Source organism: Brevundimonas sp. NIBR10, assembly GCF_027912515.1.
GTDB lineage: Bacteria > Pseudomonadota > Alphaproteobacteria > Caulobacterales > Caulobacteraceae > Brevundimonas.
The window spans coordinates 2981762-3038236 of record NZ_CP115464.1 but is presented as its reverse complement, the minus strand read 5'-3'; the positions used below and the strand labels follow the sequence as shown (position 1 = coordinate 3038236).

Annotated in this window: 53 protein-coding genes (2 of these 53 only partly in view); 38 read left to right on the top strand and 15 right to left on the bottom strand. The window is 67.2% G+C overall.

Annotated elements, in window-relative coordinates; genetic code table 11:
* From rpsB to O5K39_RS14810, 17 genes are all read left to right on the top strand, one after another.
* A protein-coding gene (rpsB, locus tag O5K39_RS14890; protein WP_271144395.1) for a 30S ribosomal protein S2 crosses the window boundary here: on the top strand, positions 1–232 show its end. It extends 650 nt beyond the left edge of the window; 232 of the gene's 882 nt are visible here — the last part of the coding sequence; the start codon falls outside the window, past its left edge; it ends in the stop codon at positions 230–232.
* Between the two features lie 127 nt (positions 233–359).
* Positions 360–1304, top strand: coding sequence for a translation elongation factor Ts (gene tsf, locus O5K39_RS14885; protein WP_271144394.1), 945 nt, complete (start codon positions 360–362; stop codon positions 1302–1304).
* A 95-nt stretch (positions 1305–1399) separates the two neighbouring features.
* Positions 1400–2125 carry a UMP kinase gene (pyrH, locus tag O5K39_RS14880; RefSeq protein WP_271144393.1) on the top strand — a complete coding sequence of 242 codons (726 nt, stop codon included), beginning with the start codon at positions 1400–1402 and terminating at the stop codon, positions 2123–2125.
* A gap of 28 nt (positions 2126–2153) precedes the next feature.
* Positions 2154–2711, top strand: coding sequence for a ribosome recycling factor (frr, locus tag O5K39_RS14875; RefSeq protein ID WP_271144392.1), 558 nt, complete (start codon positions 2154–2156; stop codon positions 2709–2711).
* A gap of 29 nt (positions 2712–2740) precedes the next feature.
* Positions 2741–3499 (top strand): polyprenyl diphosphate synthase, encoded by a 759-nt coding sequence (uppS, locus tag O5K39_RS14870; RefSeq protein ID WP_271144391.1) that lies wholly within the window; start codon positions 2741–2743, stop codon positions 3497–3499.
* A complete protein-coding gene (locus O5K39_RS14865) occupies positions 3499–3690 on the top strand; it encodes a hypothetical protein (protein ID WP_271144390.1) in 192 nt (63 codons plus the stop codon). The genes uppS and O5K39_RS14865 overlap by 1 nt, the downstream gene beginning before the upstream one ends.
* Positions 3639–4319 (top strand): phosphatidate cytidylyltransferase, encoded by a 681-nt coding sequence (locus O5K39_RS14860; RefSeq protein ID WP_271144389.1) that lies wholly within the window; start codon positions 3639–3641, stop codon positions 4317–4319. The genes O5K39_RS14865 and O5K39_RS14860 overlap by 52 nt, the downstream gene beginning before the upstream one ends.
* The gene (dxr, locus tag O5K39_RS14855; RefSeq protein WP_271144388.1) at positions 4316–5512 is read left to right on the top strand and encodes a 1-deoxy-D-xylulose-5-phosphate reductoisomerase; all 1197 of its coding nucleotides are present in this window, start codon (positions 4316–4318) and stop codon (positions 5510–5512) included. The genes O5K39_RS14860 and dxr overlap by 4 nt, the downstream gene beginning before the upstream one ends.
* 24 nt (positions 5513–5536) lie before the next feature.
* Entirely contained in the window at positions 5537–6754 is a 1218-nt protein-coding gene (locus tag O5K39_RS14850) for a M50 family metallopeptidase (RefSeq protein ID WP_271144387.1), read from the top strand.
* Positions 6755–6789: 35 nt separating this feature from the next.
* The gene (gene bamA / locus O5K39_RS14845) at positions 6790–9228 is read left to right on the top strand and encodes an outer membrane protein assembly factor BamA (RefSeq protein WP_271144386.1); all 2439 of its coding nucleotides are present in this window, start codon (positions 6790–6792) and stop codon (positions 9226–9228) included.
* A gap of 34 nt (positions 9229–9262) precedes the next feature.
* Positions 9263–9847: an OmpH family outer membrane protein gene (locus tag O5K39_RS14840; protein WP_271144385.1), complete on the top strand. Its 585-nt coding sequence runs from the start codon at positions 9263–9265 to the stop codon at positions 9845–9847.
* 12 nt (positions 9848–9859) lie between these two features.
* Complete coding sequence (gene lpxD / locus O5K39_RS14835) at positions 9860–10879, top strand: UDP-3-O-(3-hydroxymyristoyl)glucosamine N-acyltransferase (RefSeq protein ID WP_271144384.1); 1020 nt, start codon at positions 9860–9862, stop codon at positions 10877–10879.
* A complete protein-coding gene (gene fabZ / locus O5K39_RS14830; RefSeq protein ID WP_271144383.1) occupies positions 10876–11352 on the top strand; it encodes a 3-hydroxyacyl-ACP dehydratase FabZ in 477 nt (158 codons plus the stop codon). Before lpxD ends, fabZ begins: the two co-directional genes overlap by 4 nt.
* The gene (gene lpxA, locus O5K39_RS14825) at positions 11349–12137 is read left to right on the top strand and encodes an acyl-ACP--UDP-N-acetylglucosamine O-acyltransferase (RefSeq protein ID WP_271144382.1); all 789 of its coding nucleotides are present in this window, start codon (positions 11349–11351) and stop codon (positions 12135–12137) included. The genes fabZ and lpxA overlap by 4 nt, the downstream gene beginning before the upstream one ends.
* A gap of 4 nt (positions 12138–12141) precedes the next feature.
* Complete coding sequence (gene lpxI / locus O5K39_RS14820; RefSeq protein WP_271144381.1) at positions 12142–13002, top strand: UDP-2,3-diacylglucosamine diphosphatase LpxI; 861 nt, start codon at positions 12142–12144, stop codon at positions 13000–13002.
* Positions 12999–14159 carry a lipid-A-disaccharide synthase gene (lpxB, locus tag O5K39_RS14815; RefSeq protein WP_271144380.1) on the top strand — a complete coding sequence of 387 codons (1161 nt, stop codon included), beginning with the start codon at positions 12999–13001 and terminating at the stop codon, positions 14157–14159. Before lpxI ends, lpxB begins: the two co-directional genes overlap by 4 nt.
* 156 nt (positions 14160–14315) lie before the next feature.
* Positions 14316–15701 (top strand): SPFH domain-containing protein, encoded by a 1386-nt coding sequence (locus tag O5K39_RS14810; RefSeq protein WP_271144379.1) that lies wholly within the window; start codon positions 14316–14318, stop codon positions 15699–15701.
* A gap of 136 nt (positions 15702–15837) precedes the next feature.
* Here O5K39_RS14810 and O5K39_RS14805 read toward each other — a convergent pair whose 3' ends face one another.
* Positions 15838–16026, bottom strand: coding sequence for a hypothetical protein (locus O5K39_RS14805; RefSeq protein ID WP_271144378.1), 189 nt, complete (start codon positions 16024–16026; stop codon positions 15838–15840).
* 155 nt (positions 16027–16181) lie between these two features.
* On the opposite strand from O5K39_RS14805, the gene O5K39_RS14800 reads away from it, so the two are divergent.
* Complete coding sequence (locus O5K39_RS14800) at positions 16182–16775, top strand: hypothetical protein (RefSeq protein ID WP_271144377.1); 594 nt, start codon at positions 16182–16184, stop codon at positions 16773–16775.
* Positions 16776–16838: 63 nt separating this feature from the next.
* Here O5K39_RS14800 and gltA read toward each other — a convergent pair whose 3' ends face one another.
* Both gltA and gltX read right to left on the bottom strand, forming a co-directional pair.
* Positions 16839–18131 carry a citrate synthase gene (gene gltA, locus O5K39_RS14795; RefSeq protein ID WP_271144376.1) on the bottom strand — a complete coding sequence of 431 codons (1293 nt, stop codon included), beginning with the start codon at positions 18129–18131 and terminating at the stop codon, positions 16839–16841.
* A 63-nt stretch (positions 18132–18194) separates the two neighbouring features.
* The gene (gene gltX / locus O5K39_RS14790; RefSeq protein ID WP_271144375.1) at positions 18195–19610 is read right to left on the bottom strand and encodes a glutamate--tRNA ligase; all 1416 of its coding nucleotides are present in this window, start codon (positions 19608–19610) and stop codon (positions 18195–18197) included.
* Positions 19611–19680: 70 nt separating this feature from the next.
* Here gltX and O5K39_RS14785 point away from each other — a divergent pair, with 70 nt between their 5' ends.
* Positions 19681–21774: a ComEC/Rec2 family competence protein gene (locus O5K39_RS14785; protein ID WP_271144374.1), complete on the top strand. Its 2094-nt coding sequence runs from the start codon at positions 19681–19683 to the stop codon at positions 21772–21774.
* A 267-nt stretch (positions 21775–22041) separates the two neighbouring features.
* On the opposite strand, the gene lexA is transcribed toward O5K39_RS14785, so the two are convergent.
* The 4 genes from lexA to O5K39_RS14765 all read right to left on the bottom strand — a co-directional run bounded on the left by lexA (position 22042) and on the right by O5K39_RS14765 (position 25252).
* On the bottom strand, positions 22042–22737 hold the full coding sequence (gene lexA, locus O5K39_RS14780) for a transcriptional repressor LexA (RefSeq protein WP_271144373.1): 696 nt from the start codon (positions 22735–22737) through the stop codon (positions 22042–22044).
* A gap of 88 nt (positions 22738–22825) precedes the next feature.
* Positions 22826–23626 carry an indole-3-glycerol phosphate synthase TrpC gene (gene trpC / locus O5K39_RS14775; RefSeq protein ID WP_271144372.1) on the bottom strand — a complete coding sequence of 267 codons (801 nt, stop codon included), beginning with the start codon at positions 23624–23626 and terminating at the stop codon, positions 22826–22828.
* On the bottom strand, positions 23623–24657 hold the full coding sequence (trpD, locus tag O5K39_RS14770; RefSeq protein WP_271144371.1) for an anthranilate phosphoribosyltransferase: 1035 nt from the start codon (positions 24655–24657) through the stop codon (positions 23623–23625). Before trpD ends, trpC begins: the two co-directional genes overlap by 4 nt.
* Before the next feature lie 4 nt (positions 24658–24661).
* Entirely contained in the window at positions 24662–25252 is a 591-nt protein-coding gene (locus tag O5K39_RS14765) for an aminodeoxychorismate/anthranilate synthase component II (protein WP_271144370.1), read from the bottom strand.
* 105 nt (positions 25253–25357) lie between these two features.
* On the opposite strand from O5K39_RS14765, the gene O5K39_RS14760 reads away from it, so the two are divergent.
* Positions 25358–25576, top strand: coding sequence for a peptidoglycan-binding protein (locus O5K39_RS14760; protein WP_271144369.1), 219 nt, complete (start codon positions 25358–25360; stop codon positions 25574–25576).
* A gap of 720 nt (positions 25577–26296) precedes the next feature.
* On the opposite strand, the gene trpE is transcribed toward O5K39_RS14760, so the two are convergent.
* Together trpE and O5K39_RS14750 are read right to left on the bottom strand one after the other, a co-directional pair.
* Positions 26297–27847, bottom strand: a complete 1551-nt coding sequence (trpE, locus tag O5K39_RS14755) for an anthranilate synthase component I (protein WP_271144368.1) — start codon at positions 27845–27847, stop codon at positions 26297–26299.
* Entirely contained in the window at positions 27844–29778 is a 1935-nt protein-coding gene (locus O5K39_RS14750; RefSeq protein ID WP_271144367.1) for a peptidylprolyl isomerase, read from the bottom strand. Before O5K39_RS14750 ends, trpE begins: the two co-directional genes overlap by 4 nt.
* Positions 29779–29976: 198 nt before the next feature.
* Between O5K39_RS14750 and tpiA the strand changes: the two genes are divergently transcribed.
* The 5 genes from tpiA (at position 29977) to O5K39_RS14725 (ending at position 34297) form a co-directional block, all read left to right on the top strand.
* A complete protein-coding gene (gene tpiA, locus O5K39_RS14745) occupies positions 29977–30726 on the top strand; it encodes a triose-phosphate isomerase (RefSeq protein WP_271144366.1) in 750 nt (249 codons plus the stop codon).
* The gene (locus O5K39_RS14740; protein WP_271144365.1) at positions 30726–30941 is read left to right on the top strand and encodes a hypothetical protein; all 216 of its coding nucleotides are present in this window, start codon (positions 30726–30728) and stop codon (positions 30939–30941) included. The genes tpiA and O5K39_RS14740 overlap by 1 nt, the downstream gene beginning before the upstream one ends.
* A gap of 89 nt (positions 30942–31030) precedes the next feature.
* Complete coding sequence (secG, locus tag O5K39_RS14735) at positions 31031–31447, top strand: preprotein translocase subunit SecG (protein ID WP_271144364.1); 417 nt, start codon at positions 31031–31033, stop codon at positions 31445–31447.
* Positions 31448–31598: 151 nt separating this feature from the next.
* Complete coding sequence (locus O5K39_RS14730) at positions 31599–33248, top strand: CTP synthase (RefSeq protein WP_271144363.1); 1650 nt, start codon at positions 31599–31601, stop codon at positions 33246–33248.
* A 71-nt stretch (positions 33249–33319) separates the two neighbouring features.
* Entirely contained in the window at positions 33320–34297 is a 978-nt protein-coding gene (locus O5K39_RS14725; RefSeq protein ID WP_271144362.1) for a hypothetical protein, read from the top strand.
* On the opposite strand, the gene O5K39_RS14720 is transcribed toward O5K39_RS14725, so the two are convergent.
* The 3 genes from O5K39_RS14720 to O5K39_RS14710 form a co-directional block, all read right to left on the bottom strand.
* Positions 34287–34889, bottom strand: coding sequence for a hypothetical protein (locus O5K39_RS14720; RefSeq protein ID WP_271144361.1), 603 nt, complete (start codon positions 34887–34889; stop codon positions 34287–34289). The genes O5K39_RS14725 and O5K39_RS14720 overlap by 11 nt on opposite strands.
* A 73-nt stretch (positions 34890–34962) precedes the next feature.
* The gene (gene ppa / locus O5K39_RS14715) at positions 34963–35499 is read right to left on the bottom strand and encodes an inorganic diphosphatase (RefSeq protein WP_271144360.1); all 537 of its coding nucleotides are present in this window, start codon (positions 35497–35499) and stop codon (positions 34963–34965) included.
* A gap of 136 nt (positions 35500–35635) precedes the next feature.
* Complete coding sequence (locus tag O5K39_RS14710) at positions 35636–37066, bottom strand: NAD-dependent succinate-semialdehyde dehydrogenase (protein WP_271144359.1); 1431 nt, start codon at positions 37064–37066, stop codon at positions 35636–35638.
* A 317-nt stretch (positions 37067–37383) separates the two neighbouring features.
* Between O5K39_RS14710 and O5K39_RS14705 the strand changes: the two genes are divergently transcribed.
* The 7 genes from O5K39_RS14705 (at position 37384) to O5K39_RS14675 (ending at position 45689) form a co-directional block, all read left to right on the top strand.
* Positions 37384–38802, top strand: coding sequence for a CmpA/NrtA family ABC transporter substrate-binding protein (locus O5K39_RS14705; protein ID WP_271144358.1), 1419 nt, complete (start codon positions 37384–37386; stop codon positions 38800–38802).
* Between the two features lie 28 nt (positions 38803–38830).
* Complete coding sequence (locus tag O5K39_RS14700; protein WP_271144357.1) at positions 38831–39934, top strand: ABC transporter permease; 1104 nt, start codon at positions 38831–38833, stop codon at positions 39932–39934.
* Entirely contained in the window at positions 39931–41631 is a 1701-nt protein-coding gene (locus tag O5K39_RS14695; protein ID WP_271144356.1) for an ABC transporter ATP-binding protein, read from the top strand. The genes O5K39_RS14700 and O5K39_RS14695 overlap by 4 nt, the downstream gene beginning before the upstream one ends.
* A 62-nt stretch (positions 41632–41693) precedes the next feature.
* Entirely contained in the window at positions 41694–42911 is a 1218-nt protein-coding gene (locus O5K39_RS14690) for an alginate export family protein (protein WP_271144355.1), read from the top strand.
* A 19-nt stretch (positions 42912–42930) separates the two neighbouring features.
* Positions 42931–43941: a siroheme synthase gene (locus O5K39_RS14685; RefSeq protein WP_271144354.1), complete on the top strand. Its 1011-nt coding sequence runs from the start codon at positions 42931–42933 to the stop codon at positions 43939–43941.
* A gap of 21 nt (positions 43942–43962) precedes the next feature.
* A complete protein-coding gene (locus tag O5K39_RS14680; RefSeq protein WP_271144353.1) occupies positions 43963–44556 on the top strand; it encodes an ANTAR domain-containing protein in 594 nt (197 codons plus the stop codon).
* Complete coding sequence (locus O5K39_RS14675) at positions 44553–45689, top strand: CmpA/NrtA family ABC transporter substrate-binding protein (protein WP_271144352.1); 1137 nt, start codon at positions 44553–44555, stop codon at positions 45687–45689. Before O5K39_RS14680 ends, O5K39_RS14675 begins: the two co-directional genes overlap by 4 nt.
* Here O5K39_RS14675 and O5K39_RS14670 read toward each other — a convergent pair.
* On the bottom strand, positions 45680–45859 hold the full coding sequence (locus O5K39_RS14670; protein WP_271144351.1) for a hypothetical protein: 180 nt from the start codon (positions 45857–45859) through the stop codon (positions 45680–45682). The two genes, O5K39_RS14675 and O5K39_RS14670, sit on opposite strands and share 10 nt — an antisense overlap.
* A gap of 113 nt (positions 45860–45972) precedes the next feature.
* On the opposite strand from O5K39_RS14670, the gene nirB reads away from it, so the two are divergent.
* The 5 genes from nirB to O5K39_RS14645 are packed head-to-tail and all read left to right on the top strand — an operon-like array spanning position 45973 to position 52657.
* On the top strand, positions 45973–48378 hold the full coding sequence (nirB, locus tag O5K39_RS14665) for a nitrite reductase large subunit NirB (protein ID WP_271147168.1): 2406 nt from the start codon (positions 45973–45975) through the stop codon (positions 48376–48378).
* Complete coding sequence (gene nirD / locus O5K39_RS14660) at positions 48378–48713, top strand: nitrite reductase small subunit NirD (protein WP_271144350.1); 336 nt, start codon at positions 48378–48380, stop codon at positions 48711–48713. The genes nirB and nirD overlap by 1 nt, the downstream gene beginning before the upstream one ends.
* A gap of 1 nt (position 48714) precedes the next feature.
* On the top strand, positions 48715–51285 hold the full coding sequence (locus tag O5K39_RS14655; RefSeq protein WP_271144349.1) for a nitrate reductase: 2571 nt from the start codon (positions 48715–48717) through the stop codon (positions 51283–51285).
* Positions 51286–51296: 11 nt separating this feature from the next.
* Positions 51297–52121 (top strand): uroporphyrinogen-III C-methyltransferase, encoded by an 825-nt coding sequence (cobA, locus tag O5K39_RS14650; RefSeq protein ID WP_271144348.1) that lies wholly within the window; start codon positions 51297–51299, stop codon positions 52119–52121.
* Positions 52118–52657, top strand: a complete 540-nt coding sequence (locus O5K39_RS14645) for a molybdenum cofactor guanylyltransferase (RefSeq protein ID WP_271144347.1) — start codon at positions 52118–52120, stop codon at positions 52655–52657. The genes cobA and O5K39_RS14645 overlap by 4 nt, the downstream gene beginning before the upstream one ends.
* 194 nt (positions 52658–52851) lie before the next feature.
* Here the strand turns inward: O5K39_RS14645 and acs are convergent, their stop codons facing one another.
* Entirely contained in the window at positions 52852–54801 is a 1950-nt protein-coding gene (gene acs / locus O5K39_RS14640; protein WP_271144346.1) for an acetate--CoA ligase, read from the bottom strand.
* Between the two features lie 16 nt (positions 54802–54817).
* Positions 54818–56161, bottom strand: a complete 1344-nt coding sequence (locus tag O5K39_RS14635; RefSeq protein ID WP_271144345.1) for a DcaP family trimeric outer membrane transporter — start codon at positions 56159–56161, stop codon at positions 54818–54820.
* Between the two features lie 165 nt (positions 56162–56326).
* Here O5K39_RS14635 and O5K39_RS14630 point away from each other — a divergent pair, with 165 nt between their 5' ends.
* Positions 56327–56475, top strand: partial view of a response regulator transcription factor gene (locus O5K39_RS14630; protein ID WP_271144344.1) — the 5' portion only. Its footprint extends 469 nt past the window's final position; 149 of the gene's 618 nt are visible here — the first part of the coding sequence; it begins with the start codon at positions 56327–56329; its stop codon lies off the right edge, out of view.

Sequence of the window (56475 nt, the reverse complement as noted above, 5' to 3'; positions counted from 1 at the left end):
GATCGCCGACGCCGTCCTGGACGGCCTGGCCGCCGGTGCCTCCAACTCGGGCATCGACATGGGCGCTTCGGAGAACCCGGTCGAGCCGATGCTGGCCGAGGCTGCCGCCCCGGTCGCCGCTGACGTTGCCCCCGCCGGCACCGAAGCCGTGGCCGAGGAAATGCTGGCCGCTTCGGGCGAAGAGACGCCTGCTGAAGAGCCTGTCGTCGAGACTGAAGAGACCACGGCCTAAGCCTGATGCTTTCCCACCCATCCCGGCCGATGCCGGGGTGGGTGGGTCACAGGCTCACCGTCAAACTGACATAAGGCCGGGATAGTACCCCGGCCATTCCCGCATTGAAGACCTCAGGAGACCAGAAATGGCCGAGATCACCGCCGCCCTCGTCATGGAACTGCGCGCCAAGTCCGGCGTCGGCATGATGGACTGCAAGAAGGCGCTTCAGGAAACCGACGGCGACATCAACGCCGCGATCGACTGGCTGCGCGCCAAGGGCCTGTCCAAGGCCGCCAAGAAGGCTGACCGGGTCGCCGCCGAAGGCCTCGTGGCCGTCGCCAGCCGTGAAGACGGCAAGGGCGAAATCGGTGCCGCCATCGAGTTCAACTCGGAAACCGACTTCGTCGCCCGCAACGACCTGTTCCAGAATGCCGCCAAGTCCTTCGCCGAGAAGGGCCTTGAGCACCACAGCGTCGAAGCCCTGCACGGCGCAGAGCTGGAAAACGGCAAGACCGTCCAGGACGAAGTGACCCAGATGATCGCCACCATCGGCGAGAACATGCAACTGCGCCGCGCCGCCCGCCTGTCGGTCTCGGAAGGCGTCGTCGCCTCCTACGTCCACAACGCCGTGTCGCCGGGACTCGGCCGTATCGGAGTGTTGGTCGCCCTGGAAGGCGAGGGCGACAAGACCGCCCTGCGTGAACTGGGCCGCAAGATCGCCATGCACGTCGCGGCGACCGCGCCCCTGTCGCTGAACACCGACGACCTGGACCCCGCCGCCGTCGAGAAGGAACGGCAGGTCCTGACCGAAAAGGCCAAGGAAGAAGGCAAGCCGGAAAACATGATCGCCAAGATCGTGGAAGGCCAGATCAACAAGTTCCAGAAGGACGTCGTGCTGACCAAGCAGCCCTTCGTCATGAACCCCGACGTGACCATCGAACAACTGGTCAAGGATTCGGCCAAGGAACTGGGCTCCTCCAACCTGCACCTGGCCGGCTTCGTGCGCCTGGCCCTGGGTGAAGGCGTCGAGAAGGTCGAAGGCCCCGACTTCGCTGCCGAGGTCGCCTCGATGATGGCCCCGCAAGCGTAACCACACTTAGTTCGTGACTATCGGGGCGCGTTCGGCTTTGAAGCCGGACGCGCCCTTTCTATGATCCGCCTCTGATTCCGCGTAACGAGAACTCCATGACCGACGCCCCGAAATACAAACGCGTCCTGCTCAAGGTCTCGGGCGAGGTCCTGATGGGCGAGCAGGGCTATGGCATCGACATGAAAACCGTCGACGGCGTCGCCGCCGCCGTGAAGCGGGTCGTCGAATCGGGTACCGAGGTCTGTCTGGTCATCGGCGGGGGCAACATCTTCCGTGGCCTGTCCAAGGCCGCCGCCGACATGGAACGGGCCAGCGCCGACTATATGGGCATGCTGGCCACCGTCATGAACGCCCTGGCCATGCAGAATGCGCTGGAGAAGATCGGCGTCTACACCCGGGTCCAGAGCGCCATCCCCATGGCCGCAATCGCCGAACCCTACATCCGCCGACGCGCCGTCCGCCACCTGGAGAAGGGCCGCGTGGTCATCTTCGCCGCGGGCACCGGCAACCCCTATTTCACGACTGACACCGCCGCCGCCCTGCGCGCCGCCGAAATGAACTGCGACGCTCTGTTGAAGGGCACGTCGGTCGACGGCGTCTATTCGGCCGATCCCAAGAAGGACAAGTCGGCGACCCGCTACGACCACCTGACCTATCAGGATGTCCTGACCCAGAACCTGAAAGTCATGGACGCCGCCGCCATCGCCCTGATGCGCGAATCGAAGATCCCGATCGTGGTCTTCTCGATCCGCGAGGAGGATTCCCTGCGCAAGGTCCTGAACGGGCAGGGCACCTTCACCGTCATCAGCGACGACGCGTAAAAACGACCAGAGACGACAGGAGACACGCATGGCCAAGCCCGATCTGAAGACCTACCGCGAGAAGATGGACAAGGCGGTCGCCTCCCTGAAGGAGGAATATTCCGGCCTGCGCACCGGTCGGGCCAACGCCGGTCTGCTGGATCCGGTCCAGGTCCAGGCCTATGGCTCCAACTCGCCGCTGAACGCCGTCGCCGCCATCAGCGTGCCCGAGCCGCGCATGATCTCGGTCAGCGTCTGGGACAAGACCATGGTGGGCCCGGTCGAGAAGGCGATTCGCGCCGCCGGTCTGGGCCTCAACCCGATCGTGGACGGCCAGACCCTGCGTATTCCGGTGCCGCCCCTGACCGAAGAACGCCGCAAGGACCTCGCCAAACTGGCCGGCAAATATGCCGAGCAGCAGAAGATTTCCGTCCGCAACGTCCGTCGCGATGCCAACGATGACCTGAAGAAGGCTGAAAAGGCAGGCGAAATCAGCCAGGACGAGCAGAAGAAGATGGAGACCGAGGTCCAGAAGGACACCGACGCGGCCATCAAGCGCATAGACGAGACCTTGAGAACCAAGGAAGTTGAGATCATGCAGGTCTGAGTTGCGGACCTCGGCGGGACAGGATTGAAATGACGGCTCAAATCGCCGATCTGCCCGGATCGCCAGACGGTCCCCGGCACGTGGCGCTGATCATGGACGGCAACGGTCGCTGGGCGCAGGCTCGCGGCCTGCCGCGTGCCGTGGGCCATCGCGAGGGCGTCCAGGCGCTGAAGCGCACGGTCCAGGCCGCGCCTTCGCTCGGCATCCAGTGCCTGACCGTCTTCGGCTTCTCGACCGAGAACTGGCGTCGTCCGGCCGAGGAGGTCTCGGACCTGATGGGTCTGGTCCGCTCCTATGTGGCCAGCGACCTGAATCGGCTGGACCGCGAGGGCGTCCGCGTCCGGGTGCTGGGCCGACGCACCGGCCTGCCGACCGACATCGCCAAGATCATCGAGCGGGCCGAGGCCCAGACGGCCCACAACACCCAGTTCATGCTTCAGGTCGCCTTCAACTACGGCGGCCGCGCCGACATCGTCGATGCCGCCCAGCGCCACGTCGATCGCGTTCTGAAGGGCGAGGCCACTGGCCCGCTGGACGAGGACACGCTCGGCCTGGGCCTGTCCACGGCGGGTGGCCCGCCTGTCGATCTGATCGTCCGGACGTCGGGCGAGCAGCGGCTGTCGAACTTCCTGCTCTGGGAAGCCGCCTATGCCGAGATGGTCTTTCAGGACGTGCTCTGGCCCGACTACGGCCTGGCCGGCCTGACCGACGCCGTCGAACAGTACCGCAATCGCGACCGTCGCTTCGGCGGCCTTGCGACGGTCCAGCCTGCGCTCGCGACCGGCTGATGGCGCTCAAGGTCGGCGACATCGGCCTCAGAGCCGCGTCGGCTTTCGTGCTGGCTCCCGCTGCGGTCCTGGCGACCTGGGCCGGCGGCCTCTGGTTTCTTGCGCTGATCCTGCTGGCCTGTGGCCTTCTGGCGATCGAGTGGGGCCGGATGAGCACCCCGGGGCCTGGCGGGGTTCGGCGATCGCCGTAGGTCTGGCCCTGTTCGTCGCCGTCGGGGCGACCCATGTCGGCCAGTTGTCGTTCGCACTGGTCATGCTGGTCTTCGGGGCGGCGGCTGCCGGTCTGTTCATGCGAACTCGCGGCCAACTCGCGCTCAACGCCGCCTATGGTGTGCTCTATCTCGGGTGGCCGGTCATTCTGTTGATCTGGCTGCGGGACGGGCACGACAAGGTCGGGCTGCACTGGACCGTGCTGGTGTTCGCCGTGACCTGGTCGGCCGACATCGTCGCCTATCTGGCCGGCAGCCTTTTCGGCGGACCCAAGCTGTGGCCACGCCTGTCGCCCAAGAAGACCTGGTCGGGCTTCATCGGTGGCCTTGCGGCCGGGATGCTGGCCGGTGGCGGCATCGCGCTCTGGCTCGAGATGGGGCGGCTCAACGTTTTCTGGGGCATGGTCCTGGGCCTTGCCGCCGCCCTGGCCACCATGGCCGGAGACCTGTGGGAGTCGGCGCTGAAGCGTCGCTTCGGGGTCAAGGACGCGGGCACCATCATTCCCGGCCACGGCGGACTGCTGGACCGGGTAGACGGCCTGATGTTCGCGGTCGTCGTCGTCGCCGCAGGGCGCTGGCTGGTCATCCTGGTCGAGCGAGGTCTGCTTTGATCCGGCGTCGCGTCAGTGTCCTGGGTTCGACGGGCTCGGTCGGCTGTTCGACGCTTGATCTGATGGATCAGGCCGAGGCTGCCGGCACGGGTGCCTTCCAGGTTGAGGTCCTGACCGGCGGGGCCAATGTCGCCCGGCTCGCCGAACAGGCGCGTCGGTGGAAGCCCCGCCTCGTGGTCATCGCCGATCCCGCCCGCCTGCCGGACCTGCGCGACGCACTCGTCGGAACCGATATCGAGACCGCCTCCGGTGACGCCGCCGTTGTCGAGGCCGCGACCCGTCCGGTCGACTGGGTCATGGCCGCCATCGTCGGCGCGGCGGGTCTGCGTTCCACCTGGGCGGCGGCGGCGACCGGTGCGACCCTGGCCCTGGCCAACAAGGAAAGTCTGGTCTGCTGCGGCCCCCGCCTGATCGAGCGGGTCCGGTCCAGCGGCGGCCGGCTGATCCCCGTCGATTCCGAACACTCCGCCATCTTCCAGGTCTTCCCGGCCGAGGCCCCCGAACGTGTGGCCAGGCTGATCCTGACCGCTTCGGGCGGCCCGTTCCGCCAGACGTCTCTCGTAGACATGGCCCGGATGACGCCGGAGCAGGCTGTCGCCCATCCCAACTGGTCGATGGGAGCCAAGATTTCGATCGACAGCGCCACCATGGCCAACAAGGGGCTGGAGACCATCGAGGCCGCCTATCTGTTCGACATGACCGCTGACCGGATCGACGTCGTGGTGCATCCGGAATCGATCATCCACTCCATGGTCGAGTATGTCGACGGCTCGACCCTGGCCCAGATGGGCCCGCCAGACATGAAGACGCCGATTGCCTGTGCCCTGGCCTGGCCCAACCGCCTGGCCTGGCCGGCGCCAAGGCTGGATCTCGCCGCGCTCGGTCGATTGACCTTCGAGGCCCCCGACGAGACCCGCTTCCCGGCCCTGAAGCTGGCGCGCGAGGCTCTGTCGGCCGGGGGTACCGCACCGACAGTGTTCAACGCCGCCAACGAGGTCGGCGCCTATGCCTTCCTCGACAGGAAGCTTGGCTTTCTCAATATTGCCGTAGTCGTCGCCGAAACCCTTGAGCGCACGACGTGCGAGGGGATGACATCGGCTACCGACGACGCCTGCGACGCGGCCCTGGCCGTCGACGCCGAGGCCCGCCGGATCGCCCGCGCCATCATCGAGCGCCGCGCGATGGCCGCGTGAGGCCGGACGGAGACCTGAAACGCAATGCTGAACCTTCTGGGTCAGATCCTGATCTACATCGTGCCGTTCCTGCTCGTGCTGACGTTCATCGTCACAATCCACGAACTGGGCCACTACGGCGTCGCCCGCCTGTTCAAGGTCAAGATGGATCGGTTCGCCATCGGCTTCGGCCGGGCCCTGTTCAGCCGCACGGACAAGCGCGGTGTCGAATGGCGCATCGGCTGGATCCCCGCCGGCGGCTATGTGAAATTCTCGGGCGACCTGGACGCCTCCAGCGTGCCGGATGCCGCAGGTCTCGCCGAGCTTCGCCAGCGTGTGATCGCAGAAGAGGGGCCCGCCGCTGTCTGCGACTATTTCCATTTCAAGCCGGTCTGGCAGCGCGCCCTGATCACCGCTGGCGGCCCGGCCGCCAACTTCATCCTGGCCATCGTCATCTTCACCGTTCTGTTCGCGACCTTCGGCGACCAGATCAGTCCGCCGCGCGTCGTCAACGTCGTGCCTGGCTCGGCTGCCGCCAGCGCGGGCTTTCGGCCCGGCGACCTGATCCTGGAGGCCAATGGGGATCCGGTGCGGAGGGGCGAGGACGTGATCCGCGTCGTGACCCTGAACTCCGCCACGCCCGTCCGCTTTGTCGTCGAGCGGGGAGGCCAGCGCGTGCCGCTGATCGCCACCCCGGTCCGCACCCTGACCGAGGACGCCGTGGCGGGCCAGATCAAGGTGGGCCGTATCGGTCTTGAGATGGGCTATCGCCGCGACGAAATCCGCGCCATCCGCTACAATCCGATCGAGGCCGTGTGTGCCGCCGTGCGCCAGACGGGCGACGTACTGGGCACCACCTTCACCTATATCGGCCGCATCTTCAGCGGGCGAGAGTCGGGTGACCTGCTCAATGGCCCTCTCGGCATCGCCAAGGCCGCAGGCGGCATCAGCCAGCAGGCCACGGCCGGAGAGGCCCCTGCGGGCCTGAAGGCCGCCAACCTCGCCCTGACGCTTATCCAGTTCGCCGCCATACTTTCGATCGGAATCGGCTTCATCAACCTGATGCCCATCCCCGTCCTGGACGGAGGTCACCTGGTTTTCTACGCCTACGAAGCTGTGGCGAAGAAACCCGTGGCGGCCAAGGTTCAGGAGGCGGGGTACCGGGTCGGTCTTGCTTTGCTGGCGGGTTTGATGTTGTTCGCCACCTGGAACGACTTGCAGAAGCTGAACCTGTTCAAATTCCTCGGCGGGCTCGTCAGTTGAGCCTACGCCAGCCCCCGATGGTTTCCCGAATGACGATGACCGATACGCGCGCTTTCGCAACCCTGGCCGCCCGTTCGCGGGCCCCGCTTTGCAGCGTGACCGCGCTCGTCGTCGCGGCGGGCCTGGCCACGACCGCCCAGGCCCAGACCGCGCCTCCGGCCCCGGCCATCTCGCCCCAGCCGCTGGCCGCCGCCCCCCAGGCCGCGCCCGCGCCGCGCCCGGCCGAGACCGGTGTGGTGAACCGCATTCTGGTCAATGGCAATCAACGGATCGACCAGACCACGGTCCTGTCCTACCTGCCGATCCAGCCGGGCGACACGGTCGATCCCGTCGTCCTGGACGTCGCTTTGCGCACCCTTCAGCGCACCCAGCTGTTCGCCGACATCCAGCTGGGCCTCCAGCCGAACGGCGATCTGGTCGTCTCGATCGTCGAGAACCCGATCATCAACCAGATCGTGTTCGAGGGTAACAGCGCCCTCAGCGAGAAGAAGCTGACCGAAGAGGTCACCCTGTCGCCGCGCGGCATCTACACCCGCGCCAAGGTTCAGGAGGACGTCGGCAAGATCATCGAGCTTTATCGCCTGTCGGGCCGGATCTCGGCGACCGTCTCGCCCAAGCTGGTTCAGCTGGAGCAGAACCGCGTCGACGTCATCTTCGAGATCGACGAGGGTCCCGAGACGGGCCTGCAAGCGATCACCTTCATGGGCAACACCGCCTATTCGGATTCCGAACTGCGCGAGGTCATGGTGTCCAAGGAGTCGGCTTGGTACCGGCTATTCAGCTCCAACGACAACTACGACCCCAACCGGCTGGACTACGACCGCGAGCAGCTGCGGAAATTCTACACCAACCGGGGCTACTACGACTTCCGCGTTGTGTCGGGTGTGGCCGAGCTGGTCCCCGACGACTCGGCTTTCGGCATCACCCTGACGGTGGATGAGGGCGACAAGTACAATTTCGGCGAGATCAGCGTCGTCACCGAGAACGACCGCCTGAACGCGGACTTCCTCAAGCTGCTGATCCCGATCAAGACCGGCGACCTGTACGAAAGCGACAAGATCGAAAGTTCGGTCGACGCCCTGACCTTCGCGGCGGGTTCGGCGGGCTATGCCTTCGTGGACATCCGGCCGACCTACCGGGCCAATCCCGAAACCAACCTTGTCGACGTCACCTTCAACATCTCCGAGGGCCAGCGCGTCTACATCGACCGCATCAACGTCGTCGGCAACAACCGCACCCTGGACTATGTCGTCCGGCGCGAACTGATGCTGACCGAGGGCGACGCCTTCAACCGCACCCTGGTCGAGCGGTCGCGCAACAACCTGCGGGCCCTGGGCTTCTTCAAGGACGTCGAGATCAAGGAAGAGCGCGGGTCGGCCCCCGATCGCTCGGTCGTCAACGTCACCGTGACCGAACAGCCGACCGGCGAACTGTCCGTCGGTGCCGGCTTCTCTTCTGCCGAGAGCTATACGATCAACCTGGGCATCACCGAGCGCAACTTCCGTGGCCGGGGCCAGAACGTCGTGGCCCGCGCCGAATGGGGCTCGCTGCGCCAGCAGATCGACTTCCGCTTCACCGAACCCAAATTCCTGGGCCGCGACGTGGGGGCGGGCTTCGACCTGTTCCACTCCCGCTATGACTTCCAGGAAGAGTCTTCGTTCGACTATCGCTCGACCGGTGCCGGCCTGCGTCTGTCCTTCCCGATCAACGGCTATACCCGGCTGTCGACCCGCTACTTCATCAAGGACGATGAGATCATCGTCCCGACCGGTTATTGCAACACCGGCGGCTCCGGCTCGCGCGCCCTGTGCGAACAGGTCGGCGCCTCGCTGAACTCCTCGGTCGGCTATACGATCGGCATCGATCGCCGTAACGACCCGATCCGCCCGACGCGCGGCTGGAGCGGCACCCTGCGTCAGGATCTGGCCGGCGTCGGCGGCGACGTGAACTACGTCAAGACCGAGGTCGAGGGCACCTACTACTACGGGATCACCCCCAGCTGGATCGTCTCGGTGGCGGGTTCGGCTGGCTATGTCGGCGGCTGGGCCGGCGACGCTGTGCGGATCAACGATCGCTTCTTCCGGGGCGGCAACACCTTCCGTGGCTTCGAGACGGCCGGCATGGGTCCGCGCGATCTGACGACCCAGGATGCGCTGGGTGGCAATTTCTACGCCGTGGGCACGGTCGAGCTGACAGTGCCGAACTTCCTGCCCGACACCTACGGCATCCGGACCTCGCTGTTCGCCGACGTCGGGACCCTGGGCGTGCTCGACGACCGCTACACCATCACCTCGACCGGCGTGCTGGACCCCAACATCGTCGATGACCTGTCGCTGCGTGCCGCCGCAGGCGTCAGCATCCACTGGAAGTCGCCGATGGGCCCCATCCGCTTCGACCTGTCCAAGATTCTCAAGGGCGAGGACTACGACCGCACCGAAACCTTCCGCTTCTCGACCTCCACCCAGTTCAACTAAACCGTCGGTCAAAACGACCGCACAAAGGCCTGTCATGAAACTTCTCGCCATCGGCGCCGTCGCGCTGGCTTCGCTCGTTGCCACCGCCGCTTCGGCCCAGACCGCCGGTCCGGCCAACGTCGGCCCCGCCATCCCGGGCGTCTGCGTCTACTTCAACCAGCAGCTTCTGGCCCAGTCGACCGTCGGTCAGTCGGTCCAGGCTCGCATGCAGCAGCTGGCCACTGAAGTCGAAGGCGAGCTGACGCCCTATGCCACCACCATCCAGACCGAAGCCCAGGCGCTCCAGTCCGGTGCGGCCGCCATCCCCGCCGACCAGCTCCAGACCCGCCGTCAGCAGCTGCAACAACGCATCCAGGAAGCCCAGCAGCTGGAGGAAACCCGCCGCAACGAGCTCCAGTACACCCTCAGCGAACAGCGCCGCCTGATCTCGGCCGGCGTCGAGCCGATCCTGGTCGCCGTCTACCAGGAAAAGGGCTGCGGCATCCTGATCGACCGCGAGAGCGTCTTCATCATGAACCCGGCCATGGACGTGACGGGCGACGTGATCGCCCGCCTGAACACCGCCCTGCCGTCGCTGAGCTTCAACCGCCTGCCGGTCCCGGTCCAGCAAGCCCAGTAAGCGGGCGACGCCATGCCCGATCCGCGCTTCTTCGAGACCGGCCCGTCCCTGACGGTCGCCGAACTCGCCGGCCGGATCGGCGCAGAGGTCATACGGGGCGGCGAGGTCGTGATCTCGGCCGTCGCCCCACTGGCCTCCGCAGACGCCGGGGCCCTGGCCTTCATGGCCGACCGCCGCTTCGCCGAAGCGCTCGCCGGCACCCGGGCCGGGTGCGTCGTGGTGCCTCAGGCCATGGTCGAGGCGGCACCGACCGCCACCGCCGTCCTGTCATCGCGTGAAGCCCAGGCCTCCTGGGCCCGCGCCTCAGGCCTGTTTCACCAGCCACGCCTGATCGACGGCGTTTCCACCCCCGACGAAGCCTGCGAAGACGCCTCCGTGGTGCTCGAACCCGGCGTCGTCCTCGGCACCGGCGTGCGTATCGGCAGCGGCACCCGTATCGGCGCCAACACGGTCATCGGCACGGGGGTCCAGATCGGCCGCGACTGCGTCATCGGGGCCAACGCGTCGATCGCCTTCGCCCTGATCGGTGACCGGGTGAAGCTCTATGCCGGCGCCCGCATCGGCGAGGCGGGCTTCGGCGCGGCCGGATCCAGCACCGGTCCCGTCGACATCCCCCAGCTTGGCCGCGTCATCCTCCAGGACGGCGTGACCATCGGGGCCAATACCTGCATCGACCGTGGTGCCTATGACGACACGGTGGTCGGCGAGAATTCCAAGATCGATAACCTGTGCATGGTCGGTCACAACTGCGTGCTGGGCCGCAATGTCCTGATCGCGGCGCAGACGGGCCTGTCGGGCTCGGTGACCGTCGGCGACAACGTCCTGTTCGGCGGCCAGGCCGGCGTCGGCGACCACATCAGTATCGGCGACGGTGCCCGCGTCGCGGCCGGTGGCGGGGTGCTGGCCAACGTTCCTGCCGGCGAAACCTGGTCCGGATATCCGGCCCGGCCCCTGCGTCAGTTCTTGCGCGAGACGATCTGGCTGTCCAAACAGGCCGGGAGCAAGAAGCGACCAAGGGAATCAGAGGGATGAGCGACGTCACCGCCATCAACGACCGCATCGACTACGCCGAGGTCATGCGCCGCCTGCCGCACCGCTATCCCTTCCTGCTGATCGACAAGGCCGAGGATTTCGTGCCCGCCACCTCGATCACCGGCATCAAGAACGTCACCCACAACGAGCCCTTCTTCCAGGGGCATTTCCCGATCGACCCGGTCATGCCCGGCGTCCTGATCGTCGAGGCCATGGCCCAGACCGGGGCCCTGCTGATGTCCAAGACCATGGACGTCGCCGTGGCGGACAAGGTCATCATGTTCATGTCCATCGACGGCGTGCGGTTCCGCAAACCCGTCCGGCCCGGCGATCAGCTGCGCATGAAGGTGATCGTCACCCGTGCCCGGGGCGACGCCTACAAGTTCCGGGGCGAGACCTTCATCGACGACAAGCTGGCCGCCGAGGCGGAATTCATGGCGATGGTGGTCAAGGTCGACCAGCCCGCGACATGAGTACGATCCACCCCACGGCCCTGGTCCACCCGTCCGCCGAACTGGCCGACGGCGTCCAGATCGGGCCCTGGTGTACGGTCGGCCCCGGCGTTGCCCTTGCCGAGAACGTGACGCTGATCAGCCATGTCGTGCTGCAACAGGACACAACGGTCGGTGCCAGCACCACCATCCATCCCTTCGCCGTCATCGGCGGCGACCCCCAGCACAACGGCTACAAGGGCGAGCCGGTGCGTCTGGAGATCGGCGCGGACAACAGCATCCGCGAGCACTGCACCTTCAATCGGGGCACGCCGCAAGGCTCGGGCGTCACCCGCGTCGGCTCCAACGGCCTGTTCATGACCGGTGCCCACGTCGGGCACGATGCCGTCGTCGGCGACAATGTCGTCATGGCCAACAACGCCACCCTCGGCGGCCATGCCCAGGTCGGGAACAAGGTCTTCCTCGGCGGCCTGTGTGCCGTGCATCAGAACGGCCGGGTGGGGCAGGGGGCGATCGTTGGCGGTCTGGCGGCCGTGACGCGCGACGTCATCCCCTACGGCTCGGCCTGGGGCAACCACGCCCGCCTGCACGGCCTCAACCTGATCGGCCTCAAGCGCAAGGGTTACGGCAAGGACGCGGTACGCCGCCTGCTGGCCGCTTTCCGCGACCTGTTCGAGGGTGAGGGCGTCTTCGCCGACCGCCTGGACGGTGTCGAACAGACCTACGCCGACCTGCCCGAGATCATGGAGATCGTCGCCTTCATCCGTGACGGCGGCAAACGCCCGCTCTGCCTGCCGGGCGACTGAGGCCGTGACCGCATCCCGGCTCGGCCTGATCGCCGGTGGCGGCGCGCTCCCCCTGGCCATCGCCGCCCGATGCGAGGCGGAAGGGCGTTCGCTGTTCGTCATCCGCCTGACCGGTTTCGCCGATCCGCATCTGGTCCGCTATCCGGGCGCAGACATCGGCATGGCCGAGCTGGGCAAGGCATTGGCGGCGTTGAAGGCCGCCGGCTGTGGCGCGGTCTGTTTCGCGGGCACGGTCAACCGCCCCGACTTCAAGGCGCTGAAGCCCGACCTCAAGGGCGCGACCCTGCTGCCCGGCATCATCGCCGCCGCGACCAAGGGCGACGACGCCCTTTTGCGCAAGATCCTGTCCGTGTTCGAGAACGAGGGTTACGCCGTCGAGGGCGCCGACGACATCCTGGGCGGCGAGACCTTGCCACAGGGCGCGCTCGGTGTTGTCATTCCCACGAATGAGCAGCTTTCCGACCTCAGGAAAGCCCTGTATGTGGCCGAAAAAGCAGGGGAACTCGATATCGGCCAAGGCACCGTCGTCTGCGACGGACTGGTCCTCGCCGTCGAGGCCCAGGAGGGCACCGACGCCATGCTGACCCGCGTCGCGGATTTGCCCGCAGATCTGCGCGGTGCGCCCGGTGCCCCCAAGGGTGCGCTCGGCAAGGCCCCCAAGCCGATCCAGGACCTGCGTGTCGACATGCCCGTCATCGGCACCCGAACCCTGGAACTCGCCTCGGCCGCCGGGCTGGCGGGCGTCGGCGGTGTGGCGGGTCGGCTGATCCTGATCGATCGCCCGGCCCTGATCGAGACCGCCGACCGTCTGGGGCTGTTCGTCTGGGGTGAGCCCGGGCCTGCGATCGCAGGATCGCCCTCATGAAAATCATGCTCGTCGCCGCCGAGGCTTCAGGAGACGCCCTCGGAGCCGGTCTCGCCAAGGCCTTGAAATCGCGAAACCCCGACACCGCCTTCGTCGGCATCGGCGGGCCCAAGATGGCGGCCGAGGGCATCGACAGCCCCTTCGACATCGCCCAGCTATCGATCCTCGGCTGGATCGAGGGCCTGCGCGCGCTCGACCGGGTCAAGGCCCGCGTCGCTGACACCGTGGCCTTGACGGTGCGTGAACGGCCTGACGCCGTCGTCCTGATCGACAGCTGGGGCTTCACCATCCGGGTCGCCAAGGCCCTGCGTCAGGCCCTGCCGGGCGTTCCCCTGATCAAATACGTCGGCCCCCAGGTCTGGGCCTCGCGCCCCGGCCGGGCCAAGACCCTGGCCGCTACTGTCGATCACCTGCTGGCCCTCTACAGCTTCGACGCCCCCTGGTTCGAAGCCGAGGGTCTGCCCACCACGGTCGTCGGCTCGCCCGCCCTGCATATCGACATGAGCCAGGCGGACGGGGTCCGCTTCCGCACCGCGCGCCACATCGCCCCCGAGGCGCCCCTGCTGCTGGTCCTGCCCGGCAGCCGCCCATCCGAGATCGGCCACATGACGCCGGTCTATGAGGCCGCCGTCGCCCTGCTCAAGGCCGACGATCCCGCGCTCCAGGTCGCCGCCGTCGTCGCCGGCACCGTCGCCGAGGACGTCACCGCCCGGGTCGCCACCTGGCCGTTCCGCGTCCATCTGGTGCAGGAGGCGGACAAGTACGACGCCATGCGCGCCGCGACCGTCGCCCTGGCCACCAGCGGCACGGTCTCCACCGAACTGGCCCTGGCCGGCGTCCCCATGGTCATCGCCTACCGCTTCGGCGCGCTCAGCTATGCGATCATGAAGCCCTTCTTCACCGGCAAGTTCGCGACCCTGTTCAATACCGCCGCCGACACGATGATCGCCCCCGAGCTGATCCAGAAGGACGCCACGCCCGAAAAACTGGCCGCCGCCGTCGCCCGTCTCCTGTCCGACCCCGCCGCCCGCGCCGACCAGTCCGCCCGCCAAACGGCCGCGCTCGACCTCATGGGCCGGGAAGGGCGCGACCCTTCAGAGATCGCGGCGGAGGCGGTGTTGAAGGTGATTGCCAGGAAGTCTGAACTGTGGGTCTGAAAGGACTTCCGCTCTCGACCCGTTGCGCACGTTCGGGATGTTCGCCTTGGGGCCGCCCGCCACCGCCAGCCGGCGAGCTGGTGGTGGCGCAGCCTCCCGTAATAGTTGCTCCGCCCAGGGTTTGAAGACATAGTCCGGCCGAGATCGGGGGTTCACATGATCATGTATTTCGTCGCCGGCGGCACAGCGCTCGGCGTCTTCGCCATCGGATTCCTGATCGCGCTTGTTCTGCGCCGGGTAGTCCCGGCCAACGAAGTTCATATCGTCCAGCGCGGGCGGTCTCGCGTCAGCTACGGTGCCAGTCAGGAAGCCGGAAACGTCTACTACGAATGGCCGGCCTTCTTGCCCAGGATTGGCGTCCTGGTGACCAAATTCCCGGTCTCCATTTTTGACGTGAACTTGAAAGACTACGAAGCCTACGACACCGGGCGCCTCCCATTCCGCGTGGACGTGCAGGCGTTTATGCGGATCGCAAAGTCGGACACGGCGGCGGAGAAGGTCGCCAATTTCGACGAACTGCAACATCAGCTGTCCGGCATCCTTCAAGGTGCCGTCCGGAACGTGCTGGCCACCCACAAGCTCGAAGACATCCTCGAAGCCCGATCAACCCTCGCCGAGGCCTTTACCGCCCAGGTGGACAATCAGCTTCAGGCGTGGGGCGTCGAGACGGTCAAGAACATCGAGTTCATGGACATCCGCGACAGCGCCAATTCCCAGGTCATCGCCAACATCATGGCGAAGGAAAAATCCCGCATCGACCGCGAGAGCCGGGAAGCCGTGGCGATGAACAGCCAGATGGCCCGAACCAAGGAAATCGAGGCCGAACGCATCGTCGAGGTGAACAAGCAAGACGCTCTGCAGCAGGTCGGGATGCGGACGGCCGAGCAGGAAAAGCAGGTCGGCATCGCCAAGCAGGTCGCCGAGCAGCAAGTCCTGGTCGCCCAGAAGGACACGACCGAGCGCGAAATGGATGTGAAGCTGGTCGCCGATACGCGCGCAGCCGACATCGCCAAGGGGGTCGCGGAGGTTCAGGCCGCCCAGGAGCGCGAGGTCACGATCATCCGGGCGGAGGGGCAGCGTCAGCAGGAGGTCATCGGCGCAGAGGCCGAACGGCAACGGCTGGAGCTGGTCGCGCAGGGAACGCTGGCGCAGCAGAAGCTCGACGCCGAAGGCTTGCTGGCGCAGGGTCAGAGCCGCGCCGAAGCCGAGCGACTGCTGCTTCTGGCGCCGGTCTCGACGCAGATCGAACTCGCCAGGGAGATCGGCGGCAACGACGGCTACCAGACCTACCTGGTGCGCGTGGAGCAGATCAAGGCCGGGCAGGCCGTGGGTATCGCCCAGGCCGAGGCCCTGAAGGCCGCCGACATCAAGGTGATCGTGACGGGCGGCGACGTGCCCGGGGGTATGAGCAGCATCACCGATGTATTCAGCGCGAAAGGCGGCCAAGCCCTCGGAGCGATGCTGGAGGGGCTGGCACAGACAGACGCAGGCAAGGCCGTGGTGGAGCGGGCGACGAAAGGCGCTGCAAAGCCCAAGGAGTAGCGTTGTTCAGGTCCGTTCGGCCGCCGACGGAAATATCAGTGAGCCGCACCGCTCTCAACGTGCGCTCCCCCCCATCGCAGACGTCGAGTGGGTCCGCTTTCTACCTCCGGCGGGCTCTCCCGCCGTCCAAAGTCCGCTACTTTTTCATCCACGGCTTCGACTGCCCGCTCGCGACCCGCGCGGCCTGCTCCCGCTGGAACCGCCCGCCGCGCGGCGGCTTGGGTCGTGCCTCGATCCGCGCGTTCTTGAGGCGCAGGGCGCGTTGGACGGGGCTCTCTTCGGCCGTGGCCGTCGCGGGCGTGGGGTCGTCTTCGGGATCGCTCATGGACCCATCCTAGCACACCCCGCGCGTCTGATCCCGGCTGTCTGAACGGCACCAGGTTGCGAACTTCGCGCGACCAATCCCTTGCTGCGCAAGGCATTGGTCCGCTCAAGGGGGCGTTCGACCAGCCCTGGTCCGGCGCTGATCTATAATGGGGGATGACCCATCCAGATCCCCATCCCATCTCCGACCCGAAACCGGCCGACGATACGGCCCTCGATCCCTGGCCCCTGGCGCGACGGGACTATCTGTCCGGCATGTCCGCCGCCATCGTTGCCGAGCGTTACGGCCTGTCGGTCCGAACGCTGCAACGGCGCGCGGCGGCCGAGGGGTGGCGACACGCCGATGTCCGGCCGGCGACGCGGATACGCACGGACTGGAACGGGCCGATCGGCAGCTTCATGCGCGAAATGAACGCTCGCGACGAGACCCTGGCCAACCGGCCCGAGTTCGCCCAGGTCTCGGCCGTGGCCGAGGAACAGCGCTATGATCTGCTGTTTGCGCCGACCGCCCGAAACCTGCGCATCCATGCCTTTCATCAGGCGGCGGAGGCGGCCGCGATGGGCGGGTTCGCCGAGGCGACAGCCTGGATGCGGCTTCTGGCCCTGGTCGATCGCCATGCCGGGGTCGTGGATCATGACATCCGTCTGTACACCCCGGCTGATCACATGCGCGCCGACTATCTCGGTCAGTACGGGGCCCTGCGCGCCGAACACGAAGACACCCCGCCGGAATGGCCCGGCGGGACGTGATCGTGCGCCTCAGGATGGCGCTTTGGCGGTTTGGCGGCCTGTTTTCAGACCGCCACCGCCATCTCAACCGCGCTGGGCGATCGGCACGTAATCGCGCTGGGTCGGGCCGGTGTAGAGCTGGCGCGGGCGGCCGATCTTCTGCGCCGGATCGGCCAGCATTTCTTCCCACTGGGCGATCCAGCCCACGGTACGGGCGAGGGCGAACAGCACGGTGAACATCGAGGTCGGGAAGCCCATCGCCGACAGGGTGATGCCCGAATAGAAGTCGACGTTCGGGAACAGCTTGCGCTCGATGAAATACTCGTCCGACAGGGCGATGCGTTCCAGTTCCTTGGCCACCTGGAACAGGGGATCGTTCTTGTCGCCGACCAGCTCCAGGATCTCGTCCGCCGATTCCTTCATCACGGTCGCACGGGGGTCGTAGTTCTTGTAGACCCGGTGGCCGAAGCCCATCAGCTTGTAGCGTTTTTCCTTAACACCTTGAATGAACTCTGGAATCTTGTCTACCGTTCCGATTTCCTTGAGCATCATCAGCGCCTCTTCGTTGGCCCCGCCGTGCGACGGGCCCCACAGGCAGGCGATGCCGGCGGCGATACAGGCGAACGGATTGGCTCCCGACGACCCGGCCAGACGGACGGTCGAGGTCGAGGCATTCTGCTCGTGGTCGGCGTGCAGGGTGAAGATCCGGTCCATGGCCTTGGCCATCTTGGGATCGACCACATAGTCCTCGGCCGGCACGGCGAAGCACATCCGCAGGAAGTTCTCGGCATAGGACAGGTCGTTGCGCGGCGAAACGAACGGCTGGCCGATGTGATACTTATACGCCCGCGCGGCCAGGGTCGGCATCTTGGCGATCAGGCGGATGGCCGAAATGTTGCGCTGCACCGGATCATGGATGTCCAGGCTGTCGTGATAGAAGGCCGACAGGGCGCCGACCGTCCCCACCATGATCGCCATCGGGTGGGCGTCGCGACGGAAGCCCTCGAAGAAGCGGTCGAACTGCGAGTGCAGCATGGTGTGACGGGTGACCGTCTGCTCGAAGGCCTCGTACTGGGCCGCCGTCGGCAGCTCGCCGTGCAGCAGCAGGTGGCAGACCTCGATGAAGTTGGACTGCGAGGCCAGCTGGCCGATCGGATAACCCCGGTGCAGCAGGATTCCCTCGTCACCGTCGATATAGGTGATCGCGCTTTCGCAGGCCGCCGTGGAGGTGAAGCCGGGGTCGAAGGTGAAGTCGCCGGTCGCGCCGTACAGCTTTCGGATATCGATGACGTCCGGCCCGATCGAGCCCGTCAGGACCGGAAGTTCAACGCTCTTGTCGCCGACGGTCAGGGTCGCGGTCTTGGCCGGTTCAGTCATCAGATGCCCTCTCGATCCAGGGGCCGGTCGTGCTGTGCCGCCGGTCCAGTTGTTTGTGGAAAATCACTTAGTCTGTTGCAGCGCATCATCCAAGCGCCCGATCGATTCATCGCGACCGAGGGCGGCCAGGGTCCTGGCGATATCGGGCGACACCCCGTCTCCGCTCAGGGCCGCACGTACCGCAGGGCCGATCTTGCCGAAGCCGACCGCCTCTTCCTCGGCGAAGACCTTGAGTTCGGCCTCCAGAGCGAAGACATCCCAGCTGGCGAACAGCTTCAGCCGGTCCCGCAGCCGGCCGATCCGCTCGCCGGCCTCGCCGTTGAGCAGGGGCAGGGCCTTCTCATAGATCGCCAGAGGGCGCCGGCGCAGGACGAATCCCGTCTGGTCGGCCAGTTCCAGAACCGTCTTGGCCCGGTCCTTGACGAAGGGCATGGCCTGCAATAGCCGCGCCTCGTCCTCTTCATGCAGGACATGACCGCGCGCCAGATGGACGTCGAGGACCTGTTTGGCCAGCCGGTCGTCGTTGGCCAGCCGCATCCAGTGGGCGTTGACGTGGGCCAGTTTGTCGAAGTCCAGCCGGGCCGGGGCCTTGCCCACCCCGTCGAGGTCGAACCATCCCTGCGCCTGTTCGTCGCTGAACAGCTCGTCGTCCCCGTGCGCCCAGCCCAGCCGGGCCAGATAGTTGCGCATCGCCTCAGGCAGATAGCCCATCTCGGCATACTCATGCACCGCCTGGGCCCCGTGCCGTTTCGACAGCTTGGCCCCGTCCGGCCCGTGGATCAGGGGGATGTGCGCGAACGACGGCCTGGCCCAGCCCAGGGCATCGTAGATCAAGCTCTGCCGGGCCGCATTGTTCAGGTGGTCGTCGCCCCGGATCACATGGGTCACGCCCATGTCGTGATCGTCCACGACGACGGCCAGATTGTAGGTCGGGGCCCCGTCCGTCCTAAGCAATACCAGGTCGTCCAGGTCGCTGTTGGCCCAGGTCACTTCGCCCTGAACCTCGTCCGACACGACGACCGTGCCGGGCAGGGGACGGCGGAAACGGACCACATGCGGCTGGGCGGGATCACCCTCGCCCGGATCGCGGTCGCGCCAGGGCGATTCGAACGCCCGCCGCGCCGCCTTCGCCTCATCCCGCAGCCGGCCGGTTTCCTCGGCCGAGGTATAGTCGCGATAGGCGTGGCCGGTCTCGACCAGGGTCTGAACCACCTCACGGTGCCGGTCGGCCCTGGCGAACTGGAACACCGGCTCCTCGTCGGCGAACAGCTCCAGCCAGCTCAGGCCGTCGAAGATGGCCTTGACCGCCTCATCGGTCGATCGCTCGCGATCCGTGTCCTCGACCCGCAACAGGAACTTGCCGTTGCGGCCCTTCGCGTAGAGATAGTTGAACAACGCCGTTCTCGCCCCGCCGATGTGCAGCGAGCCGGTCGGGGAGGGGGCGAAGCGGGTGACGACGGTCGAGGAAGAGGATGTCATATCGGGGGGGTCCGTTCGGGCCGCCCTTATAGCGTCCGATGCGCCAAAGCCCAGACTCGGCCGCCGCCTTATGGCCGCCGCTTGGGACGAGTTTCTGGACCAGGGCCTGCGCTGGCGGTTCTGGGCCCCGGTCGCCTTCGGCGGCGGCTGCGCGATTTATTTCGGCCTCCGGGTCGAGCCTCCCCTGTGGCCCCTTGCCGTAGCCGCCCTGATTGCGTGCGGCATCTGGCTCTTGGCTCGACACTGGGGCACCCGACGCGCGGTGACCCTGCCCCTCATGCTGCTCGCTTGTCTGGCACTCGGCGTTGCAGCGGCCAAATGGCGAACCGAGCGGGTCGCGGCCCCCATCGCCCCCGCACTGGCCGAGCCGACCGTGGTCGAGGGGTGGGTCGTGGATATCGACAGTCCCGGCCAGAACGGCGCGCGCCTGGTCCTCGCCACCACACGCATTCGTGGCCTGGCCCCCGAACTGACGCCCATCCGGCTGAGGGCGACGGTCAAGGGTACTCCGCCGCCGCCGGGATCGCCGATCCGCCTGTTCGCCCTGGTCAATCCGCCGCCGGCCCCGGCCTCGCCCGGTGCCTATGATTTCGGCCGCAACGCCTTCTTTCAGGGCCTGGGGGGTGTCGCCTTCTCGCTGTCGGAGACGCGCGAGGCCCGGCTGCCCCGCCCGCCCTGGGGTCTGCGTCTGGCAATGGCCGTCAACGGCGCACGTTTCGCCCTGGCCCAGCGGATCGTGGACCGGCTGGGCGAGCGGACGGGTGGGATCGCGGGGGCCATGGTCACCGGTCACGAGACCTGGATCGGGCGCGAGGACCTCGACGCCATGCGTGATTCGGGTCTGGCCCACATCCTGTCGATCTCAGGCCTGCACATGGCCGTGGTCGGGGGCTTCGTCTTCTTCACCCTGCGGCTGAGCATCGCCGCCTGGCCGTGGCTGGCGCTGCGGGCCTCGGGCAAGAAGATCGCGGCGGTCGGAGGCCTGATCGCGGTCTGGACCTATCTGGTGGTGTCGGGCTCGCCGCCTCCGGCCGAGCGGGCCGCCATCACCGCCTCCATCGCTTTCGTCGCCATCCTGCTGGACCGGCAGGCGATCACCATGCACGCCCTGGCCGTCGCGGCCCTCGTGGTCCTTGCGCTTCAGCCCGAGGCCATCGTCACGCCGGGGTTCCAGATGTCGTTCGCAGCCACCGCCGCCCTCGTCGCCCTGGTCGAAAGCTGGCCGCCGCGCGTACGCGAGATCTCGGCTCCCTTGCCGATCCTGGCGGTGCAGAGGCTGGGCGGTTGGCTCGGCGCCGCCTGTGCGGCCAGTCTGGTGGCGGGGCTGGCGACCGGACCATTCGCCATGCAGCATTTCAACCGGACGGCCGTCTATGGCCTGTTCGCCAACCTCGCCACCTCGCCGGTCGCCGACTTCGTCATGATGCCGGCACTCGCTCTGGGAGCGCTGCTGGAGCCGATCGGTCTTGGCGCGCCCTTCCTGTGGCTGGCAGGTAAGGGCATCGACCTGATGCTGTGGATCGGTCACTGGACGGCGGGTCTGCCGGGGGCGGTCAGGACGGTGGCCAGCGCACCGGACTACGTTTTGCCCATCGCCTTCCTGGGCGTCCTGTTCGTCTGTCTGTGGCGGGGCCGTCTGCGGTGGCTGGGCCTGCCGCTCGCCGCCGCCGTTCTGGTCTGGCCCAGGGCCCCGACGCCCGATCTATGGATCGGAGACGGTGGCACCAACGCGGCCTTTCATCGCGAGGGCGACGCCGTTGTGGTGCGGCCCGGGGTGCGGGAGTTCGCAGCAGACCTGTGGTCCAGGCGCCGGGGTCTGACTATGACCGATCGTCCGGACGAGGGCTGGGTCTGCGGCCGTTTCGCCTGCGCACCCTTGACCACTCAAGCCGGGCCGATCGCTGTGTGGTGGGGCCGGAAGGTGCCCGCTGACGAGGCTCTGTCGGCCCTGTGCGCCTCGGCTCCCGTGGTCAGTGTCCGGCCGCTCGTATCGAGCTTGCCCGCCGCCTGTTCAGGCGCCCTGGTGCTGGACGGTGCAGACTACGCCCGGGGGGGTGCCGTCGAACTGTGGCGGTCAGGCGACGGCTGGCGCGCGACCTGGACGACCGACGTGCGCGGCGACCGACCCTGGAGCCGGACCGGAGATGCGGACGTCGTCGATTGAGCGCCATCCAAGGCTTGCGGTGTGGGCACCAAGCGGTCGACAAAACAGCGACCGTTTCAACCGTTTCAACCGTTTGGTCCCGCCAGTGTGCGTTGTTGGAATGTCAAAGATCCAGGACCGCCATTGTATAGCCGGCCGAGAGTGGGGCGCGTCGATAGGACTTGGTAGGCGACAGAAACGGTCGCATCTCCAGCAAATCCTTGGCACTGGCTCGCGTTGAGTTAGATACTTCGGCCTTTCGAAGCAGCGCCGAACGTCGAATCGTCTTCAGTGATAGCGGCGGAACAGACCGACCAGCTTGCCACGCACATCGACCTGATCGGGACCGAAGATGCGGGTCTCATAGGCGCGGTTGGCAGGCTCCAGCGCGATCGAGCCGCCCTTCTTGCGCAGACGCTTGAGCGTGGCTTCCTCGCCCTCGACCACGGCGACGACGATCTCGCCGGACGAGGCGGTGTCGACCTTCTTGATGACCACATAGTCGCCGTCGAGGATGCCGGCCTCGATCATCGAGTCGCCCTCGATCTCGAGCATATAGTGCTCGCCGGCGCTGAGCATCGATTCCGGCACCGGATAGCGGCTGGTCTCGTGTTCGATGGCCGCGATGGGCGTACCGGCGGCGATCTTGCCCAGCATGGGCAGGTCGCGCGTGTCGTTGGCCGCCTCGACCGACGACAATCGCCCACCGCCCTCGATGACGCCGGGTTTGAAGGGGGCGCGGCCGCCGCGCGGAGAGGCCGTGGTGGCCTGTTCAGGCATCTTGGTGACTTCCAGCGCGCGGGCCCGGTGCGCCAGTCTGCGGATGAAGCCGCGTTCCTCCAGCGCCGTGATCAGCCGGTGGATGCCCGATTTGGACGCCAGATCCAGCGCCTCCTTCATCTCATCGAACGAAGGGGACACGCCGGTCTCCTTGATCCGTTCATGGATGAACATCAGGAGCTCGTGCTGTTTCTTGGTGAGCATGGCGTCGAATCGTCCAGAACAAGGCGTGAACCGTTGCCGATGTTCTGTAAGTGTTCTTCACTAATGTCAACTTAACGGCGGGCAGCCGCTAGGCCAGCAGCGCCCGCGTCGCCGACTCCACGTCCGCCTGCCGCATCAGGCTCTCGCCGACGAGGATCGCGCGGGCGCCGTCCCGAGTGACGTGGGCGACGTCGGCGGGGGTGAAGACGCCGCTTTCGGCGACGAGGAGGGCACCGCGCGGGCTCATGGGGGCGAGGCGGGCCGTGGTGTCCATATCGACCTCGAAGGTGCGAAGCGACCGGTTGTTGACGCCGATGAGGTCGCCGCCCAGGGCGACGGCGCGGGCCATTTCGGCCTCGTCATGGGTCTCGATCAGGGCGTCCATGCCCAGACGGCCGGCCTCGGCCAGCAGGTCGGCGGCCACGGCGTCGTCGATCATGGCCAGGATGATCAGGATGCAGTCTGCGCCGAGCGCCCGGCTCTCGGCCACCTGCCACGGATCAACGAGGAAATCCTTGCGCAGGCAGGGCAGGGCGACGGCGGCGCGGGCGGCGACCAGATAGTCGTCGGCTCCCTGGAAGCTCGGGCCATCGGTCAAAACGGAGAGGCAGGCGGCACCCCCGGCCTCATAGGCGCGGGCCAGGGCGGGCGGGTCGAAGTCGGCGCGGATCAGACCCTTGGACGGGCTGGCCTTCTTGATCTCGGCGATCAGGGCGGGGCGGCCTGCGGTAGCCTTGCGCTCAAGGGCGGCGCGGAAACCGCGCGGCATGCCGGCGATAGCGGCCATGCCCTCGATCTCGGCCTGGGGCGTCGCGACCTTGCGGGTGGCGACCTCTTCGCGCTTGTAGGCGGCGATGCGAGCGAGGACGTCATCAACAGCAGCGGTCATGCGGGCTCCTCCGCGATCGGGGTCGAGGTGATTCGGGCGAGGGCCTCCAGCGCGGCGGCCGCCTTGCCGTCGTCGATGGCGGCGGCGGCGATGGCGACGCCGGCTTTCAGATCATCGGCCCGATCAGCGACAACGAGCGCGGCGGCTGCGTTGAGCAGGACTACGTCGCGATACGGGCCTCGCGCGCCGGCGAGGAGGGCGCGGATGGCCTCGGCATTCACTTCGGCGTCGCCGCCCCGCAGGCTCTCGATGTCCGCGACCGGGAGACCGGCGTCGGCGGGCGTGACGGTGAAGCGTCGGACCGTGCCGTCCTTCCATTCGGCGACCTCGGTCGGGCCGGTCGTGGTCAGTTCGTCCAGACCCATGCCGTGGACCGTCCAGGCGCGAATGGCTCCGAGGCGGCCGAGAACCTCGACCAGCGGCTCCAGCAGCTTCGGATCATAGACCCCCATGACCTGTCGTTTTGCAGACGCCGGATTGGAAAGCGGTCCCAAGAGGTTGAAAACCGTGCGGAACCCGATCTCGGCCCGGATCGGGGTGACGTGCCGCATGGCACCGTGGAAGCTGGGGGCGAACAGGAAGCAGATCCCGGCTTCGTCAAGGGCCTGACGCTGCTGGGCCATGCCCGCAGTCAGATCGACGCCGAGCGCGGCAAGGACGTCGGATGACCCGGATTTCGAGCTCAGGGCCCGGTTGCCGTGCTTGGCGACCTTGAGGCCTGCACCCGCCAGGATCAGGGCCGCCGCCGTCGAGATGTTGAAGGTGTGTTGGCCGTCGCCGCCTGTACCGCAGGTGTCGATGACGTCGTAGGGATGGTCGAGAGTGACCGCCGCGTCGCGCATCGCCCCGGCGAACGCCGCGATTTCGTCGACGGTTTCGCCACGGATCCGCAGGGCGGTGACGGCGGCGGCGACCTGGGCCGGTGTGGGCTCGCCGCGCAGGCAGGCGGCGAAGAAGTCGCCGGCCTCGGCCGCGCTCAGGGTCTGGCCGTCGACCAGCTTGGCCAACAGGGGCTTGATCTCGGCGGACATGACCTCAGACCATGGCCAGGCGCTTGACGCCCGCCTGATCCAGGAAGTTGGCAAGCATGGCGTGGCCATGTTCCGTCGCGATCGATTCGGGATGGAACTGGACACCATGGATCGGCCGGTCATGGTGCTGGAAGCCCATGATCTCGCCGTCCTCGGTCCAGGCCGTGACGTTCAGGGTGTTGGGCAGGGTCTCGCGGGCCACGGCCAGAGAATGATACCGCGTCGCCGTGAACGGCGAGGGAAGTCCTGCGAACATACCCTTGTTTTCATGGAGGATCGGCGAGGTCTTGCCGTGCATCACGGTCTTGGCGCGCACCACGTGTCCGCCCATGGCCTGGCCGATCGCCTGATGGCCCAGACAGACGCCCAGGATCGGCATGTCGAGCGGCGCGGTGTCGATGAGGGCCAAGCAGATGCCCGCCTGATCCGGCGCGCAGGGGCCGGGCGACAACAGCACGGCCTCGGGCTTCAGCGCCCAGGCCTCGGCCGCCGTCAGGTCGTCGTTGCGCACGACCTTCGTCTCTGCGCCTAGCTCCGCCAGGTAGTGGACGAGGTTGTAGGTAAAGCTGTCGTAGTTATCGACGACCAGGATCATGCAGGCGTTCTAGGGCCTGCGACCGCGCCCGCCAAGCTCAAGGTTGGCCGGAAACCGTCCGTTAACGACATCCGGGCTTTGCTCTCGCCTCCATCGGAGCCCGCCATGAGCCGCATCCTCGCCAGTATCGACAGGTCCAGCATCGACCGGGCTCGCGCGCTGCTGGTCGAGGCCGAAGAGACGGTGGGCCATCCGCTGGGTGCGCTCGGCGCAGCGGCACTGGCCGCGACGGCGGCTATCGCCATGGCCGGGGTTATGATCCTGGGGACCGGGATCGCGCTGGACCAGCCGAACGCGCCGGCTGAGGTCGGCGAGAGCTTCTGATTTTTCAAAGACCGAAGCGCCACGCCTTAAAGCCCCGTCGGGACGAGGCCCGCGAGGTGGAGAGGAGACGGAGCGCAGACTGACGTCCGGAACCGATGATGTCCCTCCGCCTGAGAAGGGACGCTTGAATTTTCGACGTCAGCCTGCGCTCCGTCCGGTCGATTTAGCGCAAGCGCGTCGGGCTACGGGCTCTTCTGCCGGGACCGCAGGGGTCTTCCCCCACGGCTTCGATCAGACCCGGTTCGGCCCTGACCGACTACACTCAGCCTGCGACGGGCGAGAGGCTACCAGACCCCCCGGACCCCCTGTGTTGGCACAGGGCTGTGTCCCGCTCGACCCATCCCCGCCGCCGCTTCAGGCCTGGTACCAAGAGGCGCCTCCCCATGCGACGGGAACGGCAGGACCTTACCACGGGTCGAAGGGGTGGCTGGTCGAATGCGTCTGTCTGACGTCAGAATCGGTCGTATCAGCAGGCGGGGCAAGGGATCGGGTGCGGCGAGGTTGGAGAGGTGAGCGCGCTGCTACGCCTTTTCTTTCGTCATCCTCCGGCAAGCCGCGCCTTCGCGGCGCAGACCGGGGGACCCAACGGCGCCGATAGGCGATCTGTTCCAGGCACGATATTCGACGCCAGAGTCCGCGACAGGTTCGCGCTCTCGCGCGCCGCTGGGTCCCCCGGTCTCGCTACGCTCGCCGGAGGATGACGAAAGTAGGTGGGTGAGACTAGACCGCGCCGCCTTCGTTCAGCACGGCCCCAAGCTCGAACCGCCAGGCATCGGCGGCGGCGTTGATCGGGGCGCGGGCCTTGGCGATCGTTTCGGCATATTCGGCGGCGGGATCGCTGTCGGCGACGACGCCGGCGCCGGCCTGGACGAAGACCTTGCCGTCGGCGAACATGGCGGTGCGCAGGACGATGCAGATGTCGGCCTCCCCACCCGCAGAGATGTATCCGACGCCGCCGCCGTAGCCGACGCCGCGTTTCTCGCCCTCGAGCTCGTCGATGATCTCCATGGCCCGGACCTTGGGCGCGCCGGACAGGGTGCCGGCGGGCAGGGCGGCCAGCAGGGTATCGACGGCGTCCAGGTCGGGGTGGGAGCGGCCCTCGACATTGGAGACGATGTGCATGACCTGGCTGTAGCGTTCGACCTTGAAGCTCTCGGTCACCTTGACCGTGCCGGGGGCCGAGACACGGCCGACGTCGTTGCGGCCGAGGTCCAGCAGCATAAGATGCTCGGCGCATTCCTTGGGATCGGCCAGGAGTTCTGCCTCCAGACGGCGATCCTCTTCCGGCGTCGCGCCGCGCGCGCGGGTGCCGGCGAGTGGGCGGATGGTGACGCCGCCGTCCTTGAGCCGCACCAGGATCTCGGGGCTGGACCCGGCCAGCTGGAAGTCGCCGAAATTGAGGAAGAACAGATAGGGCGAGGGGTTCTGGCGGCGCAGGGATCGATAGAAGGCGAACGGGTCGCCCGACCAGGGCGCAGAGAACCGGTGGCTGAGCACGACCTGGAAGATGTCGCCAGCGGCGATGTAGTCCTTGGCGCGGGCGATCATGCCGCCATAGGCCTCGCCGTCCACCGGCGAGGCGAAGGCGGGAGCGGGCGTCTGTTCGGCACCCATCCGGCCCAGCAGCGGGCGACGCAGGCGGCTCTCGAAATCTTCAAGGCGCGCGTTGGCGGCGGTCCAGGCGCCGTCGGCGTCGAGTCCGGCGTCCGGATAGACGGTCGAGACCATGACGATCTCGCGCCTTACCGAATCGAACATGGCGACCAGGGACGGCCGGGTCAGGACGGCGTCAGGCAGGTCGAGAGGGTCGGGATTGGGCTCGCCGAGCGGCTCCAGCAGCCGAACCATGTCATAGCCGAACACCCCGAACAGACCGGCCGCCATGGGGGGCAGTTCGCCGTAGGCCGTTGCCTTCAGATCGAAGGCGGTTGCGGCGATCAGGGCGCGCAGGGATTGCAGGGCAGGCAGGGCCTCAGGGCTGAACCGGTCGGCCGCGACGGCCTCGGCCCCGCGCGCGATCTCTGCGACCCCACCACGACAGCGCCAGACGACGTCGGGCTCAAGCGTGATGATCGAATAACGGCCGTTCAGCGCGGCGCCCTCGACCGATTCCAGCAGGAAGGCGTGCCGTCGCCCCAGCCCGACCTTCAGATAGGCCGAGACCGGGGTTTCCAGGTCGTCGATCAGTCGTCTGACCACGACGGCGGGACGACCGGCCGTCAGGCTCGCCGCGAACGCCGCCCGGGCGTCTGCCCCCCCAGCCTGTGTCACTGCGCCGGAGTCGGGGTCGGAGCGGAGGCGGGGTTGGTCGCCGTGGCCGGATCGACGCCCAGGGCCTGGAGCGCGAAAGCCGTGTCGCTCTTGGCCTTGGAGCGCAGGGCACCGGCGGCCAGGGCGTTCTCGACCATGGCATTGCCCATCTGCTCGGCCATGCGGGCACGGACCTGTTCGGCGACGGGCGCGGCCAGGGCCGGCACCGCCGGGCGGATCGCGTCGACGCGGCCGACGACATAGGCGGTCTCGGACGCGGGGCCCGAAAAGACCTGGCCCTTGCCCTGTCCAAACAGGCCTTCCATCACGCCCTGACCGATCTCGGTCTGGACCTGCGGGTTCTGTTGCAGCGACGCACGGTTGATCAGGGTGCCACCCGCCGAGGCGGCGACGGCGGCGATGTCCTGGCCCTGGCGCACGCGGCTGGCCAGTTCCTCGGCCTTGGCGGCCAGGCGTTTGGCGTTCTCGCGCAGCACCCATTGCTGGGCCAGGGGCTCGCGGATGTCGGCCAGGGTCGGCAGGGCGGCCGGGCGGATGTCGGTCAGACGCAGCACGAAATACTGGCCCTGGCCGGCATCGATCACGTCGGACTCGCCACCCTTGGACAGGGCATAGGCCGATTGCAGGATCTGCGGCGGGGCGTTCATCGGCTGGCCGTCCGGCAGCTTGCCGTCCTGGGTGAAGGGCGGCAGCGGGATGATGCGTCCACCGATCTCGGCGGCGGCCTGATCCAGGGTCTTGCCCTCGGAGCGGGCCTTTTCATACTTCTCGACGCGGGCGAAGACGGCACCCTTGGCGTCCTCGGTACGCAGTTCGTTGATGATGGCCTCACGGGCGCTGTCCAGCGTCGCGGCGGCGCCTGGCGTGACGGCCGACACCTGGGCGACGGTGAAGCCGACCCGGCCCTGGACCGCATTGGTCACCTGACCAGCCGTGGCACCGAAGACGGCGGCGGCGATCGCGGGATCGGTCACGGCGGCGCGCGGCGTGGCGTTGAAGGTCGCGGGCTGGACCCCACCGTTGGCCTGACCGGCCTGTGCCGGAGTCTGGCCTGCGCGAAGGGCAGCGGCGATGGCGTCAGCGGCAGCCTTGGTCGGGGCGGTCAGGGTGACGAAGGTGCGGGTTTCCGGCGTCGACAGGGCGGCCTGGCGGAAGTTGAAGCGCTCGACGATCCGGGCCTCTGGGATGGCGGCGGCGGTGTCGGACGGATTGTTGAAGAGCAACACCGAGGCCATGCGGAACTCGGGGCGGCGCAGCTGGGCGGCGTTCTCGCTCAGGAAGGCCTGAAGCTGGGCGTCGGTGGGGGCGGGGGCCGTCCCGGCCATGGCCTGGGTGACCTCGAACCAGCGACCGTCGCGGCTTTCCATCGCACGGGCGGCCAGCACGGCGCCGTAGACGCGCGGCAGGCGCAGGCCGGCAAAGGCGGCCGAGCCATAGTGGTTCACGGCATACTGGTCGCGGAATTCCTGTTCCAGCCGCTGGGCGGTCAGGCCCTGCTCGGCCAGTTTGGACTGGTACTGGGTCTCGTCGAATTGGCCGGTGACGCCGTTGAAGAAGGCGGGGATCTCGCGGATCTGCTTGACCACCAGCTCCTTGCCGGGTCGGATGCCCGCCTTCCACGCCCAGTTCAGGAAGCCGAGCTGGCGGGTCTGTTCTTCCAGATAACGGACGTGCAGGTTCTCCTTGACCATGTCGTCGATCGTGACCGGGCGCTGGGCCCGCTCGGTCAGGCTCTCACGCAGGCGGTCGAAGTCGGCGCGGAACTGGGCCTGATCGACCTTGCGGTCTCCGGCCGAGATCACATGCTTGCCGCCCAGGCTGGCGAAGACGTCCAGCTGGGTCCCGCCGGTGACGACGACGGCCAGGCCGACGATGGCGATCAGGATCAGGGCGAACTTGGACCTGGCGAAATTGCGGAACAGAGTGATCATCGACAAACCTGACGGACGGCGGCCAAGGAACCGGTGACGGGGCGCCGCCCCGGCGTATAGGCAGGGGGCGACGGCACGGCAAGCGGCCCTGCGGGCGTGGATAGCCCGCAACGGCTCCGGTGCCTCGCCATTGCGGCGGGAGCTTGGCCGGTTTGTCGCCTCTTGGCTTTCGGTCGGAGGGCGCCTTATGAGGGCGTCATGAAACAATCCGTGAAGTTGATCGCCGGCAACTGGAAAATGAACGGCCTGGGAGCCAGCCTGGGCGAGGCCCGGGCCCTGTCCGAGGCTCTGGCGGCCGAACCCGCCGCCTGCCGTGTCGCCCTGTGCCTGCCCGCCACACTGGTTCACCGTCTGGCCGAAGCCGTCGCGGGCGGTGTCGTCGAGGTCGGGGGGCAGGACTGCCATGCCGAGGCCTCGGGCGCCTTCACCGGCTCGACCTCGGCCGCCATGCTGGCCGATGCGGGGGCGACCCTGGTCATCCTGGGCCACTCCGAGCGCCGCGCGGGCTTTGGCGAGAGCGATGCCGACGTCGCGGCCAAGGTCGAGGCCGCCCTGGCCGCAGGGCTGGAACCCATCATCTGTGTCGGCGAGACCCTGGACCAGCGTCAGGCCGGCGAGGCCGTCGTCGTCGTCAGCGCCCAGGTGGCGGGATCCCTGCCGTCGTCTCTGTCCGGCAAGGCTTTCGCTGTCGCCTATGAGCCCGTCTGGGCCATCGGCACCGGCCTGACGCCCACGCTGGAGCAGATCGAGGAAGTCCACGCTGCCGTTCGTGCCGCCATGATCGGGCGACTGGGGGAGGGCGGTCGGATCGCCCCGATCCTGTACGGCGGCTCGGTCAAGCCGTCGAACGCCGCCGAGATCCTGGCCGTGGCCGAGGTCGGAGGCGCGCTGGTCGGCGGGGCCTCGCTGAAGGCCGCGGACTTCCTCGGCATCATCCGGGCGGCCTGATGCTCAAGTTCGTCCTGTTTGTGCTGTTCACGGTGGTGGTCACGGCCGCCCTGGTCTTCTGCCTGCGGTCGGGTCGGTTCAGCTATCGGGGCCTGACCGGCACCCGGGCCGAGACGCCGGGCCGGTACTGGGCGGTCATCGCCTTTCTGGCGGCGTTCGCGGTGGCCGGGGCCTGGTCCACGATCCGCCTGGCCCAGGTCGTGCTGGCCGTCTGAGGCCTGAGCCTCGCCGTTGCCGCGCGCGTCGAGGGATGATAGACGCCGCCGCTTGATCGGCGCGACCAGCGCCACATATGTAAGCCGCCATGCTCCAGACCATTCTCCTCGTCGTCATGATCCTGATCTCGATCGCCCTGACCGGGGTGGTCCTGCTGCAACGCTCCGAAGGTGGCGCGCTGGGCATGGGCGGCGGGCCCTCGAACTTCATGAGCGCACGCGGAGCCGGCAATCTGCTCAGCACCGTGACCTGGTGGCTGGGGGGCGCATTCTTCATCTGCGCCATCTCCCTGACCATCGTCGGCAACATCGATCGCGGCAACCAGTCGATCATTGATTCGGACGCCGTCGGTTCCATCGCCGTCGATCAGCCGACAACGCCGTCCCAGACCGCTCCGGCGACCGCGACGCCGGCCCAGCCTGCCGCGCCGACGCTGCAAGACCTCGAAGCCTCGGTCGTGGCCCCGCCTGCAGCCAACCCCGCCCAACCGGCTCCGAAGCAGTAGGGTGACGACGGCGGGCCACCCCGCCGCCGCTCCCGCCACACCCGCCTTCAACGAGCGCGCCCCGGACCGGGCCGCGCTCGTTTCGGTTTTCAACAGGGGATTCGCCGTTCGCCCCGGCGCACCCCCGAATCACCCGCTAAGGTGACCTCCCATGGCTCGTTATGTGTTCATCACCGGCGGCGTGGTTTCCTCGCTCGGAAAAGGTCTCGCGTCCGCCGCTCTCGGAGCCTTGCTTCAGGCGCGTGGCTACAAGGTCCGTCTGAGGAAGCTCGACCCCTATCTGAACGTCGATCCGGGCACGATGAGCCCCTATCAGCACGGTGAGGTCTTCGTGACCGACGACGGGGCCGAGACGGATCTCGACCTGGGACACTACGAGCGGTTCACCGGCGTCTCGGCGGCGAAATCCGACAACATCACGACCGGCCGCATCTATTCGACCATCATCGAGAAGGAACGGCGCGGCGACTATCTGGGCGCCACGGTGCAGGTGATCCCGCACGTCACCGACCAGATCAAATCCTTCTGCCTGACACCCGCCTTCACCGATGACGGTGACGACGTCGATTTCGTCCTGGTCGAGATCGGCGGCACGGTCGGCGACATCGAGGGCCTGCCGTTCTTCGAGGCGATCCGACAGCTGGGTCAGGACCTGCCGCGTGGCCAGTCCTGCTTCGTCCACCTGACGCTGCTGCCCTTCATCAAGACCGCCGGCGAGATGAAGACCAAACCGACGCAGCACTCGGTCAAGGAGCTGCGCTCCATCGGCATCCAGCCCGACATCCTCCTGTGCCGCTGCGAGTTTCCGATCCCCGAGGACGAGAAGCGCAAGATCGGCCTGTTCTGCAACGTACGGCCCTCGGGCGTGATCCAGGCCATGGATTCCGACGACATCTATGCGGTGCCGCTCGACTATCACCGCGAGGGGCTGGATGCGGAGGTGCTGGCCCATTTCGGCATCACCGATGCGCCCCAGCCTGACCTGTCGAGCTGGACCGAGATCGCGAGGCGTCGCCGCCAGCCCGACGGCGAGGTCACCGTCGCCGTGGTCGGCAAATACACGGTGCTGAAAGACGCCTACAAATCCCTGATCGAGGCCCTGCATCACGGCGGAGTGGCCAACAACGTCAAGGTCAACATCGACTGGGTCGAGGCCGACACCTTCGAGGGCGACCGGGATGCCTGCGAGGTGCGCCTGCAATCGGCCCATGCGGTGCTGGTGCCCGGCGGCTTCGGCGAGCGTGGGGCAGAGGGCAAGATCGAGGCGGCGCGGTTCGCCCGCGAGCGCAACATCCCCTATTTCGGCATCTGTTTCGGGATGCAGATGGCGGTGATCGAGGCGGCGCGGAACCAGGCGGGCCTGCCCAAGGCGTCATCGACCGAGTTTGGCCCGACCGACGAGCCCGTCGTCGGCCTGATGACGGAGTGGACACAGGGCAACCAGCGGGTGCTGCGCCAGCAGGGCGGGGATCTGGGCGGCACCATGCGGCTCGGGGCCTATGATTCGACCCTGGCGGCCGGCTCACGCATCGCGGAAATCTATGGTTCGACCGCCATCAGCGAGCGTCACCGCCACCGTTACGAGGTCAACATCAACTATCGCGAGGCGATCGAGGACAAGGGCTTGATCTTCGCCGGCCTGTCGCCCGACGGCGTCCTGCCCGAGACGGTCGAACGCACCGACCATCCCTGGTTCATCGGCGTCCAGTACCACCCCGAACTGAAGAGCCGCCCCTTCAAGCCCCATCCGCTGTTCGCCAGCTTCATCGAGGCGGCGGTGGTGCAGAGCCGGCTGGTTTAGGTCGCCGCTCCGACGACCAGCGGTTGTCAACCTGACGCCTGTCACGCAGGTTTGGAGCGGAGGGACGTGAGATGAAGACTGCTCTGAGAGTTTGGCACGGCCTAACGGCGGTCCTGTCGGTCGCACTGCTGATGTCGACAGCGCTTGCCCATGCCCAGACTATGCCAGCCGACGAGGTCACGCAGGTTGAGGATGTCATTGTCGATGGCGCGCCAATCCGGTCCGAAGTCCAGAGGTTCGTCGGGACCGTGGCGGCTCCGGCACCAAACCGCGGTCCGGCCCGATGGGATGGTGATCTCTGCGTTGGCGTGGTCAATCTCCAGACCGAGGCTGCCCAGTTCATGGCAGATCGCATATCCGACATTGGTGCCGAGCTGGGCCTGCGGATCGGAGGCCCTGGCTGCAAGCCCAATCTGGTCGTGATGGCGACGTCAGACGGCGCGGCCTTGGCGTCGGAACTGGTGCGGACACGTCCGCGCGAATTCATGGTTCGCACCGGAGGAGCCTCGCTGGGACGAGAAGCCCTGGAGGCGTTCCAGACCTCAGATCGGCCCGTCCGTTGGTGGCACGTCAGTCTCCCGGTGAACGAGGACACCGGTTTGGCCGCTGTGCGCCTGCCGGGTCAGCAGCCCTTTGCCGGTGGCCCGATCAGCCGGCCGTCCGATCTGGGTTCCTATGGGATAACGGTGATGCCCTCGCGGATCAACAACGAGATCAAGGACGAGCTTCAGCAAGTCCTGATCATCGTCGATATCAGCAGACTGGGCCAGGCACCCTTTGATCAGGTGGCGGACTACACCGCCATGGTCGGCCTCGCCCAGATCGACCCTGACGTGGACATGAGCCATTTCCAGTCGATCCTGAACCTGTTCCGGACCGATGAAGCCTTGCCATCGGGGCTTACAGATTTCGACTGGGCCTATCTCAGGGGCCTATACGAGGCACGACAGATGAACATCTCTGCGCGCGGTCGGGTCGGAGAGGTCGCTGCGCAAATGGAGCGGGCCTTGCGGGCGCGACCCACTGAACTCAACGAGGCTACTCCCTGATCCCCGCCTTGTCCGCCACATAGGTCGAGCAGGCGGCCGAGGCCTCGTTCATCAGGTCCTGGTCCTGATCGGCCAGCTGGACCAGCCTTGCCTCGTTCTCAGGCGACATGGCGTCGGCGTCATAGGCCTCGACCATGACGTTGTAGAGGTCGGTGTGTTTGGTGAGGGCCGCGAAGGCCTTGGCCGAGACGTCCTCGGGCAGCAGCATGGTCATCTGCAGATACTGAGAGTGCATCAGCCGCAGGATCTCGCTCTGGGCCTCGATGGCCTTTGACAGGTCCGTGACCTGATCGGGATCCAGTGGCCCAGCGCGGAAGTCGCCGTTCTTCTCGTTGGCCGTCACCGCCCGCGAGGTCAGGTCGCCCAGCGCCATGCAGACGCCGAGCTGGCTTTCGAAGATCTTCTGGCGGGCAGCCGCCTGCGACACGTCCAGAGCCTGGACCGCCGTGAACATCGAGGCGACCGCGACGATCATGGCCGAGATGGCCGAGACGGTGGCGATCGTGCCTTCGACGGAGACCCGTTGGGTTCGTGACGACTTGCCCTGGCTGTCGGAGACGTCCGGATCGGGCAGGGGCGGGGTGTCGGTCATGCGTCATATGACGCCGGTCGGTGACCTATTGCAACGCTTGCGGGCGACGGGAGATCGCCGCCCCGTCAGAGCATCAAGCCTTTTCGGCCCTGGCGCGTTCGATGCCCTCGACGATCAGGCTGCGGGCCTTGTCGGCGTCGTCCCAGCCCAGCACCTTGACCCATTTGGTGCCTTCCAGATCCTTGTAGTGGGCGAAGAAATGCTCGATCTGCTTGAGGGTGATCTCGGGCATGTCGGTGTAGTTCTTCACGCTGTCATAGCGGGCGGTCAGCCATGACGACGGCACGGCCAGCAGCTTCTCGTCCTGACCGGCCTCGTCCTCCATCAGCAGCACGCCGATGACGCGGCAGCTGATGACCGAACCCGGCATCAGGGCGCGAGTATTGGCCACGATCACGTCGCAGGGGTCGCCGTCGCCCGACAGGGTGTGAGGAATGAAGCCGTAGTTTCCCGGATAGCGCATCGAGGTATAGAGGAACCGGTCGACCACCAGGGCACCCGAGGCCTTGTCCATCTCGTACTTGATCGGCTCGCCGCCGATCGGCACCTCGATCACGACATTGACGTCGTCGGGTGCGTGCTTGCCGATGGAAAGTGCGTCCAGGTTCATCGAAATTCTCTTTTGTTCTGAACGGGCGTCCCCCTTTGGCGCGCCCGGCCGCCCGCACGCGACGCGCTGCTACTGCCCCAGATCGACGCTTTCGGAAAGCCCGGGAGTGTGCAGTGCAGCAATTTTCGCGTGAATGTCACAGGGACAGGCAGAGGTATTTGATCTCCAGATAGTCCTCGATTCCGTATTTGGACCCCTCGCGGCCCAGGCCGGAGGCCTTGACCCCACCGAAGGGCGCGACCTCTGTGGAGATGATGCCGGTGTTGACCCCCACGATACCGGCCTCGATCGCCTCTCCGACGCGGAAGATGCGACCCAGATCGCGGGCATAGAAATAGGCAGCCAGGCCGAAGGGCGTGTCGTTGGCCTGGGCGATCGCGTCGGCCTCGTCGCTGAAGCGGATCACCGGGGCGAGGGGGCCGAAGGTCTCCTCGTCGGTGACGATCATGTCCGACGTGACGCCCGACAGCACCGTCGGGATGAAGAACCGGCCGCCCAGCGGCGAGCGCTCGCCGCCGGTGACGACGGTGGCACCCTTCGACACCGCATCCGCGATATGGGCCTCGACCTTGGACACGGCCTTGTCGTCGATGACGGGGCCGATCTCGACGCCCTTCTGGTCGCCGGGCCCGACCTTGAGCGCCTCGGTCGCGCGGGCCAGCTTCTCGACGTAGACGTCGTGGACGGCGTCCTGGACATAGATGCGGTTGGCGCAGACGCAGGTCTGACCGGCGTTCCGGAACTTGGACTGGATCGCCCCGGCGACCGCCGCATCCAGATCGGCGTCGTCGAAGACGATGAAGGGGGCGTTGCCGCCGAGCTCCAGGCTCAGCTTCTTGATGGTCGGGGCGGACTGGGCATAGAGCTTGGCCCCGACCTCGGTCGAGCCGGTGAAGGACAGTTTGCGCACCACCGGACCGGCGGTCAGCACCCCGCCGATCTCGGTCGATCCGCCGGTGACGATGTTCAGCAGCCCGTCCGGCAATCCCGCTTCCTGGGCCAGCACACCCAGTGCCAGGGCCGTGAACGGGGTCTGGCTGGCCGGCTTGACCACCACGCCGCAGCCGGCGGCCAGGGCAGGCCCGATCTTGCGCGTGATCATGGCGGCGGGGAAGTTCCACGGCGTGATCGCCGCCACTACTCCGATCGGCTGTTTCAGCACGATGATCCGCTTGTCGCGCGCATGGCCCGGGATGACGTCGCCATAGACCCGTTTGGCCTCCTCGGCGAACCACTCGATAAAGGATGCCGCATAGGCGATCTCGCCCTTGGCCTCGGCCAGGGGCTTGCCCTGTTCCTCGGTCAGGATGGCGGCCAGGGCGTCCTGATGCTTCATCATCAGATCGAAATAGCGGCGCAGGACGATGGCCCGGTCCTTGGCGGTCCGCGCCGCCCAGCCCTTCATCGCCCGCTCGGCCACCGCGATCGCGCGCTGCGTCTCCGTCGCCCCCAGCGACGGCACCCGCCCGATGATCTGACCGGTCGCGGGATCATCGACGTCGATCCAGCGATCACCGGTGACCCATTGGCCGTCGATCAAACAGGCTTCGCGCTTCAGCTGGGTCATGGGAACTCCTCTGGGTATCGATACATGTTTCAACGCCTGACGTGGAGGAAGGCAACCGGGTCGTGGGTTTCGCCGAAATCGCCAAGTTTCAACGTGCCACTTGTGCGTCGCAACATTCCATGTAACCAATAGGCCGTCGCGCGGTTGAGCGTGGCGCGTAACGGTTCGTCCCCAACGATGGGAGACGCCTCCGTCCTTCAGCAGATTTCGGCAATGAAGCCGCCCGGGGCGCTCTGACACGAGCCGCGCCGAGGCGGTTTTTCTGCGTTCGCAATCTGCCCCGTTTTGCGACCGACTTTGAAACACTGGGGATGACGATGATCGACAAGCGCAAGTTTCTGATGGCCGGAGGCTCGCTGCTGCTCGCCTCGGGCGCGACGGCCCTGCTGGCCGGCTGCGGTGACAAGCGGGCGGCTCCCGGCGCGGCGCCCGCGTCGCTCGGTGCGGTCGAGAAGGCCAGCCTCAAGCTGGGCTTCATCAAACTGACCGACATGGCCCCCCTGGCCATTGCCAAGGAGAAGGGGTTCTTCGCCGAGGAAGGCCTGAACGTCGCCCTGGAGCCACAGGCCAACTGGAAGGTGCTGCTGGACGGCGTCATCGGCGGTCAGCTGGACGCGGCCCATATGCTGGCGGGCCAGCCGATCGCCGCCACCATCGGTCTGGGCACCAAGGCCGAGCTGATCGCGCCGCTGAGCCTCGACCTGAACGGCAACGCGATCACGGTCTCCAACCGCATCTGGAGCCAGATCGAACCGGCCCTGCCCAAGGGTGCCGACGGCAAGCCGACGCATCCGATCTCTGCCTCGGCGCTGCGGCCCGTCGTCGATCGGTTCAGGTCCGAGGGCAAGCCTCTGAAGTTCGGCATGGTCTTCCCGGTCTCGACCCATAATTACGAGCTGCGCTACTGGCTGGCGGCGGGCGGGATCCATCCGGGCTTCTATCTGCCGGGGGATGTCGCCGGCACGACCGGTGCCGATATCCAGCTGTCGGTGACGCCACCGCCCCAGATGCCCGCCACGCTGGAGGCCGGCACCATCGAGGGCTATTGCGTCGGCGAGCCGTGGAACCAGGCGGCGGTCAAGAAGAAGATCGGCGTCCCGATCATCACCGACCACGACATCTGGGCGCGCAATCCGGAGAAGGTCCTGGGCATGACCAAGGCCTTCGCGGCCCAGTATCCAGCGACGACCAATGCCCTGATCCGCGCGATCATCAAGGCCCAGCAGTGGCTCGACGCCGGGGCCGGTTCCAACCGGGCCGAGGCGGTGCAGATCCTGGCCCGGCCCAACTACGTCGGGGCCGACGCCGATGTGATCGCGGCCTCGATGACCGGCCAGTTCACCTATGCGCCCGGCGACACCCGGCCCGCGCCGGAGTTCAACATCTTCTTCGATGATTTCGCCGGCTATCCCTATGCCTCGGACGCCGTCTGGTACCTGACCCAGATGCGCCGGTGGGGCCAGATCGCGGAGGATCATCCGGATCAGTGGTATATCGACACCGCCAAAGCCGTGTACCGGGCCGATCTCTACACCGCAGCGGCGTCTTCGCTGGTGGCTCAGGGCATCATCCCGGCGGCCTCGGTGCCGACGACCGACGGGTTCAAGGGCGTGCAGACGGGCTTCATCGACGGCGTCGCCTACGATGGCCGGGCCCCCAACGCCTATCTGGCCCGGTTCGCGATCGGCCTGAAGACAGGCCAGACGGTTACCGCCGCCGGCGCGTCGGCCGCCTGATCGACGTGCGGGAGTAGGGGAGATGACCATGAGTGAGCTCAAGTCCGCAGACGGATCGGTCCAGAGGATGATCAAACGTCCCATGCCGACGGTTCTGTCCGGAGCGCCCCCCCTGACGGCGCCGTCGTCGCGGCCGTCGGGGGGCGAGGCGGCCGGTGGGGCGTCCGACGGCAAGCCTTCGGGCGGCATCGGACTGGTCGCCGGCTTCGCGGCGGTCGGGCCGAAGGCCAGGACGGTGATCCTGCCGCTGGTCGGGATCGTGGTCTTCATCCTGCTGTGGGCCCTGACCGCGCCGATGGTGAAGACCTCGCTGGGCGCGCTACCCGGGCCGGTCGCGGTGGCCACTCAAGGGGTGTCCCTGGTCGAGGAATGGCAGGCGGGTCAGGCCGAGAAGTCGGCCTTCTATGAGGCCCAGTCGGCCCGCAACGCCGCACTGGAAGCCGCCGGGCGCGGGGCAGAGGCGCAGGATTTCCGCTATTCCGGTTCGCCCAGCTTCATCGATCAGATCTTCACCTCACTGTTCACCGTGGCCTTCGGGTTCGGGCTGGCGTCGCTGGTTGCGGTGCCGCTGGGGCTGGTTTGCGGCCTGTCCAGGGGATTCAACGCGGCCTTCAATCCGCTGGTGCAGATCTTCAAGCCGATCAGTCCGCTGGCCTGGCTGCCGATCGTGACCATGGTGGTGTCGGCGACCATGACCGATCCCGATCCGACCCTGCCCAAGAGCTTCGTCATCTCGGCCGTGGTGGTGATGCTGTGTTCGCTGTGGCCGACCCTGATCAATACGGCGGTTGGCGCGGCCTCGATCGACAAGGATCTGTTGAACGTCGGTCGGGTGCTGCGGCTCAGCCCGTTCGCGCGGCTGCGGCGGCTGATCCTGCCGTCGGCCCTGCCTTACATCTTCACCGGTATGCGGCTGTCGCTGGGTGTGGGCTGGATGGTGCTGATCGCCGCCGAGATGCTGGCTCAGAACCCCGGCCTCGGAAAGTTCGTCTGGGACGAGTTCCAGAACGGTAGCGAGCAATCGCTGGCGCGGATCATGTTCGCGGTCATCGTCATCGGCGTGATCGGCTTTCTGCTGGACCGGCTGATGATGGCGCTGCAGTCGCTGGCGTCGCGGAACCACGAGACATGAGCCCGACGTTTGGAGGTGGGCCCATCCTGTCCCTGAAGGGCCTGTCCAAGTCCTATGTCGGGGCGACCGGCGAGCGATCCGATGTGCTGTCGGGCGTCGATCTGGACGTCGAGGAGGGCGAGTTCGTCGCCGTCCTGGGGTTCTCGGGCGCCGGCAAGACCACCCTGGTCTCGGCCATCGCCGGATTGATTCAGCCGGACGCGGGCCAGATCCTGATCAAGGGCCAGCTCTGCACCGGGCCGGGACCGGATCGGGGCGTGGTGTTCCAGAGCTATTCCCTGTTCCCCTGGCTGACCGTCGAACAGAATGTGCGGCTGGCCGTCGATGCCGTCCATGTGACGATGACGAAGGACGAGCGGGCCGAACTGGTGCGATCCACCGTCACCCTCGTCGGTCTCGGCCATGCGCTGGACCGCAAGCCGGCGCAACTGTCCGGCGGGATGCGGCAACGGGTGGCGGTGGCGCGCGCCCTGGCGATCAGGCCCGAAATCCTGCTGCTGGACGAGCCTCTGTCGGCGCTGGACGCCCTGACGCGGGCCAAGCTGCAGGACGAGATCGAACGCATCCGCGGCCAGGAAAAGCGCACCATCTTCCTGGTCACCAACGACGTGGACGAGGCCCTGCTGCTGGCCGACAGGATCGCGATCCTGACACCGGCCCCGAACGCCCATATCGGCCGCATCTTCGACGTCACCATCGAGCGGCCCCGCATCCGCACCGACCTCAACCATGACGAGGCCTACAAGACGCTGCGGAACGAGATCGTGGGCTATCTGGGTCGGCTGGCGGGCGGGGTGAAGGAAACGGCACCGTCCAATGTGATCGACCTGCCCAGCCTCGAGCCGCTGGATCTGCTGGCCCCGCCCAAGGCCTATCAGGACGCGGCCTGGAGCCCGATCAACCGGCGCTATCTCGAATTCTACAACCTGTCCAAAGTCTATCCGACCCAGAAGGGGCCGCTGACGGTGGTCCAGGACGTGAACCTGCTGATGGATCGGGGCGAGTTCATCTCGCTGATCGGCCATTCGGGCTGCGGCAAGTCGACGGTCCTGACCATGGCGGCGGGGCTGAACCCCATCACTGACGGCGGCATCGTCCTGAACGGCCGCGAAATCGAGATCGCCGGGCCGGACAAGGCCGTGGTGTTCCAGTCGCCATCCCTGATGCCCTGGCTGACCGCTCGGCAGAACGTCAGTCTGGGCGTCGAGCGGGTCTATCCGCACGCCACCCGCGCCGAGCGGGCCGACATCGTCAGCTACTATCTTGAGCGGGTGGGCCTGGGCGACGCCATGAACAAGATGGCGGCGGATATGTCGAACGGGATGCGGCAGCGGGTCGGCATCGCACGCGCCTTCGCCCTGTCGCCCCGTTTGCTGCTTCTGGATGAACCGTTCGGAATGCTGGACAGCCTCACGCGCTGGGATCTCCAGGACGTGCTGGTCGAGGTCTGGAACCGCACCAAGGTCACCACCGTCATGGTCACCCATGACGTCGACGAGGCCATCCTGCTGGCCGATCGGGTGGTGATGATGACCAACGGCCCCAACGCCACCATCGGCAAGGTGCTGAAGGTCGATCTGCCGCGTCCGCGCGACAGGCGGGCCCTGCTGGGCCACCCACAGTTCTATGCGTACCGCGAGGAGGTGCTTCAGTTCCTCGCGGACTACGAACACGGCGCGCAAGCCGACGCTGCCTGATCGGGTTTCCTACCCGGTCAGCGGCGACTGACCGCACATTTTCACACCCATGGGGGGATACCATGAAGACGCTTCAACTCGTCATCGGCGGAGCCTTGCTCGCCGTTCTGTCAACACCGGCGCTCGCTCAGACCGCGCCGCCTGCACCGCCCAAGGACGGCATCAAGCCGATCGCAGAGGTCCGGGTGCGGTACGAGGGTGTCGAGCGCGATGCGCCCCTGACCGACGCAGACGCCGTCACGGCCCGGCTGCGGCTCGGGTTCGAGGTCCGAAAGGGGGCGTGGTCGGTGCTGGCCGAGGGCGAGGGCCTCGTCGCACTCGGCGACGACTACAATGACACCAATGCGGGCAATGGCGTCGAGCCGTTCGCGGTCATCGCCGATCCGGCCAATCTGGAGCTCAACCGGTTGCAGGTCCAGTACAGGACCTCGCCTCTGACAGTGACCATCGGGCGCCAGCGGATCAACCTGGACGACCAAAGGTTCGTGGGGTCGGTCGGCTGGCGTCAGAGCGAACAGACCTTTGACGCCGTCAGGGCCGAGGGTGTTCTCGGACCAGTCAAACTGGATGTCGCCTACAGCAACGCCCAGCGCACCATCTTTGGCGTGGACGCTGGACCGCGTGAGAGCTTCGACGGCGACTTCGTCTTCCTGGGCGCGGGCGTGGTGGCCGGGCCGGTGACCCTGAAAGCGTTCGGGTACCTTCTGGATTTCGAGGAGGCGATCCAGTTCGCCAACGCCAGCGACACCTTCGGCCTGCGCGCGACGGGAGCGATCCCGCTGCCCGGTCATGCGCCGATCACGGTGGCGGCCAGCTATGCGCGTCAGACGGACGCGGGATTCAACCCCGGCAACTACGCCGCCGACTATCTGGCACTGGACCTCGGGACGACCGTGGCGGGGTTCGCGGTCAATGTCGGGTACGAGCTGTTGGGGGCCGACGGCGGCCGGAGCTTCCAGACGCCGCTGGCCACCCTGCACAAGTTCAACGGCTGGGCAGACGTCTTTCTGACCACCCCCGCACAGGGGTTGCAGGACCTCTATGTCAGTGTCGGACGGCGTTTCCCGTCGGTGACGGCCCTGCCGGGACTGAACGCCCTGGTCGCGTATCACGACTTCTCCAGCGACGTCGGCGGGCGCGACTACGGCACCGAGTGGAATGCCCAGATCGGCTACAAGCCCGGCAAGTTCGGGGTCGTGGCCAAATACGCGAACTATCAGACCGACGGCTTCTCGGTCGATATCCAGAAGGTCTGGCTGCAACTCGAATGGGCGCTTTGATGATGCGGGGCGGGGGTTGATGCGTGTCTTCCTGGCCGGTATCCCGCTGGAGGACGAGCGGGTGATCGTGGTCGGCGGCGGCGAGGCGGCGCTGGCCAAGCTGAGGCTGTTCGTCGACTCGCCTGCCGAGCTGGTCTGGTTCACGCCCGACGGTGCGCCGGACCGGGACCGCAGACCCGCAGGCGGGCCCGACCCGATCACTCGTCCGCCGACGCGTGAAGATCTGGCCGGGGCGCGTCTGGTCTTTCTGGCGCTGGACGACGAGGCGCAGGCGGTGTCCATCGCAGGGCTGGCCCGCGATATGGGGGCTCAGGTCAACGTCGTCGATCGCCCCGCGCTCAGCGACTTCCAGACCCCGGCCCTGATCGACCGTGACTCGGTCGTGATCGGCATCGCCACCGGCGGGGCCGCACCGATCCTGGCGCGCGATGTTCGGTCCCGGATCGAGGCGGTATTGCCCGCTGCGCTCGGGCCGCTGGCGACCCTGGCGGGGCGGATCCGGGATCGGGTCAAGACCAGCGTGCCCGACTTCATGTCGCGGCGGCGGTTCTGGGAGCGGGCCTTCCGCGGCGCGGCGGCCGACCTGGTCGCCGAAGGGCGGATCGAGGCGGCGCATGACGAGATGATCCGCCTGCTGGACGCGGCTGCCCCCGAGGCTGGCGTGGTCCACCTGCTGGGATCGGGCTCGGGCGATCCCGAGCTGCTGACCCTGAAGGCGCTGCGGATCATGCAGGACGCGGACGTGATCCTGCACGACGGCGAGGTTCCGGCCGAGGTGCTGGCGAGGGCCAGGCGGGATGCGCCGCGCCGCGATGTCGAGGCGATGACGGCGGGGCAGGTTTTCGAACTGATTGCCGGGCATCTCGATCATGGTGAACGGGTCGTGCGTCTGTACGCCGGCGATCCCGATGTTTCGGAGCGAGCCCAGCGCGAGCGTGATGCTCTGGATGCAACAGGGATCGCCGCGTTCGCCGTCCCGGTCGTCCCTGGGCCCGCCGTGCCTAGACTTCGCCCGATCGGCAAGGCTTAGTCTCGCCGGGGACTAACAGAATTGCGTATCGCCATCGTCGATGACAGCGGGCTGCGGGCCACCATCCTGAAAGAGGGACTGGCCGAGGCGGGCTATACCGATATCGAGGTCGTGGCGCCGCACGGCGGCTTCGTCGCGCGGCTGGAGCGGATGGCCCCGGACATCGTGCTGATGGACCTGGGCGACCCGAGCCGCGATGCGCTGGAGGAAATGCTGACCGTCAGCCGTGCCCTGGCCCGACCCATCGCCATGTTCGTCGACCGATCCGACGACGCCATGATCGGCGCGGCGATCGATGCGGGGGTCTCGGCCTATGTCGTGGATGGTCTGAGGAAGGAGCGGGTCAAACCGATCCTGGAACTGGCCATCCGCCGCTTCAACGCCTTCAATGCCTTGCGGGTCGAGCGCGACGACGCGATCACCGCCCTGGCCGACCGCAAGACGCTGGAAAAGGCCAAGACCATACTGATGCAGAGCCGGGGCCTGTCCGAGCCCGAGGCCCACGCCCTGTTGCGCTCCACCGCCATGAACCAGAGCCGCCGGATCGTGGAGGTGGCCGAGGCCCTTATCACCGCCCACGCGCTTCTCGATCCTCCCAAGGGAACCGGCCGATGACCCCGATCTCCATCGCCTTCCTTCCCCTGACCGACAGCGCCGTTCTGGTGGCGGCCAAGGAACTGGGCTTCGCCGCCGAGGCCGGACTGGACCTGACCCTGGTGCGCAGCACCTCGTGGGCCACGGTGCGGGACCGGCTGGTCTATGGTCAGGTGCAGGGGGCCCATATGCTGGCCCCGCTGGCGGTGGCCGTGACCCTGGGCCTGAGCCAGCAGCCCGCGCCGCTGGTCGCGCCGTTCCGGCTGAATCTGAACGGCAACGCCCTGACCCTGTCGGCCGAGTTCGCCCAGGCGCTGGACCCCGTGCTGGCCAACCGGGTTCAGGACCCGATCGCGACCGCCCACGACTTCGCCTCGGCTATAGGAATGCACCGCAGAAAGCCGATCATCGGCGTGGTCCACCGGTTCTCGACCCATGCCCTGATGCTGAGATACTGGCTGGGGTTCGCAGGGATCGATCCCGACCGGGACCTGGTTCTGAGGGTCCTGCCGCCGTCGCTGATGGTCGAGGCCCTGCGGACCGGAGAGATCGACGGCTTCATGGCGGGCGAGCCCTGGAGCAGTGTCGCGGTGTCCGAAGGCCTCGGCCAGATCGCGGCGTTCGGATCGCGACTGTGGCGGCGGGGTGTGGAAAAGGTTCTGGCGACGCGGAAAGATTGGGCCGAGGCCAATCCCGACACGCTGGATGCCCTGCTGGGCGCGCTGGACCGGTCGGCCGCCTGGTGCGATGCGTCCGAGAACCATGGGGCTCTGGCCGCGATGCTGGCGGCTCCGACCTATGTGAACCAACCGGCGGAGCTGATTTTGCCGGCTCTGTCGGGGCGGATCGTGCTCGGCCAGGGCGAGGCCCCGACGATCGATCCGGACTTCCTGATGCTGCATCGCGAGGCCGCCAACGCCCCGTCGCCGGATCACGGCCTGTGGATCTATTCCCAGTTCGTACGCTGGGGCGTGGTCGAGCCGTCAGACGTGGCGCAGGCCGCTGCGGCGGCTGTGTTTCGGCCGGACCTGTATCACCGATCTCTGCCGGATCGGGCCCAGGCGGGGGCCGTTCAGGGCTTCTTCGACGATCGGAATTTCGATACCGCCCGGATCGCCGACTATGTACAGGGCCAGCGATCCGTTCACAGCTGAACGCCGTTTGCTGCATCGCAAAATGACCCCTTGCCGCAAGGGGTGAAACGAGTCACTTTCAAGGCTTGAGGCAAGGATGCCTCGCGATATTCCGGGTCGCCCGCCGTAGGGTCGATCCGGTCGATTTTGGCAAAGCCGCCATGCAGCCGCTGGGAAACCAGCGTCCGCATGGCGGCTTTTTTCGTTCTGGGGCCTCGTCATGGACGGTTTCGCGAAGATCATGGAGCGCCCGGCGGTCACTCCGCTGGAAGCCCGCGAACACCTGGTCGTCATCGGCAATGGCATGGCCGGGTGCCGGGCGGTCGAGGAACTGATCGCGCGAGACGCCGGGCGCTACCGGGTGACGATCTTCGGGGCCGAGCCCCATGTGCACTACAACCGGATCATGCTGTCGCCGGTTCTGGCGGGCGAGAAGACCTTCGATCAGATCGTGATCAACGACCGCGCCTGGTACGACGACAATGCCGTCGACCTGATCCTCTCGGACCCCGTCGAGGCCATCGATCGCGGGGCCAAGACGGTGACGGCGCGGTCGGGTCGGGTGGTCGGTTACGATCGTCTGCTGATCGCCACGGGGTCCGATCCCTTCATCATACCGGTGCCGGGGCATACGCTCGACGGCGTCATCAGCTTTCGCGACATGGCGGACGTCAGCCGGATGATCGCGGCGGCCGACGCCGGCGGCGAGGCCGTGGTTATCGGCGGAGGCTTGCTGGGGCTCGAGGCGGCGCACGGTCTGTCGCTGCGCGGCATGAAGGTCACCGTCATCCACCTGATGCCCACCCTGATGGAGCGCCAGCTCGACGAAGCGGCGGGCTGGCTGCTCAAGTCGGCGCTGGAGGCACGGGGCCAGACCATACTGACCGGTGCCGACACCGCCGAGATCGTCGGCGAGACCTGCGTCGAGGGCGTGCGCCTGAAGGACGGACGGCTGATCCCGGCGTCCCTGGTGGTCATGGCCGTCGGCATCCGGCCCTGCGTCTGGCTGGCGAAGGAGGCCGGGCTGGCGGTCGGGCGCGGCATCCATGTCGACGACCACATGGTCACATCGGACCCGGCAATCCTGGCGGTCGGTGAGTGTGTCGAGCACGACGGGCAGGTCTACGGCCTGGTCGCGCCGCTGTGGGACATGTGCCGGGCCCTCGCCGACGGCCTGACCGAGCGGCACACCGGCTATCGCGGCTCGGTCACCTCGACCAAGCTCAAGGTGTCGGGCATCGACGTCTTTTCCGCCGGTGACTTCTCGGGCGGGCAGGGGGCCCAGGACATCGTGCTGCGGGACGCCTCGCGCGGTGTCTACAAGCGGGTCATCGTCAGGGATGACCGGATCGTGGGCGCGGTCCTGTACGGCGATACCGGCGACGGCGGCTGGTATTTCGACCTGATGAAGCGGGGAGAGGACATCTCAACCGTCCGGGACATGCTGATCTTCGGTCAGGCTTTCGCCCTTGGAGGGGGGCAGACGGACCCTAAGGCAGCCGTTGCGGCCCTCTCGGACAACGCCGAGATCTGTGGCTGCAACGGCGTGTCCAAGGGCAAGGTGGTCGCCTGTATCGGCGGCGGAGCGGTGACGCTGGACGCGGTGCGAGGGTCTTGCAAGGCGTCGGCGTCGTGCGGATCCTGCACCAACGTCGTCGAGAACCTGCTGGCCCTGACCCTGGGCGACGACTACGGCGGCGAGCGCGCTGTGAAGACGATGTGCAAATGCACCAGCTTCGGTCACGACGACGTGCGCCGCGAGATCGTGGCGCAAGGCATGCGCTCCATCCCCGAGGTGATGCAGAAGCTGCACTGGTCCACGCCCGACGGCTGTTCATCATGCCGACCTGCGCTGAACTACTATCTGCTGTGCGCCCTGCCGGGGGAATATGTCGACGACCAGCAGAGCCGGTTCGTCAACGAGCGGATGCACGCCAATATCCAGAAGGACGGCACATACTCGGTCGTGCCGCGCATGTGGGGCGGGGTTACCAATCCGCGCGAGCTGCGCGCCATCGCGGACGTCGTCGAAAAATACGACGCCCCCCTGGTCAAGGTCACGGGCGGTCAGAGACTGGATATCTTCGGCATCAAGAAACAGGATCTGCCCGCCGTCTGGGCCGACCTGAACGCGGCGGGGATGGTGTCCGGTCACGCCTATGGCAAGTCGTTGAGGACGGTGAAGACCTGCGTCGGGTCCGACTGGTGCCGGTTCGGGACCCAGGACTCGACCGGCCTGGGCATCCAGACCGAGCGGATGACGTGGGGCTCATGGATGCCGCACAAGTTCAAGATCGCGGTCTCGGGTTGTCCGAGGAACTGCGCTGAGGCGACCATCAAGGACTTCGGCGTCATCTGCGTCGACAGCGGCTACGAGCTCCACGTCGGCGGAAACGGCGGCATCCATGTCCGGGTCACCGACCTGTTGTGCAAGGTCGAGACGGAGGCCGAGGCGATGCACTACTGCGCCGCCTTCATCCAGCTGTATCGCGAAGAGGCCCGCTATCTGGAGCGCACCGCGCCCTGGATCGAGCGGGTCGGGCTGGAGCGGATCAAGGCGCGGATCGTCGAGGACGCGGAGGGCCGGGACGCCCTGGCCGCCCGGTTCCTGCACTCCCAGACCTTCTGTCAGGACGACCCCTGGGCGGCGCGGGCCAAGGGTGCCGAGAGCGAGCAGCATCAACCGCTCAGCCTGATGGAGACCGCGTGATGACCGCCGATCGCTGGATCGACGTGGGGCGGATCGAGGACATTCCCCCGCGCGGGGCCCGCACCGTCGTCGTCGAGGGTGGTGACGAGATCGCCGTGTTCCGCGCCGGCGACGACGCCGTCTTCGCCCTGATCAACCGGTGCCCACACAAGGGTGGCCCGCTGAGCCAGGGGATCGTCCATGGCCACAGCGTCGCCTGCCCCCTGCACAACTGGAACATCGCCCTGGCCACGGGTCTGGCCCAGGGTCCGGACAGCGGCTGCACGCCGACGATCCTGGTCAGGGTCGAGGACGGCCGCATCCTGATCGCGCCGCCCCAGCCGGTTCCGGCCTGAGATGGCCTGCGCGGTCGCCACCACCTGTCCCTACTGCGGCGTCGGCTGCGGTGTCGTGGCGACGGTGACCGGCGAGCGGACGGTCCAGATCGCGGGCGACTCGGCCCATCCCGCCAATGCCGGACGGCTGTGTTCCAAGGGCACCCATCTGGGGGAGACGGTGGGGCTGGAAGGCCGGCTGCTGCATCCGATGATCGGAGATGCGCGCGCCGGCTGGGATGAGGCGCTGGATCTGGTCGCAGGACGGTTCGCCGCCGACATCGCCGAACACGGCCCCGATAGCGTCGCCTTATACGTTTCGGGACAGATCCTGACCGAGGACTACTACGTCGCCAACAAGCTGATGAAGGGGTTCATCGGATCGGGAAACATCGACACCAATTCGCGCCTGTGCATGTCCAGCGCGGTATCTGCACACATCCGGGCCTTCGGCGAGGACGTGGTTCCTGCCTGCTACGACGACCTGGATCAGGCCGACCTGATCGTGCTGGTCGGGTCCAACACCGCCTGGTGCCATCCGATCGTCTGGCAGAGGATCGAGGCGGCGCGGACGGCGCGGAGCTCCAAACTGGTCGTCATCGACCCGCGCCGGACCGAGACGGCTGATCTGGCCGACCTGCATCTGGCTCTCCGCCCCGGCAGCGACGTGGCCCTGTTCAACGGTCTGCTGGCGGGATTGCAGGCCCGTGGCGCGCTCGATTCCGACTACATGGCCGCCCACGTCGCGGTTCCGCGCGGCTTCTGGGGCGCGCTGACCGCCGACTTCGACACAGCATCGACCGCAGCGACGTGTGACGTCCCCGCCGCTGATCTGGAGGCCTTCTACGATCTGGTCGCCGCTCACCCGCAGACCGTCACCCTGTTCAGTCAAGGGGTGAACCAATCGACACAAGGCACTGACAAAGCCAACGCCATCATCAACGTCCATCTGGCCGCAGGGCGGATCGGCAGGCCGGGTGCGGCGCCGTTCTCGATCACGGGCCAGCCCAATGCCATGGGCGGCCGCGAGGTCGGCGGACTGGCCTCGACCCTGGCCGCCCACATGGATTTCGCAGCCGACAACGTCGATCGCGTCCGCCGTTACTGGAACGCGCCGAACACGGCGACTGCTGCCGGCCTGAAGGCTGTCGATCTGTTCAAGGCGGTCGGCGAGGGACGGATCAAGGCGATCTGGATCATGGCCACGAACCCGGCCGTCAGCATGCCGGACGCAGGCGCGGTGCGGGCCGCTCTTGCCGCCTGTCCTTTCGTGGTGGTCTCCGACGTCATGGCCGACACCGACACGGGCCGGTTCGCCCACGTCCGCCTGCCGGCCCTGGCCTGGGGCGAAAAGGACGGGACGGTCACCAATTCGGAGCGCGTCATCAGCCGCCAGCGGCCGTTCTTTGCAGCCCCAGGCGAGGCCCGCGCCGACTGGCGGACGCTGGCCGATGTCGCCGGTCGGATGGGTCACGGCGAGGCCTTCGGATGGACCACACCGGCCGAAGTGTTCGACGAGCACTGCCGCCTGACCGCTTTCGAAAACGAAGGCGCCCGTCGCCTGGACCTCACCCCCCTGACAGGTCTGGGCGAGGCCGAGTACGCGGCTCTGCAACCCACGCGCTGGGGCGAGGATCGCGAGTTTGCCGACGGACGGTTCTCGACCGCCGACGGGCGCGCCCGGATGATCGCGGTGACGCAGGCCCCGCTTGCCGCCAACGCCATGACCCTGAACACCGGCCGCTATCGTGACCAGTGGCATACGATGAGCCGCACCGGCCTGTCGCCCCGTCTCTCCCAGCATCGGCGCGAACCCTTGGTCGAGATCCATCCCGACGACGCGGCACGGTACGGCCTGGTCGAGGGCGATCTGACGACGGTGGAGACCGCGCAGGGCGCAAGCGTGTTCCGTGTCGCGGTCACCGATGCTCAGCGCCCCGGCGAAGCCTTCGTGCCGATCCACTGGACCGATCGGACGGGGGCCGGCGGTCGGGCCGGGCTGTTGCCTGGCAATGCCGTCGATCCGTTCTCGGGTCAGCCGGGGTTTAAGTTGACGGCGATGACCCTGTCCAGGCTGGCGACCGAATGGCGGGCCTTTCTGATCCTGCGCGGTACACCGGCCGTAGAGCCTGATTGCGTCTGGTGGGCGACTGCGGCCGTGCCCGGCGGACGGTTGATCGAACTGGCCGGCGACGGTGATGCTGCAATGCTTGAGGCCCTGCTGCCGGACGGGGCGCGGATGACGGCTGTCGATCCGGCCCGCGGGTCGCTGCGCACGGCGGTGCTGGTCGAGGGGCAGTTGCAGGGCGCGCTGTTCGTAGCCCGTGACGGCTCGCTGCCCGGTCGCGACTGGCTGATCGCGCAACTGTCCGAGGCCGTCGCGCCCGTGGGCCTGCTGGCAGGCCGCGCACCCGGAGCGACGGTGGACCGCGGGGCCATCGTCTGTGCCTGTTTCGATGTCGGTGCCCGAACCATCCTCGCGGCCATCGCCGCCCAGAGCCTGACTACGGTCGCCGAGGTCGGTGCCGCCCTGTCAGCCGGGACCAACTGCGGCTCGTGCCGTCCCGCCATCGCCAGACTCATCGCCGCCTGAGGAGGACCGCCATGCCTTTCGACACCGCGCCCCGCCGACCCGCCGATGCCGCCAACCTGATCGTGCCCGGAGAGGTCTGGCTGGTCGGAGCCGGTCCGGGCGATCCAGATCTGTTGACCCGTCAGGCCGAGCGGCTGATCCGCGCTGCCGACATCGTCTTCCACGACGCGCTGGTGGGGCCAGGCGTGCTGGCCCTCATCCCGGCAGGCGTCGAACGGATCAGCGTCGGCAAGCGGGCAGGGGCCCATTCAAAGCAACAGGGCGGGATCAACGCCCTGTTGCTGGCGGCAGCCCTAGGCGGGCGACGGATCGTGCGGCTGAAAGGCGGCGACCCCTCGATGTTCGGGCGTTCGACGGAAGAGATCGCCCATCTGACTGCTCATGGCGTCCGGGTTCAGGTCGCGCCGGGGATCACGACCGCCAGCGCGGCGGCCGCCCGTGCTGGTGTGTCCCTGACCCTGCGAGGCCTGGCGCGGCGGATCCAGTTCGTCACCGCCCATGCCCGCGCGGGGGAAACGCTCGATCTCGACTGGGACGCGCTGGCCGATCCCAACGCCACTCTGGGCGTCTACATGGGCCGAACGGCGGCACCGGAACTGACGCGCCAACTCCTTTCACGCGGGATGCCGGGCGAGACGCCGGTGCTCATCGCCGTCAATGTCAGCCTGCCGGGCGAGCGGCTGCTGTTCACCCGCCTGGACCTGTTGCCGCTCAGCGTCGTCGCCCTGGCCGAGGATGCGCCGACCCTGCTGCTGATCGGCCATGCCGTCGGTCGGCCCGACCAGATCGCCGTCCGGACCGAGGCGTGGGCCAAGGCCCTGGGGTTAGCGCGATGACCGGGCGTATCCTCGGCGCTGTCCTGGCCGGGGGGCGGTCCAGTCGGTTCGGCTCCGACAAGGCCCTGGCCCTGCTTGACCGCCGCTCCCTGCTGGACCACGCCGTGGATGCCCTGTCCGATCAGGTCGACACCGTCGTGGTTTGCGGGCGCGCCTCGGCAAAGCGGCTCTGCCTCCCTGATCGCCCCCGTCCCGACCTGGGCCCGCTGGGAGGGCTGGCGGCGGCGCTGCGCCACGCCCTGGATCACGGCTATGAGGCGGTCGTCAGCGCCGGATGCGACACGCCGATGCTCCCCGCCGATCTGGTACTTCGCCTTCAGTGCGCGGGACCGGTAAGCTATCTGCGCGAGTTGCCGATCTCCGGTCTGTGGCCGGCAGTCCTGTCACCGGAGTTGGACCGCTTCCTCGCTACCGGCCCCAGCCGCGCCGTGTGGGCCTGGGCGGCGTCCACGCGAGCCATCGCGATCGACCTCCCGCGTCCGATCGCGAACATCAACACGGCTGAGGACCTTTTGCGTCTGGAACGAGCGGCCTGAGGAGTCGTGCGGGTCGGGCGGGACAGAACGGATGACTCCGGCACACCAGCGCGCTCTGGCTCATCGACCAGAGTTCTTGCGGCCGCGCCCAGTCATGTGCCCATCGTGCCTCGACAGCCAAGGCTGTCGAGGTCGGTCAGTGGAACTTCGGGTTGAGCTAAACGCGGACTGTCGCCGGGCTTGTCGAAAGCGGCTCAGCTCCCTCTGTTTTTCACGAGGTCCTCGACGACGGACGGGTCGGCGAGGGTGGAGGTGTCGCCGAGCGAGCCGAGGTCGTTCTCGGCGATCTTGCGCAGGATGCGGCGCATGATCTTGCCGGAGCGGGTCTTGGGCAGGCCGGGGGCCCACTGGATGGCGTCGGGGGCTGCGATGGGCCCGATTTCCTTGCGGACGTGGGCGACGAGGGCCCTCTTCAGGTCGTCGTGCGGCTCGACCCCGGCGTTCAGGGTGACATAGGCGTAGATTCCCTGGCCCTTGATATCGTGGGGGAAGCCAACGACGGCGGCCTCGGCCACGTCGTCGTGCAGGACGAGCGCGCTTTCAACCTCGGCGGTGCCCATGCGGTGGCCCGAGACGTTGATGACGTCGTCGACCCGGCCGGTGATCCAGTAATAGCCGTCCTCATCCCTGCGACATCCGTCGCCGGTGAAATACTTCCCCGGATATGTCGAGAAATAGGTCTCGAAGAAGCGGGCGTGATCGCCCCAGACGGTGCGCATCTGGCCGGGCCATGAGTCGGTGATGCACAGGTTTCCGGAGGTGGCACCGTCGAGGACGACCCCTTCGGCATCGACCAGTTCGAGTTCCACGCCGGGAAGCGGCTTGGTCGCCGAACCGGGCTTGAGCGCCGTCGCGCCGGGCAGGGGGGCGATCAGGGCACCGCCGGTCTCGGTCTGCCACCAGGTGTCGACGATAGGCAAGCGGCCCTTGCCGACCACCTCGTGATACCAGCGCCAGGCCTCGGGATTGATCGGCTCGCCGACCGTGCCGAGCAGACGCAGGGACGAGAGCGAGTGTTTGAGGACGGGTTCGTCGCCGTCGCGCATCAGGGACCGGAGCGCCGTCGGGGCGGTGTAGAAGATCTCTACCTTGTGCTTGTCCACCACCTGCCAGAACCGGTCATTGGCGGGATAGTTGGGCACGCCCTCGAACATCAATGTGGTCGCGGCGTTGGCCAGGGCTCCATAGACGACGTAGCTGTGGCCGGTGACCCAGCCGACGTCGGCCGTACACCAGAACACTTCGCCCGGCCGATAGTCGAAGACCAGTTCGTGGGTGTAGCTGACCCAGAACAGATAGCCGCCCGTGGTGTGCAGCACGCCCTTGGGTTTGCCCGTCGAACCCGAGGTGTAGAGGATGAACAGCGGATCTTCTGCGTTCATCGGCTCGCACGGGCAGTCGTCGGAGACGGTCTTGACGGCGTCGTCGTAGCGGACGTCCCGGTTCCGGACGATGTTCACGTCAGCACCGCTATGGGTGAGCAGCAGGACTTGCTGGGTATTGAACCCGGCCGGGATCTTGGCCAGGGCGGCGTCGACGTTGGCCTTCAGGGGGATACGCTTGCCGGCCCGAAAGCCTTCATCGGCGGTGATGACGAAGGCCGAACCGCAGTCCTCGATCCGCCCGGCGATACTGTCGGGCGAAAAGCCGCCGAACACCACGGAATGTATCGCACCGATGCGGGCACAGGCCAGCATGGCGATGGCGGCGGCCGGGATCATCGGCAGATAGATCGTGACCCGATCGCCCTTCATGACGCCCATGCCCTTGAGCACATTGGCCATGCGGCAGACCTCGCGGTGAAGCTCGGCATAGGTGAGGGAGCCGGACACCGACGGGTCGTCACCTTCGTAGATGATCGCGGTCTGGTCGGCGCGGGTGGCCAAGTGACGATCGATACAGTTGTAAGAGACGTTCAGCACCCCGTCGGCGAACCAGCGGATGCGGAAGTCGTCCTTCTGGAACGAGACGTCCTTGATCACCGTCGGCGGGGTGATCCAGTCCAGGCGTTTGGCCGCCTGCGCCCAATAGGCGTCTGGCGTCTCTCGCGCCGCCGTCCGCGCGGCTAGGTAGGATTCTGCATCCATATGGGCGCGCTCGGCCCAGCCGGCGGGAACGGGATAGAGTTCGGAATCGGACATCAAAGGGACCTTCACGGCGCTAGAAGCCATATTTCGCGAACACCTGTAACCGGGTCAGATCGCCAGAAACACCGGACTCGAGTTCTCTTTCGCCGTACATGAGCTCTATGCCGATATCCATCGCCGGGGCGGGCGTCCAGATCAGGTTGCCCCGCAGGCTCTGGGCCGATTTGTTGGTCGAGAGCCCGATCAGAGATCGATCATTGTCCACGCTCTGGGCCGACCAGGTCAGGTTCGAGCGCCACTGCGGCGACCAGATGTGCCGATAGCTGGCGAAGCCGGCGATCAGGCTGATGGCCTGGAGGTCGCCCCGCGCGTCCAGAACGGCGTCGTTGGCGAAATTCAGGCCGACGTATCGTCCGATGCCCTCGCCACCGGACAGCATCAACCGCAGGTCGTCTTTGGGCCCGACCTTGATCTTGGCCGCGGCGGACAGGCCCCACCCAACCGTGGTCGATCCGATGGCACCCGCGCCCGTCGTCTCGTACTTCAGCTGGCGCACCAGGCCTGCGACGGACGCCTCGCCCCAAGGACGGTTGATCGCATAGCGGGCGGTCAGATCGGGCAGACTGTTGTCATCGGCGATGATCCGGGTCGCGGCTAGATGGGGGGTGACCGTCGTCTCGGGGTTCTCCAGCGCGATCGAGAAGGGCCCGCGAGTGTAGCGGATCTGGGCCTGGCGGGCGAAGACCGTGCCTTCGGAAGACCCCACATAGTCCGCCGTATCCGGCAGGACGGCGAGGTTCTGGAAATTCGTCCACTCCTGGCCGAACAGCCAGTTGTCGATGGTGACGAAAGCGCGGCGCAGCGCGGGGGTCGAGGGGCTGGTCGTCCGTTGATCGCCGGTCCCGGGCAGGACCTGGAAGTCCATCTCGATCCGTGTGGCGACCTTGTGGCCCCCGATCAGTCCGTCCGTGGTCAGCCAGAACCGGGTCTGCCGGGCATTGAAATCGGTCGCCGTGCTTTCGTCGGCCCTGCCCACGGGGATCGCACCCGGCAGGTAGAAGTCCCGCATCAGGTCCCCGTTCGCCGGGTCCCCGTCGCTGTACTGGCTGGCCATGAAGTCGGCCTTCACATAGCCGCCGATCTTCAGGACGTTGTTGCCGATGCGAAAGCCGTCCGTCGGTGCGGGAGGGGGAGGTGCCGGCGGGTTCGCTGCGGCGCGCTGATCGATGCGGATTATTTCCTGGGCCTGGGCCGACTGCTGGATGTGCGACGCCTGGACGTCAGATTTCAACGCGTTCAACTGCGCCTCCAGCAAGGCGATCCGGGCCTCCAGCGCGGCGGTATTCTCCTGCGCCTGGGCCGGAGCTGCGAACAAGGCGGCCGTCGCGGCTCCGGCCAATAAAACGTTTCTGAGCATGGCTTTCTCCCGGGGAACTCGTCTGATGCGAGCCTGAGACCGGACATGCCGTGCGGAACCGCTTTGGGGCCATTAGCCATTGGTCTAGTTTCGACCAAGGTCGGGGCGCGCCACTATGGCGCAGGGCACGCGACGCCAGAGCGCGGCTCGGGAGAAGGCAACATCATGGACCGAATCGTCATCGCCGATGACCACCCCCTGTTTCGCGCCGCCCTTTCAACGGCGATGGCGCGTGCTTCGCCCGATGCAGTGATCGAGGAAACGTCCAGCCTGGCCGGCGCGCGGGCGGCGCTGGCGACCGGTCCGGTCGATCT

Excerpts from the sequence above, each read along its gene's own strand:
- tsf (WP_271144394.1), top strand. The coding sequence starts at position 360 with ATGGCCGAGATCACCGCCGCCCTCGTCATGGAACTGCGCGCCAAGTCC.
- pyrH (WP_271144393.1), top strand. The coding sequence starts at position 1,400 with ATGACCGACGCCCCGAAATACAAACGCGTCCTGCTCAAGGTCTCGGGC.
- frr (WP_271144392.1), top strand. The coding sequence starts at position 2,154 with ATGGCCAAGCCCGATCTGAAGACCTACCGCGAGAAGATGGACAAGGCG.
- uppS (WP_271144391.1), top strand. The coding sequence starts at position 2,741 with ATGACGGCTCAAATCGCCGATCTGCCCGGATCGCCAGACGGTCCCCGG.
- O5K39_RS14865 (WP_271144390.1), top strand. The coding sequence starts at position 3,499 with ATGGCGCTCAAGGTCGGCGACATCGGCCTCAGAGCCGCGTCGGCTTTC.
- O5K39_RS14850 (WP_271144387.1), top strand. The coding sequence starts at position 5,537 with ATGCTGAACCTTCTGGGTCAGATCCTGATCTACATCGTGCCGTTCCTG.
- bamA (WP_271144386.1), top strand. The coding sequence starts at position 6,790 with ATGACCGATACGCGCGCTTTCGCAACCCTGGCCGCCCGTTCGCGGGCC.
- O5K39_RS14840 (WP_271144385.1), top strand. The coding sequence starts at position 9,263 with ATGAAACTTCTCGCCATCGGCGCCGTCGCGCTGGCTTCGCTCGTTGCC.
- lpxD (WP_271144384.1), top strand. The coding sequence starts at position 9,860 with ATGCCCGATCCGCGCTTCTTCGAGACCGGCCCGTCCCTGACGGTCGCC.
- fabZ (WP_271144383.1), top strand. The coding sequence starts at position 10,876 with ATGAGCGACGTCACCGCCATCAACGACCGCATCGACTACGCCGAGGTC.
- lpxA (WP_271144382.1), top strand. The coding sequence starts at position 11,349 with ATGAGTACGATCCACCCCACGGCCCTGGTCCACCCGTCCGCCGAACTG.
- lpxB (WP_271144380.1), top strand. The coding sequence starts at position 12,999 with ATGAAAATCATGCTCGTCGCCGCCGAGGCTTCAGGAGACGCCCTCGGA.
- O5K39_RS14810 (WP_271144379.1), top strand. The coding sequence starts at position 14,316 with ATGATCATGTATTTCGTCGCCGGCGGCACAGCGCTCGGCGTCTTCGCC.
- O5K39_RS14805 (WP_271144378.1), bottom strand. The coding sequence starts at position 16,026 with ATGAGCGATCCCGAAGACGACCCCACGCCCGCGACGGCCACGGCCGAA.
- O5K39_RS14800 (WP_271144377.1), top strand. The coding sequence starts at position 16,182 with ATGACCCATCCAGATCCCCATCCCATCTCCGACCCGAAACCGGCCGAC.
- gltA (WP_271144376.1), bottom strand. The coding sequence starts at position 18,131 with ATGACTGAACCGGCCAAGACCGCGACCCTGACCGTCGGCGACAAGAGC.
- gltX (WP_271144375.1), bottom strand. The coding sequence starts at position 19,610 with ATGACATCCTCTTCCTCGACCGTCGTCACCCGCTTCGCCCCCTCCCCG.
- O5K39_RS14785 (WP_271144374.1), top strand. The coding sequence starts at position 19,681 with ATGGCCGCCGCTTGGGACGAGTTTCTGGACCAGGGCCTGCGCTGGCGG.
- lexA (WP_271144373.1), bottom strand. The coding sequence starts at position 22,737 with ATGCTCACCAAGAAACAGCACGAGCTCCTGATGTTCATCCATGAACGG.
- trpC (WP_271144372.1), bottom strand. The coding sequence starts at position 23,626 with ATGACCGCTGCTGTTGATGACGTCCTCGCTCGCATCGCCGCCTACAAG.
- trpD (WP_271144371.1), bottom strand. The coding sequence starts at position 24,657 with ATGTCCGCCGAGATCAAGCCCCTGTTGGCCAAGCTGGTCGACGGCCAG.
- O5K39_RS14765 (WP_271144370.1), bottom strand. The coding sequence starts at position 25,252 with ATGATCCTGGTCGTCGATAACTACGACAGCTTTACCTACAACCTCGTC.
- O5K39_RS14760 (WP_271144369.1), top strand. The coding sequence starts at position 25,358 with ATGAGCCGCATCCTCGCCAGTATCGACAGGTCCAGCATCGACCGGGCT.
- O5K39_RS14750 (WP_271144367.1), bottom strand. The coding sequence starts at position 29,778 with ATGATCACTCTGTTCCGCAATTTCGCCAGGTCCAAGTTCGCCCTGATC.
- tpiA (WP_271144366.1), top strand. The coding sequence starts at position 29,977 with ATGAAACAATCCGTGAAGTTGATCGCCGGCAACTGGAAAATGAACGGC.
- O5K39_RS14740 (WP_271144365.1), top strand. The coding sequence starts at position 30,726 with ATGCTCAAGTTCGTCCTGTTTGTGCTGTTCACGGTGGTGGTCACGGCC.
- secG (WP_271144364.1), top strand. The coding sequence starts at position 31,031 with ATGCTCCAGACCATTCTCCTCGTCGTCATGATCCTGATCTCGATCGCC.
- O5K39_RS14730 (WP_271144363.1), top strand. The coding sequence starts at position 31,599 with ATGGCTCGTTATGTGTTCATCACCGGCGGCGTGGTTTCCTCGCTCGGA.
- O5K39_RS14725 (WP_271144362.1), top strand. The coding sequence starts at position 33,320 with ATGAAGACTGCTCTGAGAGTTTGGCACGGCCTAACGGCGGTCCTGTCG.
- O5K39_RS14720 (WP_271144361.1), bottom strand. The coding sequence starts at position 34,889 with ATGACCGACACCCCGCCCCTGCCCGATCCGGACGTCTCCGACAGCCAG.
- ppa (WP_271144360.1), bottom strand. The coding sequence starts at position 35,499 with ATGAACCTGGACGCACTTTCCATCGGCAAGCACGCACCCGACGACGTC.
- O5K39_RS14710 (WP_271144359.1), bottom strand. The coding sequence starts at position 37,066 with ATGACCCAGCTGAAGCGCGAAGCCTGTTTGATCGACGGCCAATGGGTC.
- O5K39_RS14705 (WP_271144358.1), top strand. The coding sequence starts at position 37,384 with ATGATCGACAAGCGCAAGTTTCTGATGGCCGGAGGCTCGCTGCTGCTC.
- O5K39_RS14700 (WP_271144357.1), top strand. The coding sequence starts at position 38,831 with ATGAGTGAGCTCAAGTCCGCAGACGGATCGGTCCAGAGGATGATCAAA.
- O5K39_RS14695 (WP_271144356.1), top strand. The coding sequence starts at position 39,931 with ATGAGCCCGACGTTTGGAGGTGGGCCCATCCTGTCCCTGAAGGGCCTG.
- O5K39_RS14690 (WP_271144355.1), top strand. The coding sequence starts at position 41,694 with ATGAAGACGCTTCAACTCGTCATCGGCGGAGCCTTGCTCGCCGTTCTG.
- O5K39_RS14685 (WP_271144354.1), top strand. The coding sequence starts at position 42,931 with ATGCGTGTCTTCCTGGCCGGTATCCCGCTGGAGGACGAGCGGGTGATC.
- O5K39_RS14675 (WP_271144352.1), top strand. The coding sequence starts at position 44,553 with ATGACCCCGATCTCCATCGCCTTCCTTCCCCTGACCGACAGCGCCGTT.
- O5K39_RS14670 (WP_271144351.1), bottom strand. The coding sequence starts at position 45,859 with ATGCGGACGCTGGTTTCCCAGCGGCTGCATGGCGGCTTTGCCAAAATC.
- nirB (WP_271147168.1), top strand. The coding sequence starts at position 45,973 with ATGGCCGGGTGCCGGGCGGTCGAGGAACTGATCGCGCGAGACGCCGGG.
- nirD (WP_271144350.1), top strand. The coding sequence starts at position 48,378 with ATGACCGCCGATCGCTGGATCGACGTGGGGCGGATCGAGGACATTCCC.
- O5K39_RS14655 (WP_271144349.1), top strand. The coding sequence starts at position 48,715 with ATGGCCTGCGCGGTCGCCACCACCTGTCCCTACTGCGGCGTCGGCTGC.
- cobA (WP_271144348.1), top strand. The coding sequence starts at position 51,297 with ATGCCTTTCGACACCGCGCCCCGCCGACCCGCCGATGCCGCCAACCTG.
- O5K39_RS14645 (WP_271144347.1), top strand. The coding sequence starts at position 52,118 with ATGACCGGGCGTATCCTCGGCGCTGTCCTGGCCGGGGGGCGGTCCAGT.
- O5K39_RS14635 (WP_271144345.1), bottom strand. The coding sequence starts at position 56,161 with ATGCTCAGAAACGTTTTATTGGCCGGAGCCGCGACGGCCGCCTTGTTC.